The sequence below is a fragment of the Stenotrophomonas sp. YJH_SMC_69 genome (assembly GCF_059370495.1).
The window spans coordinates 1-56,011 of record NZ_JCAFTS010000013.1 but is presented as its reverse complement, the minus strand read 5'-3'; the positions used below and the strand labels follow the sequence as shown (position 1 = coordinate 56,011).

General features: G+C 67.4%; 50 protein-coding genes and 1 riboswitch (1 of these 51 cut by a window edge). Of the genes, 26 read left to right on the top strand and 24 right to left on the bottom strand.

Translation table 11 applies throughout. From position 1 onward, the window contains the following. A protein-coding gene (gene prpR / locus AC5P8F_RS18540) for a propionate catabolism operon regulatory protein PrpR (protein ID WP_049441273.1) crosses the window boundary here: on the top strand, window positions 1–121 show its 3' end. The gene continues 1,463 nt to the left of window position 1, outside the view; only the last 121 of its 1,584 coding nucleotides appear in the window; the start codon falls outside the window, past its left edge; it ends in the stop codon at window positions 119–121. A gap of 74 nt (window positions 122–195) precedes the next feature. Here the strand turns inward: prpR and AC5P8F_RS18535 are convergent, their stop codons facing one another. Next, window positions 196–648 (bottom strand): DoxX family protein, encoded by a 453-nt coding sequence (locus AC5P8F_RS18535; RefSeq protein ID WP_495228721.1) that lies wholly within the window; start codon window positions 646–648, stop codon window positions 196–198. Window positions 649–835: 187 nt separating this feature from the next. Continuing rightward, the gene (gene pdxH, locus AC5P8F_RS18530; protein WP_049441282.1) at window positions 836–1,435 is read right to left on the bottom strand and encodes a pyridoxamine 5'-phosphate oxidase; all 600 of its coding nucleotides are present in this window, start codon (window positions 1,433–1,435) and stop codon (window positions 836–838) included. 40 nt (window positions 1,436–1,475) lie between these two features. Here pdxH and AC5P8F_RS18525 point away from each other — a divergent pair, with 40 nt between their 5' ends. After that, the gene (locus tag AC5P8F_RS18525; RefSeq protein WP_495228719.1) at window positions 1,476–2,303 is read left to right on the top strand and encodes a kinase; all 828 of its coding nucleotides are present in this window, start codon (window positions 1,476–1,478) and stop codon (window positions 2,301–2,303) included. Window positions 2,304–2,309: 6 nt separating this feature from the next. Here AC5P8F_RS18525 and AC5P8F_RS18520 read toward each other — a convergent pair whose 3' ends face one another. Beyond that, window positions 2,310–2,513 carry a dodecin family protein gene (locus AC5P8F_RS18520; protein WP_005410663.1) on the bottom strand — a complete coding sequence of 68 codons (204 nt, stop codon included), beginning with the start codon at window positions 2,511–2,513 and terminating at the stop codon, window positions 2,310–2,312. Between the two features lie 98 nt (window positions 2,514–2,611). On the opposite strand from AC5P8F_RS18520, the gene AC5P8F_RS18515 reads away from it, so the two are divergent. The 5 genes from AC5P8F_RS18515 to mdtD all read left to right on the top strand — a co-directional run bounded on the left by AC5P8F_RS18515 (window position 2,612) and on the right by mdtD (window position 7,164). Continuing rightward, on the top strand, window positions 2,612–3,154 hold the full coding sequence (locus AC5P8F_RS18515; protein WP_495228717.1) for a shikimate kinase: 543 nt from the start codon (window positions 2,612–2,614) through the stop codon (window positions 3,152–3,154). Then, entirely contained in the window at window positions 3,151–4,263 is a 1,113-nt protein-coding gene (gene aroB / locus AC5P8F_RS18510) for a 3-dehydroquinate synthase (protein ID WP_053495220.1), read from the top strand. The genes AC5P8F_RS18515 and aroB overlap by 4 nt, the downstream gene beginning before the upstream one ends. A 51-nt stretch (window positions 4,264–4,314) precedes the next feature. After that, window positions 4,315–4,554, top strand: a complete 240-nt coding sequence (locus tag AC5P8F_RS18505) for a WGR domain-containing protein (protein WP_014648051.1) — start codon at window positions 4,315–4,317, stop codon at window positions 4,552–4,554. Between the two features lie 25 nt (window positions 4,555–4,579). Then, the gene (hemE, locus tag AC5P8F_RS18500; RefSeq protein WP_041863699.1) at window positions 4,580–5,662 is read left to right on the top strand and encodes a uroporphyrinogen decarboxylase; all 1,083 of its coding nucleotides are present in this window, start codon (window positions 4,580–4,582) and stop codon (window positions 5,660–5,662) included. Between the two features lie 92 nt (window positions 5,663–5,754). After that, entirely contained in the window at window positions 5,755–7,164 is a 1,410-nt protein-coding gene (gene mdtD, locus AC5P8F_RS18495) for a multidrug transporter subunit MdtD (RefSeq protein WP_495228715.1), read from the top strand. 514 nt (window positions 7,165–7,678) lie between these two features. Here mdtD and AC5P8F_RS18490 read toward each other — a convergent pair. Further along, a complete protein-coding gene (locus AC5P8F_RS18490) occupies window positions 7,679–11,206 on the bottom strand; it encodes a hybrid sensor histidine kinase/response regulator (protein WP_046432011.1) in 3,528 nt (1,175 codons plus the stop codon). 96 nt (window positions 11,207–11,302) lie between these two features. Beyond that, window positions 11,303–14,845, bottom strand: coding sequence for a sensor histidine kinase (locus AC5P8F_RS18485; RefSeq protein ID WP_049441293.1), 3,543 nt, complete (start codon window positions 14,843–14,845; stop codon window positions 11,303–11,305). A gap of 164 nt (window positions 14,846–15,009) precedes the next feature. On the opposite strand from AC5P8F_RS18485, the gene AC5P8F_RS18480 reads away from it, so the two are divergent. Genes AC5P8F_RS18480 through AC5P8F_RS18470 form a run of 3 tightly spaced genes read left to right on the top strand, consistent with a single transcriptional unit; the run spans window position 15,010 to window position 16,799 of the window. Further along, complete coding sequence (locus tag AC5P8F_RS18480; RefSeq protein ID WP_126411266.1) at window positions 15,010–15,654, top strand: YceI family protein; 645 nt, start codon at window positions 15,010–15,012, stop codon at window positions 15,652–15,654. Further along, window positions 15,651–16,223 carry a cytochrome b/b6 domain-containing protein gene (locus AC5P8F_RS18475; RefSeq protein WP_049441295.1) on the top strand — a complete coding sequence of 191 codons (573 nt, stop codon included), beginning with the start codon at window positions 15,651–15,653 and terminating at the stop codon, window positions 16,221–16,223. Before AC5P8F_RS18480 ends, AC5P8F_RS18475 begins: the two co-directional genes overlap by 4 nt. A gap of 3 nt (window positions 16,224–16,226) precedes the next feature. Beyond that, window positions 16,227–16,799: a YceI family protein gene (locus AC5P8F_RS18470; RefSeq protein ID WP_014648058.1), complete on the top strand. Its 573-nt coding sequence runs from the start codon at window positions 16,227–16,229 to the stop codon at window positions 16,797–16,799. Between the two features lie 118 nt (window positions 16,800–16,917). Here AC5P8F_RS18470 and AC5P8F_RS18465 read toward each other — a convergent pair whose 3' ends face one another. After that, window positions 16,918–17,148, bottom strand: a complete 231-nt coding sequence (locus tag AC5P8F_RS18465) for a glutaredoxin family protein (protein ID WP_049441297.1) — start codon at window positions 17,146–17,148, stop codon at window positions 16,918–16,920. Window positions 17,149–17,247: 99 nt separating this feature from the next. Between AC5P8F_RS18465 and AC5P8F_RS18460 the strand changes: the two genes are divergently transcribed. Both AC5P8F_RS18460 and AC5P8F_RS18455 read left to right on the top strand, forming a co-directional pair. Then, on the top strand, window positions 17,248–18,630 hold the full coding sequence (locus tag AC5P8F_RS18460) for an L-serine ammonia-lyase (RefSeq protein ID WP_006464040.1): 1,383 nt from the start codon (window positions 17,248–17,250) through the stop codon (window positions 18,628–18,630). Between the two features lie 203 nt (window positions 18,631–18,833). After that, window positions 18,834–19,829: an alpha/beta fold hydrolase gene (locus AC5P8F_RS18455; protein WP_495228713.1), complete on the top strand. Its 996-nt coding sequence runs from the start codon at window positions 18,834–18,836 to the stop codon at window positions 19,827–19,829. Window positions 19,830–19,939: 110 nt separating this feature from the next. Here the strand turns inward: AC5P8F_RS18455 and AC5P8F_RS18450 are convergent, their stop codons facing one another. From AC5P8F_RS18450 to metX, 3 genes are read right to left on the bottom strand one after another with little or no spacing between them, the layout of a single operon-like run. Continuing rightward, window positions 19,940–21,007, bottom strand: coding sequence for a homoserine dehydrogenase family protein (locus tag AC5P8F_RS18450; RefSeq protein ID WP_014648061.1), 1,068 nt, complete (start codon window positions 21,005–21,007; stop codon window positions 19,940–19,942). Next, window positions 21,004–22,239 carry an O-succinylhomoserine (thiol)-lyase gene (locus AC5P8F_RS18445; RefSeq protein WP_046432019.1) on the bottom strand — a complete coding sequence of 412 codons (1,236 nt, stop codon included), beginning with the start codon at window positions 22,237–22,239 and terminating at the stop codon, window positions 21,004–21,006. Before AC5P8F_RS18445 ends, AC5P8F_RS18450 begins: the two co-directional genes overlap by 4 nt. Further along, the gene (metX, locus tag AC5P8F_RS18440) at window positions 22,236–23,267 is read right to left on the bottom strand and encodes a homoserine O-succinyltransferase MetX (protein WP_014648063.1); all 1,032 of its coding nucleotides are present in this window, start codon (window positions 23,265–23,267) and stop codon (window positions 22,236–22,238) included. Before metX ends, AC5P8F_RS18445 begins: the two co-directional genes overlap by 4 nt. A gap of 77 nt (window positions 23,268–23,344) precedes the next feature. Next, window positions 23,345–23,463: riboswitch (SAM riboswitch) on the bottom strand. A 148-nt stretch (window positions 23,464–23,611) separates the two neighbouring features. Between metX and AC5P8F_RS18435 the strand changes: the two genes are divergently transcribed. The 4 genes from AC5P8F_RS18435 to AC5P8F_RS18420 all read left to right on the top strand — a co-directional run bounded on the left by AC5P8F_RS18435 (window position 23,612) and on the right by AC5P8F_RS18420 (window position 29,022). After that, window positions 23,612–24,496, top strand: coding sequence for a M23 family metallopeptidase (locus tag AC5P8F_RS18435; protein ID WP_046432023.1), 885 nt, complete (start codon window positions 23,612–23,614; stop codon window positions 24,494–24,496). Between the two features lie 66 nt (window positions 24,497–24,562). Beyond that, window positions 24,563–26,167 (top strand): peptide chain release factor 3, encoded by a 1,605-nt coding sequence (locus AC5P8F_RS18430; protein WP_014648065.1) that lies wholly within the window; start codon window positions 24,563–24,565, stop codon window positions 26,165–26,167. Between the two features lie 160 nt (window positions 26,168–26,327). After that, window positions 26,328–26,966, top strand: a complete 639-nt coding sequence (gene trhA, locus AC5P8F_RS18425; protein WP_005410682.1) for a PAQR family membrane homeostasis protein TrhA — start codon at window positions 26,328–26,330, stop codon at window positions 26,964–26,966. Between the two features lie 82 nt (window positions 26,967–27,048). Beyond that, entirely contained in the window at window positions 27,049–29,022 is a 1,974-nt protein-coding gene (locus AC5P8F_RS18420; RefSeq protein ID WP_495228712.1) for an AsmA family protein, read from the top strand. 483 nt (window positions 29,023–29,505) lie between these two features. Here the strand turns inward: AC5P8F_RS18420 and AC5P8F_RS18415 are convergent, their stop codons facing one another. The 3 genes from AC5P8F_RS18415 to mtgA form a co-directional block, all read right to left on the bottom strand. After that, window positions 29,506–29,937, bottom strand: coding sequence for a CBS domain-containing protein (locus AC5P8F_RS18415; protein ID WP_012511858.1), 432 nt, complete (start codon window positions 29,935–29,937; stop codon window positions 29,506–29,508). Beyond that, window positions 29,897–30,916 carry a glycosyltransferase family 2 protein gene (locus tag AC5P8F_RS18410; RefSeq protein WP_049441325.1) on the bottom strand — a complete coding sequence of 340 codons (1,020 nt, stop codon included), beginning with the start codon at window positions 30,914–30,916 and terminating at the stop codon, window positions 29,897–29,899. Before AC5P8F_RS18410 ends, AC5P8F_RS18415 begins: the two co-directional genes overlap by 41 nt. 64 nt (window positions 30,917–30,980) lie before the next feature. Next, on the bottom strand, window positions 30,981–31,730 hold the full coding sequence (mtgA, locus tag AC5P8F_RS18405; protein ID WP_049441304.1) for a monofunctional biosynthetic peptidoglycan transglycosylase: 750 nt from the start codon (window positions 31,728–31,730) through the stop codon (window positions 30,981–30,983). Between the two features lie 77 nt (window positions 31,731–31,807). Between mtgA and hslO the strand changes: the two genes are divergently transcribed. The 3 genes from hslO (at window position 31,808) to AC5P8F_RS18390 (ending at window position 36,938) form a co-directional block, all read left to right on the top strand. Then, window positions 31,808–32,701, top strand: a complete 894-nt coding sequence (gene hslO / locus AC5P8F_RS18400) for an Hsp33 family molecular chaperone HslO (protein WP_049441306.1) — start codon at window positions 31,808–31,810, stop codon at window positions 32,699–32,701. 116 nt (window positions 32,702–32,817) lie between these two features. Further along, complete coding sequence (locus tag AC5P8F_RS18395) at window positions 32,818–33,666, top strand: XOO1806 family protein (protein WP_014648071.1); 849 nt, start codon at window positions 32,818–32,820, stop codon at window positions 33,664–33,666. A gap of 383 nt (window positions 33,667–34,049) precedes the next feature. After that, complete coding sequence (locus AC5P8F_RS18390; protein ID WP_053496147.1) at window positions 34,050–36,938, top strand: TonB-dependent receptor plug domain-containing protein; 2,889 nt, start codon at window positions 34,050–34,052, stop codon at window positions 36,936–36,938. 139 nt (window positions 36,939–37,077) lie between these two features. Here the strand turns inward: AC5P8F_RS18390 and AC5P8F_RS18385 are convergent, their stop codons facing one another. Next, window positions 37,078–37,680, bottom strand: coding sequence for a TetR/AcrR family transcriptional regulator (locus tag AC5P8F_RS18385; RefSeq protein ID WP_005418411.1), 603 nt, complete (start codon window positions 37,678–37,680; stop codon window positions 37,078–37,080). Between the two features lie 153 nt (window positions 37,681–37,833). On the opposite strand from AC5P8F_RS18385, the gene AC5P8F_RS18380 reads away from it, so the two are divergent. The 3 genes from AC5P8F_RS18380 (at window position 37,834) to AC5P8F_RS18370 (ending at window position 41,768) form a co-directional block, all read left to right on the top strand. Then, window positions 37,834–38,751, top strand: coding sequence for an alpha/beta fold hydrolase (locus AC5P8F_RS18380; protein ID WP_262093003.1), 918 nt, complete (start codon window positions 37,834–37,836; stop codon window positions 38,749–38,751). Further along, window positions 38,748–41,225, top strand: a complete 2,478-nt coding sequence (locus tag AC5P8F_RS18375; RefSeq protein WP_014648074.1) for an acyl-CoA dehydrogenase — start codon at window positions 38,748–38,750, stop codon at window positions 41,223–41,225. The genes AC5P8F_RS18380 and AC5P8F_RS18375 overlap by 4 nt, the downstream gene beginning before the upstream one ends. Window positions 41,226–41,300: 75 nt before the next feature. Beyond that, window positions 41,301–41,768, top strand: coding sequence for a hotdog fold domain-containing protein (locus tag AC5P8F_RS18370; RefSeq protein WP_014648075.1), 468 nt, complete (start codon window positions 41,301–41,303; stop codon window positions 41,766–41,768). Window positions 41,769–42,253: 485 nt separating this feature from the next. Here AC5P8F_RS18370 and AC5P8F_RS18365 read toward each other — a convergent pair whose 3' ends face one another. Together AC5P8F_RS18365 and AC5P8F_RS18360 are read right to left on the bottom strand one after the other, a co-directional pair. Beyond that, window positions 42,254–42,604, bottom strand: coding sequence for a DUF1304 domain-containing protein (locus AC5P8F_RS18365; RefSeq protein ID WP_049441313.1), 351 nt, complete (start codon window positions 42,602–42,604; stop codon window positions 42,254–42,256). 74 nt (window positions 42,605–42,678) lie between these two features. Beyond that, a complete protein-coding gene (locus tag AC5P8F_RS18360) occupies window positions 42,679–44,007 on the bottom strand; it encodes an NTP/NDP exchange transporter (RefSeq protein WP_014648077.1) in 1,329 nt (442 codons plus the stop codon). Window positions 44,008–44,291: 284 nt separating this feature from the next. Here AC5P8F_RS18360 and AC5P8F_RS18355 point away from each other — a divergent pair, with 284 nt between their 5' ends. Further along, a complete protein-coding gene (locus AC5P8F_RS18355; protein WP_126411272.1) occupies window positions 44,292–45,692 on the top strand; it encodes a serine hydrolase domain-containing protein in 1,401 nt (466 codons plus the stop codon). A gap of 102 nt (window positions 45,693–45,794) precedes the next feature. On the opposite strand, the gene AC5P8F_RS18350 is transcribed toward AC5P8F_RS18355, so the two are convergent. After that, a complete protein-coding gene (locus AC5P8F_RS18350; protein WP_046432045.1) occupies window positions 45,795–46,553 on the bottom strand; it encodes an SDR family NAD(P)-dependent oxidoreductase in 759 nt (252 codons plus the stop codon). A 114-nt stretch (window positions 46,554–46,667) separates the two neighbouring features. On the opposite strand from AC5P8F_RS18350, the gene AC5P8F_RS18345 reads away from it, so the two are divergent. Then, entirely contained in the window at window positions 46,668–47,561 is an 894-nt protein-coding gene (locus AC5P8F_RS18345; protein ID WP_032960844.1) for a LysR family transcriptional regulator, read from the top strand. A 124-nt stretch (window positions 47,562–47,685) separates the two neighbouring features. Here AC5P8F_RS18345 and AC5P8F_RS18340 read toward each other — a convergent pair whose 3' ends face one another. The 8 genes from AC5P8F_RS18340 to nudE all read right to left on the bottom strand — a co-directional run bounded on the left by AC5P8F_RS18340 (window position 47,686) and on the right by nudE (window position 53,778). Next, a complete protein-coding gene (locus tag AC5P8F_RS18340; RefSeq protein ID WP_014648081.1) occupies window positions 47,686–48,180 on the bottom strand; it encodes a hypothetical protein in 495 nt (164 codons plus the stop codon). Window positions 48,181–48,955: 775 nt separating this feature from the next. After that, window positions 48,956–49,351: a glycine cleavage system protein GcvH gene (gcvH, locus tag AC5P8F_RS18335; RefSeq protein ID WP_014648082.1), complete on the bottom strand. Its 396-nt coding sequence runs from the start codon at window positions 49,349–49,351 to the stop codon at window positions 48,956–48,958. 93 nt (window positions 49,352–49,444) lie between these two features. Then, window positions 49,445–50,557 (bottom strand): glycine cleavage system aminomethyltransferase GcvT, encoded by a 1,113-nt coding sequence (gcvT, locus tag AC5P8F_RS18330; protein WP_495228708.1) that lies wholly within the window; start codon window positions 50,555–50,557, stop codon window positions 49,445–49,447. 157 nt (window positions 50,558–50,714) lie between these two features. Beyond that, entirely contained in the window at window positions 50,715–51,017 is a 303-nt protein-coding gene (locus tag AC5P8F_RS18325; protein WP_014648084.1) for an Mpo1-like protein, read from the bottom strand. Window positions 51,018–51,235: 218 nt separating this feature from the next. Then, complete coding sequence (locus AC5P8F_RS18320) at window positions 51,236–51,565, bottom strand: YnfA family protein (RefSeq protein ID WP_014648085.1); 330 nt, start codon at window positions 51,563–51,565, stop codon at window positions 51,236–51,238. Continuing rightward, complete coding sequence (mazG, locus tag AC5P8F_RS18315; protein WP_126411274.1) at window positions 51,562–52,401, bottom strand: nucleoside triphosphate pyrophosphohydrolase; 840 nt, start codon at window positions 52,399–52,401, stop codon at window positions 51,562–51,564. The genes AC5P8F_RS18320 and mazG overlap by 4 nt, the downstream gene beginning before the upstream one ends. 13 nt (window positions 52,402–52,414) lie before the next feature. Then, the gene (cysQ, locus tag AC5P8F_RS18310; protein ID WP_014038179.1) at window positions 52,415–53,218 is read right to left on the bottom strand and encodes a 3'(2'),5'-bisphosphate nucleotidase CysQ; all 804 of its coding nucleotides are present in this window, start codon (window positions 53,216–53,218) and stop codon (window positions 52,415–52,417) included. After that, window positions 53,215–53,778: an ADP compounds hydrolase NudE gene (nudE, locus tag AC5P8F_RS18305; RefSeq protein WP_241887038.1), complete on the bottom strand. Its 564-nt coding sequence runs from the start codon at window positions 53,776–53,778 to the stop codon at window positions 53,215–53,217. The genes cysQ and nudE overlap by 4 nt, the downstream gene beginning before the upstream one ends. Before the next feature lie 77 nt (window positions 53,779–53,855). Here nudE and bioA point away from each other — a divergent pair, with 77 nt between their 5' ends. Both bioA and AC5P8F_RS18295 read left to right on the top strand, forming a co-directional pair. After that, a complete protein-coding gene (gene bioA / locus AC5P8F_RS18300; RefSeq protein ID WP_049441317.1) occupies window positions 53,856–55,247 on the top strand; it encodes an adenosylmethionine--8-amino-7-oxononanoate transaminase in 1,392 nt (463 codons plus the stop codon). After that, complete coding sequence (locus AC5P8F_RS18295) at window positions 55,238–55,975, top strand: 16S rRNA (uracil(1498)-N(3))-methyltransferase (RefSeq protein ID WP_227864666.1); 738 nt, start codon at window positions 55,238–55,240, stop codon at window positions 55,973–55,975. Before bioA ends, AC5P8F_RS18295 begins: the two co-directional genes overlap by 10 nt. Window positions 55,976–56,011: the final 36 nt, after the last annotated feature.

The following is a 56,011-nucleotide window of genomic DNA, read 5'->3' as shown; positions in this document are numbered from 1 at the left end:
ACCGCGGGCCAAGCTGGAAGCACTGTTGCGGGAACACCGGCATGATCGCGAGGGCATGGCGCAGGCGCTGGGCGTGTCACGCACCACGCTGTGGCGCTGGCTGCGCGCGGAGGACCTGTAAAGCCGAGCCCATGCCCGGCTGATGTTCCCGCGTAAGCAGCCGAGCATGGGCTCGGCTCTACAGGGTGCCTGTCGTCAGCGCGCTTCGATGGCGAACCGTCCACTACCCACTGCGGCAATCCACAGCAGCAGTACGCCCAGCGGCACTTCGCTCAGGTAGAAGAACCAGCTCAGCCAATCCAGCACGCCAAGCCCTGCCGGAATGCGCGCGATGCCATCGGTCAGCGCAGCCACTACGCAGATCGCCGCCAGCAGCAGGGCTGAGGGGCGGCTCAAAAGGCCCAGCACCAGCAGACCACCCGCAATCCACTCGATCGCACCGAGTACCGGCGCACTGAACACCGGGAATGGGATACCGGCATCGACCAGCGTATGCACCATGCGCTCGCGCCCGGCATCGGTGAACACCTTGTTCCAGCCGGAAACACAGAACATCACACCGGCGACGATGCAGGCGAGCAGCAACAACAACGCTTCCACGCCGCGGCGTGGTGGCGGCACGGAAAACAGGCAACGCCAGGAGGGCATGGCAACTCCGCAGATCGAGGGCATCGCAGCGAGTGTGCCCGTCGCCGACCTGCTCGTGCATGAAGCGGACCAGTCCGTTCGCGACAAACGCAGGTTGCTGTAGAGCCGAGCCCATGCTCGGCTGCTCCTGCGAGAACATCAGCCGAGCATGGGCTCGGCTCTACAGCAGCCCCGGCACCACCCCGCCTTACGGGTACAGCAGGCGCTTGCTCCAGCGCCCTTCGGCGCCGGCTTCATAGCACCAGCGCTCGTGCAGGCGGAACTGCGCGCCAAACCAGAACTCGATGCGGTCAGGCACCACGCGCAGGCCGCTCCAGCCCTCCGGGCGCGGCACGTCCTTGCCCTCGAAGCGGGCTTCGACCTCGGCCACGCGCGCATCGAATTCCTCGCGCGTTGCCAGCGTCTTCGACTGCTGCGAGGCCCACGCGCCGATCTGGCTCATCCGCGGGCGGCTGGCGAAATAGGCGTCGGCTTCGGCATCGGCGACCTGCTCGACACGGCCTTCGATGCGCACCTGGATGCCGGCCTCGCGCAGGCTGCGCCACAGGAACAGCAGCGCGGCCTGCGGATTGGCCTGCAGCTCCTGGCCCTTGTGGCTGTCCAGGTGGGTGTAGAACACAAAGCCGCGCTCATCGAACGCCTTCAGCAGCACGGTGCGCGCCGAGGGGCGACCCTGCGTATCGGCGGTGGCCACGGTCATCGCGTTCGGCTCGACCTCGCGGCTCTGTTTGGCCTCGTCGAACAGGCCGGCAAACGTGGACAGGGCTTCGGCGTACAGGTCGCTCATGATTGCGTTCTTCTCACACGGATTGGGCTATTGTGGCTGCATGGCCGCTGCTGCGTATATGCCCCAGGTGAAAGGATTCCCCGAAACATTGGCCGAACAGGCGCTGGATGATGCGCTGGGCAGCGGCGCAGCGGTTCCAGTATTGGCGATCAGCGGCCTGCAGGGGAGCGGCAAATCGACGCTGGCGGCGCAGGTGGTGGCCCGTGCCCAGGCACGCGGCCTGAACGCAGCCACGCTGTCGATCGATGATGTCTACCTGACCCGCGCACAGCGCCAACGGCTGGCCCGCCAGGTGCACCCACTGCTGATCACCCGCGGCCCGCCCGGCACCCACGACCTGCCGCTGGCCCATGCGGTATTGAACGCCGTGGCCGCACGCCAGCCCTTCGCAATGCCGCGCTTCGACAAGCTGGCCGACGAGCGCCTGCCCGAAGCACACTGGCCGCAGCTGAAGCAACCGCTGGACCTGCTGGTATTCGAAGGCTGGTTCCTGGGCACGCCCGCGCAGGATGACGACGCGCTGGACAGCCCGTTGAACGCACTGGAACGCGAAGCCGACGCCGATGGCCGCTGGCGGCGCTGGTGCAACCAGGCGCTGGCCCGTGACTACCCGGCGTTGTGGCAGCGCTGCGACCGCCTGTGGTTCCTGCAGCCGCCGGATTTCTCGGTGGTACCACGCTGGCGCTGGCAGCAGGAGCAGAACCTGCAGGCCGCGCAGCCGGGCCGGCACGGCATGAGCCGGCCACAGCTGGAGCGCTTCGTGCAGTACTACGAGCGGGTCAGCCGGCAGGCATTGAGCACCCTGCCCGCCCTGGCCGACCACGTGGTGGTGCTGGACGGCCAGCGACAGGTGCAGGACGTGCGCTGAACGCGCCTATTCCACCAGGAAAGTCACCCGCAGGTTGACCCGCCATTCGGTGATCTCGCCGCTGCCATTGGTGACTACCTTGGTCTCGTTCACCCAGGCGCCCTGGATGCCCTTGACCGTCTCGGAGACCTTCTTCAGCCCGCTGCGCACGGCGTCTTCCACGCTTTTCGGCGAGGACGCAGTGATTTCGATGACCTTGGCGACCGTCATGGCCTGTACTCCGTCTGGCGCGGGAGACCCCGCAGGAACGCCCACCCTGACGTGAAGAACGTAAAGGCCAGGGCACGGAGGTGTTAGCATCAGAAGGCATGAATCCTGCTCCGAACCTGATCCTGATCGGCCCGATGGGCGCCGGCAAAACCTGCATCGGCCGCCGCCTGGCCGAGCGTTTCACGCTGGACTTCGTCGATGTCGACCAGGTCATCGTCGATGCCGCCGGCGCCAGCATTCCGACCATCTTCGAGCACTCCGGCGAAGCCGGCTTCCGCAGCCATGAACGCCAGGCGCTTGCGCGGGTACTGGAAGGCCGTGGCCAGCTGGTCTCCACCGGTGGCGGCGCCGTGCTGGATCCGGACAATCGTGCACTGATCGCCCGGCGCGGCTTCGTGGTCTATCTGCGGGTCAGCGTGGCCGAACAGCTCGAGCGCCTGGGCCGCGACAAGGGCCGGCCGCTGCTGCAGCGCCCGGACCGGGAGCAGGTGCTGCACGATCTGGCCGCACACCGCGACCCGCTGTACCGCGAACTGGCCGACCTCACCCTCGACACCGACCCGTATACCGCTGCCGATGCGACCGCCCAACTGGTGGTCAAGCTGGCCACGCAATGGCAGCGCCAGGACCTGACCGCATGACCTCCCCCGCCCTGCTGCAGGTCGCCGTTGGCGGCGACCGCCCCTACTCCATCACCATCGGCGCCGGTGCCCAGGCCGATGGCACCGCGCTGGCCTCGCACGTGCGCGGCCGTCATGTGCTGCTGCTCAGCGACAGTGAAGTCGCCCCGCGCTATCTGGCGCCGGTGAAGCAGACGCTGCTGGCCGCTCGCCCCGACCTGGTCATCGGCGAGCACGTGCTGGCCGCGGGCGAAGCCTCCAAGACGCTGGCCGAGTTCGGCCGCGCGATCGAAGCGCTGGCCGCGCTCGGCGCCACCCGCGACGCCTGCGTCTTCGCCCTCGGCGGCGGCGTGGTCGGTGATCTCGCCGGTTTCGCTGCCGCCTGCTGGATGCGCGGCGTGGACTGCGTGCAGCTGCCGACCACCCTGCTGGCAATGGTCGATTCGTCGGTGGGCGGCAAGACCGCAGTCGACATTCCGGCCGGCAAGAACCTGGTCGGTGCCTTCCATCCGCCGCGTGCGGTCATCGCCGATACCCGCGTGCTGGCCACCCTGCCGCCACGCGAGCTGCGTGCCGGCCTGGCCGAAGTGGTGAAGTACGGCGCGCTGGGTGATGCCGTGTTCTTCGAGTGGCTGCAGCAGCATGCCGATGCGCTGCTGGCCGGCGAGGATGCGGTGCTGGCCGAGGCCATCGCGCGCAGCTGCCGGCACAAGGCCGCCATCGTCGAGCGCGACCCGTTCGAAAAGGGCGAGCGTGCCCTGCTCAACCTCGGCCACACCTTCGGCCACGCCATCGAGACCGAACAGGGCTATTCGGCCCCGGGCCGCGATGCGCTGAACCACGGCGAGGCGGTGGCGGTGGGCATGGTGCTGGCGGCGAAGCTGTCCACCGACCTGGGCCTGGCCGACGATGCCGACCGCGCGCGCCTGCAGGCCCTGCTGGAACGCCTCGGCCTGCCGGTGGCGATCCCGGGCGGGCTGGAGCCGCAGGCCCTGCTCGGCCGCATGCGCCTGGACAAGAAGAACGTGGCCGGCCGCCTGCGCCTGGTGTTGTGGCGCGGGATGGGCCGTGCCGAAGTGGTGCCGGACGTGGATGAGGCGGCGGTGCTGAAGGTGCTGTCGGTCCGGTAGTGCCGGCCGCGTTGCGGCCGGGGTCACCCTGGCCCCGCTACAATCGGCGCCATGCACGTTTACCTGCAACATCCCGACGCCGGTGCGCAGGCACCGCGCTTCCTGCGCCTGAGCCTGCTGCCGGACCTGTTCGGCGGCTGGGAGCTGCTGCGCGAGAGCGGCCGTGTCGGCAGCCGCTCGCAGCTGCGGCGCGAGCTGTTCCTGCAGGCCGACGACGCCCGCCACGCCTTCGAGAAGGCCCGTGATGCCGAACTGCATCGCGGCTTCCAGATCCTTTCGCACGGCGACTGACGCCGCTGCTCCTCCCGTCCAAGGAATGCCCATCGTGACCAGCCCTCTCCGCAACGATCGCCTGCTGCGCGCCCTGCGCCGCGAACCGGTGGACTGCACCCCCGTCTGGCTGATGCGCCAGGCCGGCCGCTACCTGCCGGAATACCGCGCGACCCGGGCCAAGGCCGGCAGCTTCCTGGCCATGGCCAAGACCCCGGAGATCGCCTGCGAAGTCACCCTGCAGCCGCTGCGCCGGTTCCCGCTGGACGCGGCCATCCTGTTCTCGGACATCCTCACCATTCCCGACGCGATGGGCCTGGAGCTGTACTTCGTCGAAGGCGAAGGCCCGAAGTTCCGGCACCCGGTGCGTGACGAAGCCGCCATCGCCCGGCTGGCGGTGCCGGACATGGAACAGGACCTGGGCTACGTGATGGATGCGGTACGGCTGATCCGCCGCGAGCTGGACGGCCAGGTACCGCTGATCGGCTTCTCCGGCAGCCCATGGACGCTGGCCTGCTACATGGTGGAAGGCGGCGGCAGCAAGGATTTCGCGCGCATCAAGGCGATGGCGCTGAACCATCCGCAGGCGCTGCACCGCCTGCTGGAGGTCACCACCGAGGCGGTGATCGCCTACCTCGGCGCGCAGCGCGCGGCCGGTGCGCAGGCGCTGCAGGTGTTCGACACCTGGGGTGGCGTGCTGTCGCCGGCGATGTACCGCGAGTTCTCGCTGCGCTACCTGCAGCGCATTGCCGAGGGGCTGGAGCGCGGCGAAGGCAGCGAGCGCACGCCGCTGATCCTGTTCGGCAAGGGCACCGGCCTGCACCTGGAAGCGCTGTCGCAGACCGGCGCCGATGCACTCGGCCTGGACTGGACGCTGGACCTGGACGAGGCGATGCGCCGCACCCGTGGCCGCGTCGCGCTGCAGGGCAACCTCGACCCGACCACGCTGTACGCCTCGCCGGATGCGATCGCCGCGGCCGCCGCGCGCGTGCTCGACACCTATGCCGCCGGCAACGGCGGCTCGCGCGAGGGCCATGTGTTCAACCTCGGCCATGGCATGTCGCCGGACATGGACCCGGCGCATGTACAGGTGCTGGTCGACGCAGTGCACGCGCACAGCCAACGCTGAGCATTCCGCATGCAGGTACGGCGCGACCTTGATCGCGCCGTGACCCGCAGTGCGCGATCATGGCGGCCCCCACGCTGCACCGGCCGCACCCCATGTCCACATCGCCATCGACCTACAACCGCCAGCGTCCCCTGCTGTGGCTGGTGTCCCTGGCGATCTTCATGCAGATGCTGGACTCGACCATCGTCAACACGGCGTTGCCGGCGATGGCGGCCAGCCTGGGCGAGAGCCCGCTGCAGATGCAGTCGGTGGTGTTCAGCTATGCGCTGGCGGTGGCCACCTTCATTCCCGCCTCGGGCTGGATCGCCGACCGCTATGGCACCCGGCGCACCTTCCTGGTGGCGATCATCCTGTTCACCCTCGGCTCGCTGGCCTGCGCGCTGGCCCAGCACCTGCACCAGCTGGTCGGTGCGCGCGTGCTGCAGGGCATCGGCGGTGCGATGCTGCTGCCGGTCGGCCGGCTGGCGGTGATGCGCTCGGTGCCCCGCGAGGATTTCCTGCGCGCGATGAGCTTCATCGCCATCCCCGCGCTGGTCGGCCCGCTGATCGGCCCCACGCTGGGCGGCTGGCTGGTCGAGATCGCCTCATGGCACTGGGTGTTCCTGATCAACCTGCCGATCGGCGTGATCGGTTTCATCGCCGCGATGAAGATCATGCCCGACCATTACGCCAGCCACCGCACCCGCTTCGACCTGCGCGGCTACGTCATGCTGGCCTTCGCGATGGTGGTGCTGTCGCTGGCACTGGACGGCATCTCCGGCCTGGGTACGCCACACGCACTGGTGATGCTGATGACCGTGGCTGGCCTGGCCGCGCTGGTGGGCTACTGGCTGCACGCCGCCAACTCGACCGCACCGTTGTTCTCGCTGGCCCTGTTCCGCGTGCCCAGCTACCGCATCGGCATTCTCGGCAACCTGTTCTCGCGCATCGGCAGCAGCGCGATGCCGATGCTGATCCCGCTGCTGCTGCAGGTCGGCCTCGGCCTGGGCCCGATGCATGCCGGCCTGATGATGGTGCCGGTAGCGGCCGCCGGCATGGTCTCCAAGCAGCTGGCGGTGAAGCTGGTCGAGCGCTTCGGTTACCGCCGCGTGCTGATGGTCAACACCGTGCTGGTCGGCCTGGCGATGGCCAGCTTCATCCTGATGACACCCGGCCAGCACCTGGCCTGGCGCCTGCTGCAGCTGGCGTTCTTCGGCGCGGTCAATTCGCTGCAGTTCACCGTGATGAACACCGTGACCCTGCGCGATCTGGACCGTGAGTTCGCCAGTTCCGGCAACAGCCTGCTGTCGATGGTGATGATGCTGGCCGCCGGCTTCGGTGCTGCTGCGGCCGGCAGCCTGCTGGCCGCGTTCGGCAACCACCTGGACAGCAACAGCGCCACCGCCGCGCTGCATGCCACGTTCCTGTGCGTGGGCGCGATCACGCTGACCTCGACGATGATCTTCTGGCAGCTGCCCGACACCAAGCCCGAACCGCGGCAGGTCGAGCACGTCGCGGAGTGAAGGGGGTTCGGCAGGGCCTGCGGCCCTGCACCTGCGGTAGTGCCGGCCGCTGGCCGGCAACAGCAACAGCGAGCATTCCGTGGGTTGGCGGGGCGGTGCGGGCTTGCAGGACACGCCGTAAACCCCGCTCCGCGGTCCGGCCCAGCCGCCGGCGGCTGCGCGTTCGGGCGCTTGCGAAGCAGTGCTTCGCAAGCAAAGCGCCCTCACCCATGGGGGCTCGATGGCGCCATCCATGGCGCCAACGGTCCTGCAAGCCCACACCGCCCCACCACTGACAGGTTCACGCGGCTGTGGGTAACGGCGACTGTTGGAACGCGCGGTTGTTGGTAGGTGTCGACCTTGGTCGACACATCTGTCAGATATCGAATTCCAGATTGGGGTCAGAGCCCGTTGCGCAGCAACGGGATCCGACCCCGAGCTCCGACAGATCGCGGAAAACTGTCGAAGGCAGGCTTTTGACGTTGACGTTGACGTTGATTCTGCAGGTGCAGGACTGCAAGCCCTGCAATAAACCCTACCTGCCCATCGCCCTGGCGATCGCTTCCACCAGCAGTTCACCGGTCACCGGCTTGCGCAGGAAGCCGCCGATGCCGGCCGCTTCCACCTGCTGCTGAAGGTCCGGATCAGTCCGCGCGGTCACCGCCAGCAGCGGCAGCATGTAGCCCTGGTTACGCAGGTGCTGGGCCAGTTCGAAGCCGCTCAGGCCGGGCAGGTCCAGATCCAGCAGGCCGACGTCGAAATCGCCGGCACTGATCTCGCGCAGCGCCGCCAGCGCATGGCCGGCATGCACCACCTCGTGGCCGCGTGCGCTCAACAACCCCCGCACCACATCGGCCACGGTGGCATCGTCCTCGACCAGCAGCACCCGCAGCGGTGGCATGTTCGCCGCATCGTCGCGATGCCCCTCGGCGGACACCTCGGCGTCACCGTCCACCACCAGTGGCAACGGCAGGGTGACGCCGAAGCAGGTGCCCCGGCCCAGCTGGCTCTCCACCTGGATCCGCCCCTGCATCGCTTGTGCCAGCTCGCGGCAGATCGCCAGGCCCAGGCCGCTGCCACCGTACTGCGCTGCCGTACGTGCACCATCGGCCTGCTCGAAGCGTCGGAACAGGCGCTGCTGCTGTTCCTGGCTGATGCCCGGGCCGGTATCACGTACCTCGAAATGCAGCGCGCGCAGCTCGCCATCGCAACGTGCATGCAGGGTGATGGTGCCGCGGCTGGTGAATTTCACTGCGTTCGACAGCAGGTTCAGCAGGATCTGCCGCACGCGCATGGCATCACCGGTCGCCTGCAGGCCCGGCGGCAGCTGGTTGTCCAGGACGAAGCGCAGGCCCTTCTGTGCAGCCAGCGGGCCCATCAGCGCCGCCAGATCCTGCAGCAGGCCATTCAACGCAAACGACTGCGACTGCAGCTCCAGGCGCCCGGACTCGATCCGCGCCAGGTCCAGCGCATCGTTGACCAGATGCAGCAGGTGCTCGCCCGCATGCCGGATCGACTGCGTGTAGCCGCGCTGCTGCGGGTCCAGTGGCGAGGCCAGCAGCAGCTCGCTCATGCCCAGCACGCCGGTCATCGGCGTACGGATCTCATGGCCAAGGTTGGCCAGGAAGCGGGTCTTGGCCGCCGAGGCCTGCTCGGCCAGTTCCTGCTTGTGCAGCGCCAGCTGGTAGGCGTGGCGCCGCTGCAGGCGGCGTCGGTACAACCAGGCGAACCAGCTGGTCAGCAGCAACCCGACCGACGCCAGTACCAGCAGGCCGGACAGGCTGCGCCACCACGGCGGCTGCACGCGGAACTCCAGGCTCTGCACCCGCGACCACACATGGTCGGCCGAGCGTGCCTGCACCTCCAGCCGGTAGCTGCCCGGCGCCAGGCGCGAGAACAGGCGCTCACCCGCCGGACCGACTTCAACCCAATCCGGGTCGTAGCCGGCCAGGCGATAACGGTAGGTATTGGACGCCGAGTCGGCGAAGGACAGCAATCGCGCGACGATGCGCAGGTCGCGATCGCCATCGGCGATCTGCAACGGCGCATCGTGGGTCATGTCCAGTACCTGTTCGTTGCGGCGCACTTCCACCCGCTCGATCACCAGTGGCGCGCGACGTACCGAAGGCCGTACCTGCTCCGGGTCGAACACCACCGCGCCCGCTGCCGTTCCGGCCACCAGGTGGCCATCGGCCGCTGCGATCAGGGTGTGCTCGCGGAATTCCTGGCTTGGCAGGCCGTCGTGCACGCCGTACAGGCGCACGCTCTGCCCATCGGCACTGACACGTACCAGGCCGCGTGCGCTGGTCGCCCAGGCCACGCCCTGCGCATCCACCACCAGGCCAGAGGCGGAGATCGCCGGATAGCCCTGTTCGGCACCGACCACCGCCTGCCGTTCCAGCCGCCCCTGGCTCCAGCGGTATCGCGACAGGCGCCCGTCCTCGGACAACCAGACCTGGCCGTCACGGCCCACATGCAACGCATGGATGGCCGTTGCCGGCGCACCCGGCACCGGCTGGAAGCGTTCGCTTTCCGGCAGCCACTGCAGCAGGCCACGGCTGCTGGCCAGCCAGATATGGTCCTGCGGACCGCATTCCACATCGAGGTTGAGCTGGCCCTGCTGCAGGCCGCGCTGGCCATTGTCCAGCTGGCGCCGCAGGCGTCCGTCGAGATCACGTTGCTGCAGGCCCGCGGGAAGCATCAACCAGAGGCTGTCGCCGTCGCAGGTCATCATCGCTTCGATGACCCCTTCCATCGCCGCATCGGTACCGGCATCACGGCCCCAACGACGCAGTTCGCGCCGTTGCGGGTCGTAGCGCACCAGTGCATCGGTCGATCCGATCCAGACCTGGCCACGCCGGTCCTCGCGCACCGAGGTCAGCCAGTGCATGCCGTTGACCCAGGTGCGGTGCTGCTCGATCCTGCCGGTCTTCGGATCGAAGCGGTCCAGCGCGCCATGGCTGCCCACGGTCCAGACACCGCCATTGCTGGACGGGCTGGTGCCCAGCACGAGCGCATTGCGCAGCGAGCTGGGGTCGTCCTCCAGCCGCGACAGCACCGAGAACTGCCACCAGCGTGGCAGCAGGTGCCACAACCCGGCATTGGTGCTGGCCAGCCAGATGCCACCTTCGCGGTCCTCATAGGCACCGGTCCAGTTCGGCCGCACCGGACCGCGTGCGATCGCGCTGTACAGCGGCACGGTCTGGTACTGGCCGTCGACCGCACGTCCCAGCCCGGTGCGCGTATCCAGCCAATGTCCGCCCTGCTCGTCGCGCAGCATCATGCCCAGCACCTGCTCGCCTGGCGGCAGCTTCCACGGTGGTGCCTCGAAGCGGCCATCCGGGCGGCGCACGGTGGCCCCGGCCATCGTGCTGATCCACAGGCTGCCATCGGGCTCGGCGGTCAACCCGTTGATCAGCAGGCTGGGAATGATGTCCGTACCGACACGCTCGAAGTCGGTCCCGGTCCAGCGTGCCACGCCATGCTTGGTGCCGATCCACAGGCTGCCATCGGCCAGCGTGGCCAGGTAGGGCACCGACGACGAAGGCAGGCTGCGCGGATTGTTGGGCTCGGGCAGGAAGCGCTGCAGGCGGTCCTGGCTGTCCAGGCGGTACAGGCCGCCTTCGTGGGTACCGAACCAGATCGAGCCATCAGGCGTGCTGGCCAGGCTCCAGACCGTGTTGGTGCCCATCAACGGCTGGCTGCTGCGGTCGTAGAAGTGCAGCTGCCGGCGGTCGGCCGACATGCGCACCAGGCCAGCGTTCTCGGTGCCTATCCACAACTGGTTGCGGGCATCGACCAGCACCGTCCAGATGCGGTTGTCACGCAGTCCATCCTCGGAACGCCACACGCGGTAAGTGCGGCCGTCATAGCGGGCCAGGCCATCGTTGGTGGCGATCCACAGGTAGCCGTACCGGTCCTCGGCCATGCGGTTGACGGTATTGGACGGCAGGCCATCGAACACCGTCACCTGCCGCGGGCTCGGAGGCACCGGCTGTGCCGCAGCGGGCAACGCGCCGCACAGGAGGACCAGCAGCAGCATCGCCGCCCGCAGATACACCACCGATTGCCTCCTCACGCTGGTCCTGATGATTCCCGCGCTGCGGGCGTCGGCATGGTAAACCGAAAGTCGCGCCGTTCACGCCCGGCGCCGGCACAGTCACGCAGTTGCCTGCCGTTTCGCACGCGCCTGGGCGATGGCCGCCACCAGCAGGTCGCCGGTCACCGGCTTGCGCAGGAAGCCATCGAAGCCGGCGGCCAGCACCTGGGTTTCGGCGTAGGCATCGGAACGGGCGGTCACTGCCACCAGCGGCAGTTCATAGCCCATGGTGCGCAGCTGGCGGGCGATGGCCGTACCGTCCAGCGCGGGCAGATCGAGATCGAGCAGGCCGACGTCGAAACCATCGGTGGCGATCTCCGACAGCGCGCCCAGGCCATGCAGCACGTGGACCACCTCATGCCCGCGCACCCGCAGCAGGCCGGCGATGACCTCGGCCACCGTGGCGTCGTCCTCGACCAGCAGGATGCGCAGCGGCGGCAGTTCCGGCAGGGCCGCCACCTCGCCCGCGGTGCCGGCGGCCTGGCGCGTCCAGGGCAGGGGCAGGCGCACGCGGAACCGCGCACCCTTGCCAGGCTGGCTGTCCACTTCGATACGCCCCCCCATCGCCACCGCCAGTTCCTGGCAGATCGCCAGTCCCAGGCCACTGCCGCCGTAGCGCGACGCGGTGCGCGGACCGTCGGCCTGTTCAAAACGATGGAACAGGCGCTGCTGCTGCTCGGCATTGATGCCCGGGCCACTGTCATGCACTTCGAAACACAGGCCGCCCTTCTCTTCCAGGCGCACGGCCAGGCCGACGTGGCCGCGCTCGGTGAACTTGATGGCGTTGCCGAGCAGGTTCAGCAGGATCTGGCGCACGCGCATCTCGTCGCCGCTGACACTGACCGGCCCTGCCGGGTTTTCACCGCGCCGGAATTCCAGCTGGCGCTGCTGCGCCATCGGCTGCATCAGGCCCTGCACCTGGTCGAGCAGTTCCTCCAGGTCGAACGGACGCAGATCCAGCTCAAGCCGCCCGGCTTCGATGCGGGCCAGGTCCAGCGCATCGTTGACCAGCCGCAGCAGATGGCTGCCGGCCTGCTGGATCGACCCCGCGTAGCCACGCTGCACCGGATCCAGCGGAGTCGCCAGCAGCAGTTCGCTCATGCCCAGCACGCCGGTCATCGGCGTGCGTACTTCGTGGCCCAGCGTGGCCAGGAAACGGCTCTTGGCCTGCGAGGCCTGCTCGGCCAGCTGCTGCTTGTGCACCGTCAGCTGCCATTGCTGGCGACGGCGCAGCCGCGCGCGGACCGACCAGACCAGGACCACCAGCAGCAGCGACCCCAGCAGGATGTAGCCGAAGATCGCCATGCCGCTGCGCCACCACGGCGGCAGCACCTTCACCTGCAACTGCTGCGAAGGCGTCCACGCGCCCCGGGCGGTCGCTGCCTGCACCTCGATGACGTAGCTGCCGGTCGGCAGCCGCGACAGGGTGCGCTGGCCATCGCCCCCCTGCTCCACCCAGTCCTGGTCATAGCCCTGCACGCGGAAGCGGTAACGGTTGCCCTGCGGGCTGGCATAGGACAGCAGCCGCGCATCGATCTGCAGATCGCGGTCATCCGGTCCCAGCAACAGGGTGCCGGTGAGCGGCAACGGTTGCCAGCCGCGCGCGTCGTCGCGGCGTACGCGCACTTCGGCGATCACCAGCGATGAAGAAGGCAGCACCGTGTCGTCGGCATTCACATCGAAGGCAACCAACCCGGTCTGGGTGACGGCCAGCACGCGACCATCTGCATTCACTGCCGGTGGCCGGCCGGTGAACTCCGCATCGGACAGTCCATCGCGCTCGTTGAACTGCTGCAGGCGCCGCGTTTTCGGGTCCCAACGCAGCAGGCCGCGCGGCGTCGTCGCCCACAGCTGGCCGTTGCCGGCCAGCGCCAGCCCGCCCATGGTGACCGGCGGCACGCCTGCACTGCCATCGATGCGCTGGATCAGGCGCAGGCTCATGCCATCCCACTGGTAGCGCTCGAACGCGCCTTGGCGCGCCAGCCACAACTGTTGCGGATCGATCCACACCAGGTCGTAGATGGGCCCGCGCGAAACGCCCGGTACTGCCTCGAAGCGTCCAGCCTGCTCGCGCCAGATGCCCATGTCACCCATCACCCAGGGCCGGCCATGGGCGTCGAAGCGGATCTGCTCGATCGGCGCATCGGCGGTCCCGCGGAAATGCTCCAGCGGATAGCGGTGCAGCAGCCGGCCCTCTGCATCGCGCTGCTGCAGGTCCAGGCCCATCACCGACACCCACACCGTGCCATCAGGCGCCTGCCGCATCAGGTCGATGCGCTGGCGCAGGTCGGCACTGCCATCGATCCGCAGATCGCGCAGCGCGCCGGTAGCCGGATCGTAGACGGTGATGCGGCCGCCGCGTCCCAGCCACAGGCGCCCATCCGGGCGCGGCAGCACCGACCACACCACGCCGCTGCCGAGCTGCCGGTCGCTGGCCAGCAGGCGCAGGGTGCCCTGCGCATCGAGCTGGTACACCCCTCGCGCCGAGCCGACGTAGTAGTTCTTCCCATCGCTGGCCGCGCTCAACAGGTACTGGCTGTCCAGCGGCTTGCCGTCGAGTTGGTTCCAGATCGAGAAGCGCCGCCAGTCCGGTGGCAGATAGGCCAGGCCCTGGGTCAGCAGCGCCACCCACAATCCGCCCTCGTGGTCCTGCAGCAGATCGAGCACACCGCTGTGCGCGGTCAGGAAGCCGCTGCCGCGGTCGCCCTCCAGCCGGCGCAGCGCCGCCGCATCCCCCCGCAACAGGCCATCGGAGGTGCCAGCCCAGTAGCCCCCCTGGCGATCGGCCAGGACCAGGGCCGAGCGCAGCTGGGCGCTGTCGGCCCATCGCGGACGACTGACCCGTTCCTGCCCATCGATGCGGTACAGGCCATCGTTCTGGCTGCCGACCCAGATCGAACCCTCCGCATCCCGGCTCAACCGGAGCACGCTCAGCGTGCCCAGTTCCCGCGCGGCCACCGGCTCGAATCCGCTGCCGTTCCAACGCGCCACGCCCGCTTCGGTGCCCAGCCACAGGCGGCCCTGCGCATCGACCAGGCTGGTGAAGATGCTGTTGCTGGGCAGGCCCCCCGGCTGCGCCGGGTCATGGGTGTAGAGGCGCACGCTGCCGTCCTCGCCAAGCCGGCAGACGCCATGGTTGTTGGTCCCGATCCACAAGGCGTCGTCGACATAGGCCAGCGCCCAGAACTGCCCCTGGCAGGTGGAATTGACCGTGTCGAAGGTCCGGAAGCGCTCGCGGTCGGCATCCAGGCGGGCCACGCCCTTGCCGTTGATGCCCACCCAGACCCGGTCCAGCGGATCGATCAGCAGGGTCTCGATCTCGTTGCCGGGCAGCGAGCCCGGCTGTTCCGGATCGTGCTCCCAGACCCGCAGGCTGTTGCCGTCATAACGGGCGAGTCCACCATCGGTGGCGGCCCAGATGTGGCCCTGGCGATCCTCGGCCAGCGCCACCACCATGCGTGACGGCAAGCCTTCGGCGGCACCGAAGCGGCGCAGGCGCGGTGTTTCTGCCATGTCCAGGGTCGCAGCCGCCGTGGCCATCGCCATCAGCAGCAGTCCCATACCTGCGATGCCACGGCACCACCGGCGCCAGCCGCTCGTCATCCTGAACCCCCTGTCCTGGGCCGATTGTCACACAGGGCCGGGTTCATGGCTGCAACAGGCTGTTTCCAGCGGCGGCCCCACCACGAACTGTTGCAGCCATGCACGCAACGTTGGCAGGGGGCTGTGCGTATGATCACAGCGTCACCTTCCGGAGCCCGCCATCGATGCGTCCCTGCCTGGCCCTGCTGCCGATGCTGCTCGCCACCGCCCCTGCCTGGGCGGCCACCGACACCTATCGCCTCGATCCGGTGCACACGCGGGTGCTGTTCTCCATCGATCACGCGGGCTACTCGCAGGCCATGGGCACCGTGTCCGGCAGCGAGGGCCGCGTGCTGTTCGATCCCGACAACTGGCGCGACGCCACCCTGGAAGTGGACATTCCGGTGTCGCGTCTGGACCTTGGCGACGCCAAGTGGAACCAGGCCACGCTGGCCCGCAGCCTGCTCGATGGCGAGCGATTCCCCAGCGCACGCTTCGTCTCCAGCCGGGTCGAACCGATCGACGCCAAGCGTGCGCATGTGATCGGCACGCTGACCCTGCGCGGGGTCAGCCAGGAAGTCACCCTGGACGTGACCCTCAACGCGCTCAAGCGCTACCCGCTCCCTCCATTCCGACGCACCGCCGGGTTTTCCGCCAGCACGACGCTGAGCCGGCGCGCGTTCGGCATCACCGCCTGGCCGGGGGTCATCGGTGATGCGGTACAGGTGCGGATCGAGGCCGAAGCCACCCTCGACCGCAGCGACGCCCCGGGAACTCCTGCTCCCGTTCCACACTCCGACCACACGACGGCCCCCAAGGACCCTTCATGACCGCCAAGAACACCCCCGCCGCGTGGGGAAGTGTCAGCCAGCTCCTGCACTGGTTGATCGCACTGCTGATCCTCGCCCTGGGCGTGGTCGGCCTGACCATGGGCGAACTGCCCAAGACGCCCAAGTACTTCTGGGTCTACACCGCGCACAAGTCGATCGGCATCACCGTGCTGGCGCTGGTGCTGTTCCGTCTCGGCTGGCGCCTGTATGCCGGTGCGCCGAAGCAGGTGCCGGGCGTGCCCAGCTGGCAGGAACGCATCGCCAGTGCCACCCACGTGCTGCTGTACGTGCTGATGTTTGCCATTCCGCTGTCGGGCTGGCTGTACGATTCGGCCAGTGGCCTGCGCCCGTTCCGTTGGTTCGGCCTGGTCGACGTGCCCAAGCTGAGCGGCCCCGACCCGCAGGTCGTCGCGGTGTCCCATGCCCTCCACGAATACGGCTTCTGGCTGTTGATCGCGGTAGTGCTGGCCCATGCCGGCGCTGCCTTCTACCACCACCTGTTCCAGCGCGATGCAACGCTGTCCCGCATGTTGCCGCGCGGCTGGCTCGCCTCCCCTCAGAAGGACTGACCGATGAACCTGAAACTGACCACTCCGGCCGCCGTGGCTGCCGCCCTGGCCGGCATGCTGGCCACCGCCCCGGCGCTCGCTGCGGAGTATGCGCAGGCCCCCGGTGCCGGCTCGATCCTGGTGTTCGCCAGCAAGTACGACGGCGAAGTGTTCACCGGCAGCTTCCCGGGCTTCGCCACCAAGCTCAGCTTCGACCCGGCCAACCCGGCCGCCGGTTCGCTGGATGTGGTGATTCCGCTGGCAGGCGCCAGGAGCGGCAACAGCGACCGTGACTCGACCCTGCAGGGCGCCGACTTCTTCAATGTCGGCAAGTTCGCCACCGCGCGTTACACCGCCAAGGGCTTCCGCGCCGTGGGCAACGACCAGTTCGCCGCCGATGGCACCCTGGAACTGCGCGGCGTCAGCAAGCCGGTCACCCTGACCTTCACCTGGAAGCCGGGCACCCAGCCGGTGCTGACCGGCAAGGCCACGGTCAAGCGCCTGGACTTCGGCGTCGGCGGCGGTGACTGGGCCGATACCAAGACCATTCCGGACGACACCGCGATCAGCACGATCGTGAAGTTCGACGCGAAATAAGACCATCCGGTGATGCCGTGCCCGCGGCCGGCATCACCGGGCATCGCAACGCATCCGGTAGTGCCGGCCGCTGGCCGGCATCACCGGGAACAGAGGAGTTGCCGGCCAGCGGCCGGCACTACCGATCGACGGCCAACCAGGCCTGCACCGTGGCCGCATCGAACGGCCAGTCCAGCTCGCGCTCGCCGCGCTCGTCGCGCAGCACCGGCACGCGCGTGCCATAGCGCGCTTCCAGCGCCGGCTGGTCATCCAGGAACACCGATTCGAACTCCGGCGCCCGCGCCTTGGCCAGCTCGGCCAGGGCCAGGTCGCACAGGTGGCAATCGTCACGCTGGATCAGGGTCAGCACCAGTCAGGCTCCCGTGGCGGAAATGCTGCGCCGCAGCCATCGGATGGCCCGGCAAGCCGCTAGAATAGCCGCTTGTCCGGTACCCGCAGTTTGGCATCCATGGCTGTCAGCACGTTCGACGTTTTCAAGATCGGCATTGGCCCGAGCTCCTCGCACACCGTCGGACCGATGAAGGCCGCCGAGCGATTCATCCATCGCTGGCTGCTCGACCCGGGTCGCCTGCACGAGGTCGCGCGCATCCGCGCCGATGTCTACGGCTCGCTGGCCTTGACCGGCCGCGGCCATGGCACCGACAAGGCGATCCTGCTGGGCCTGGAAGGCCAACGGCCTAACCTGATCGACCCGGACATCATTCCGGCCACCCTGGAGCGCATCCGCAGCAGCAAGCGCATCCAGCTGATGGGCCAGCACGAGATCGCCTTCGACGAGAAGCGCGATCTCGGCATGAACAAGCGCCAGAAGCTGCCCTACCACACCAACGGCATGCGCTTCACCGCGTACAACGCCGACGACGAAGTGATCGCCACCCGCGATTACTACTCGGTCGGTGGTGGCTTCGTGGTCAACCAGGACGACGCAGCCGATGACCGCATCGTGCCCGATGAAACCCCGCTGCCCTACCCGTTCAAGAGCGGCGACGAGCTGCTGGCACAGACCGCACGCAGCGGCCTGAGCATCGCCCAGCTGATGTTCGAGAACGAAAAGTGCTGGCGCAGCGAAGACGAGATCCGCGCCCAGCTGCGCGAGATCTGGAGCGCGATGCAGTCGTGCGTCACCCGCGGCATCCGCGAGGAGGGCGTGCTGCCGGGTGGCCTGAAGGTCGGCCGTCGTGCACCGGCGCTGTACCGCGAGCTGTCGTCGAAGCCGGAAGCGGCGATGCGCGATCCGCTGACGACGCTGGACTGGGTCAACCTGTACGCACTGGCAGTGAACGAAGAGAACGCTGCCGGTGGCCGCGTGGTGACCGCACCGACCAACGGTGCGGCCGGCGTACTGCCGGCGGTGCTGCATTACTTCGACCGCTTCTGCCCCGGCGCCAACGAACAGCGCGTGTTCGATTTCCTGCTGACCTCGGCGGCGATCGGCATCCTGTACAAGGAAAACGCTTCGATTTCCGGTGCCGAAGTGGGCTGCCAGGGCGAAGTGGGCGTGGCCTGCTCGATGGCGGCCGGTGGCCTGGTCGCGGCGCTGGGGGGCAACCCGAGCCAGATCGAGAACGCCGCGGAAATCGGCATGGAACACAACCTCGGCCTGACCTGTGACCCGATCGGCGGGCTGGTGCAGATCCCCTGCATCGAACGCAATGCGATGGGCGCGGTGAAGGCGATCAACGCCTCGCGCATGGCGATGCGTGGCGACGGCAAGCACAAGGTGTCGCTGGACAAGGTCATCAAGACCATGCGCGATACCGGCCGCGACATGCAGGACAAGTACAAGGAAACCAGCCGCGGTGGCCTGGCGGTGAACGTCATCGAGTGCTGAAGGCGACCGGCTCCGGCGCGATGGCGACGGGCCACAGGTAGAGTCGACTGTCAGTCGACCATCGCGCGCAGCGCGGGATTTCCGCGGCCTGAGGGAAGAGCAGTCGACCAACAGTCGACTCTACCCGGTCACCCTTGCCCGTACGGGCGACACCGTCACCGCGTTCCGGTTAGGCTCGGGGCTTCCCCACCCCGGATTGCCCCATGCGCGTGATCGCTGCCGCCCTGCTTGCCTGCCTTCCGCTGGCCGCCCTGGCCGCCCCCACCTACGGGCCTCGGCTGGAGGGTTTCGACTACGGCTATCCGGTGAAGACCTTCGCGCTGGAATCGCAGCGGCAACCGCTGGAGATGGCCTACCTGGACATCGCGCCGAAGAAGGCGCCCATCGGGGTGGTGGTTCTGCTGCATGGCAAGAACTTCTGTGTCGCCACCTGGAAGGAATCGATCAAGCCACTGGTTGCCGCCGGCTACCGGGTGATCGCCCCGGACCAGGTGGGCTTCTGCAAGTCCAGCAAGCCCGAGCGCTACCAGTACACCTTCGCGCAGCTGGCGGCCAACACCCATGCCCTGCTGCAGCACCTGCAGCTGGGTGATGCGCCGGTGCACCTGGTCGGGCACTCGATGGGCGGCATGCTGGCGGTGCGCTACGCGCTGATGTTCCCGCAGGACCTGCGCAGCCTGTCGCTGGTCAATCCGATCGGGCTGGAAGACTGGAAGGCGCTGGGCGTCCCCTGGCGCAGCGTCGACGCGTGGTACGCCGGCGAAATGAACATCAGCTATGACAGCATCCGCCGCTACCAGCTGGAGGTGTACTACGACGGCAAATGGAAACCGGCCTACGAACCGTGGGCGCGGATGCAGTCGGGCATGTACGAAGGCCCGGGCAAGCAGGCCGTTGCATGGAGCCAGGCGCTGGCCTCGGACATGGTGTTCAACCAGCCGGTGGTCTACGAACTGAAGCACGTGCAGGTGCCGACCACGCTGTTCATCGGCCAGAAGGACCGCACCGCGATCGGGCGCGACCTGGCGCCGCCTGCGGTGAAGGCGACGCTGGGCAATTATCCGGTGCTGGGCAAAGCAGCGGCCGCAGCGATTCCCGGCGCGACGCTGGTCGAGTTCGCCGAACTGGGCCATTCGCCGCAGGTGCAGGACCCCAAGCAGTTCAACAGCGCGTTGTTGAAGGCCCTGAAGTCCCGCTGACCGGCAGGCGTGCCCTCTGTAGAGCCGAGCCCACGCTCGGCTCGTGCGGCAGGACCGGGGTTCTGTCAGGAGCAGCCGAGCGTGGGCTCGGCGCTACAGGAACAATGCGATCAACCCACGATCCGCAGCACGTCATCCAGCAACGCAGCCGCAGTGACTTCCGCGCCGGCACCCGGTCCCTGGATCAACAAGGGTTGGTGGCGGTAGCGATCGCTGTGGATGGCCACGCGGTTGTCGGTGCCGGCACCCTGCGCCAGCGGATGATCGGCCGGCAGTTCGCGCAGGCCCACCTGCGCACCTTCGCTGTCAACACGGCCAACGAAACGCAGCACGCGGCCGTTGTCACGTGCCTGCTGCCAACGCGCCTGCAGCGGCGCATCCAGCTGCTCCAAGGCAGCCACGGCATCCTCCAGCGGCAACGCTGCCAGCGCTTCAGGCACCAGTGAATCCACCTGTACCTGCGACGCATCCAGCGCCAGCCCGCTGCTGCGCGCCAGGATCAGCAGCTTGCGGCGCACGTCCTCGCCGGACAGGTCCAGACGCGGGTCTGGCTCGGTATAACCGGCCGCCAGCGCCTCGCGCACCGCCGCCGAGAACGGCGACTGGCCGTCATAGCGATGGAACAGCCACGCCAGCGAGCCGGACAGCACGCCCTCGATGGCATGGATGTGATCGCCACCGGCCACCAGCGCGCGCAGGCTGCTCAACAGCGGCAGCCCGGCACCAACGGTGGCACTGTCGCCATAACGCGCGCCACTGTCGGCACAGCTTTCGGCAATGGCCTGCGCGCGGGCGAGCTGCGCGCCCCGGCCCAGCTTGTTGGCGGTCACCACATGCACGCCGCGCGCCAGCCATTGCACGTGACGGGCGGCCACGTCTTCACTGGCCGTGGCATCGACCACCACGTCGCCACGCTCCAGCCCTTCGGCGCTCGCCCATGGTGGCGAACTGTGGCCATCGCGGGGGGCTCGACGTGCCAGTTCCAAGGGCAGCGCCAGGTCGCGATCGATCTCCAGCGCGGTGCGCGAGTTGGCCAGCCATTGCACGCTGGGCAGTTCCAACCCGCGTGCCTGCAGCGCCTGGTAGCGCTGTACGAAGGCCGAACCGACCGTGCCCGTACCGAGCAGCGCCAGGCGTCCCGCCCCCAGCGCAGGAATGTCAGCGGCGAGTGCGCTCATGCGTCCACCACCTGTTTGCGGCGGGCGGCCGCATCGATCACCGCTTCGGCGCGCTGCAGCGCGGCGCCGAGATCGGCCAGCAGGTCACGCTCGGCCTCGATGCCGACCGACAGGCGCAGCAGCCCTTCGCTGATGCCGGCGGCTGCACGCGCTTCGGCGGTCATCGCCGCATGAGTCATCGTGGCCGGATGTGCGATCAGGCTTTCGACGCCGCCCAGCGATTCGGCCAGGGTGAAACAGCGTAGCCCGTCCACAAATGCACGCACCGCCGCATGCGGATCATCACCGGCGCAGTGCGCCAGTTCGAATGACAGCATCGCGCCGAAGCCATTCTGCTGGCGCGCGGCGATGGCGTGGCCCGGGTGATCGGCCAGGCCCGGGTAGTACACCGCGCCGACCGCCGGATGCTGGTCCAGCAGGGCAACGATCGACGCCGTGTTTTCCTGGTGCACGCGCAGGCGCGCATCCAGCGTGCGCAGGCCGCGCAGGGTCAGGAAGGCATCGAACGGCGAACCGGTCAGGCCCAGCGCGTTGCCCCACCACACCAGCTGCTCGTGCAGCGCCGGATCGCGCGCGACCACCGCCCCACCCACCACATCGCTGTGGCCATTGATGTACTTGGTGGTGGAATGCAGCACCAGGTCCGCACCAAACGACAGCGGCTGCTGCAGCGCCGGTGACAGGAAGGTGTTGTCGACCACCACGAGGGCACCGGCCTTGTGCGCGGCATCAATGACGAAGCGCAGGTCGGTGATGCGCAGCAGCGGGTTGGACGGGGTTTCCACCAGCACCAGCTTTGGCTGCGTGGCCAGCGCCTGCGCCAGCGCTCGCGGATCGGTCAGGTCGGCGGTGACCAGTTCGAAGTGCCCCTTCTTTGCCAACGCGTTGAACAGCCGCCAGCTGCCGCCGTAGGCATCGTGCGGCACCACCAGGGTGTCGCCCGGCTGCAGCAGCGCGTTCAGCACCAGGTTGATCGCGCCCATGCCGGTCGCGGTGATGACGCCGCCGGCGCCGCCTTCCAGTTCGGCCAGCGCTTCACCCAGCAGGTCGCGGGTCGGGTTGCCACTGCGCGTGTAATCGTACTGGCGCTTGTTGCCGAAGCCTTCAAAACTGAAGTTCGACGACAGCACGATCGGCGGCGTGACCGCGCCATGCGCGGTGTCCCGATCGATGCCGGCACGGACGGCGGCAGTGGTACGACTACAGGACGGCTCGTTGGCGTGCAGGCTCATGCGGACTCTCCAGAAGTGCGGAAGGCGGTGGCGAGGATCGCATCGATGCGATCGGTTTCTTTGAGGAAGGCATCGTGGCCATAGGGCGAGCGCAGCACGCGCAGGCTGCCGCGCGGGCCCAGCCCTTCGACCAGGCCGACCAGGTCGGCCAGCGGCACCAGGCGGTCGCCCTCCACGGCCACCACCACGGTCGGCGGCAGGATCGCGGTGGGATCGACGCGGTGCAGGTCGATTGATTCGGACAGGCGCAGGTAAGCGGTCACTGGCGTGCGCGCGACGTACTGCGCACCGGCCGCGTCGAGATAGTCTTCGGCAGCCACGCGCACGCGGCCATTGATGACCTCCGGCGCAGCATCAAAGCGCTCGCCGAACTCTTCCGGGGTGCGGTAGCTGAGCATGGCGAACTGCCGGGCCAGGGCCAGGCCGTGGTCTTCGCCGCACTGCAGCTGGCCCAGCGCGACCGCGCGGCGCTGCAATGCGCGCCAGGCGGCGGCATACGGATGCGGTCGGTGCGCACCGCTGGCCAGCACCAGCTGGCGCACGCGGGCACGATGACGGATCGCGAACTGCTGGCCGACCAGCGCGCCATACGAATAGCCAACGAAGGCCTTCAGCGTGCGGATGCCGAGATGGTCCAGCAGCAGCGCCAAGGCATCGGCCTGGTCGGCGGTATCGATCGGCACATCCAGTGCACCGTCGGCGCCGATGAAGTCGAAGGCCAGCACGCGCAGCTGCTGCGGATCCAGCGCGCGGCCGCTGCCCACCAGGTCTTCGGCCCAGCCCTTCTCGCGGAACTGCGTGTTGGACGCCACGTGGCGATGGGCGGAAATGCCGCCGGCCAGCACCACCACCGGTGCATTGGCCGGACCGACCCACTCATAGCGCAGGCGCACCGGGCTGGGGCCGGCGTGGCGCATCGACAGCACCGCGGCGAACTCACCGCGCTCGGCATGCACGCGGTCTTCGACCGGCACGCTGACGGGGACAAAGGGTTCGGGGCGAATGGCGGTACTGGCGGCGAAGCTCATGGCGGGATCCGGTTGGGGAATCGGCCATCGAGCCTTCGCGGGGCCCGCGTTCGAGATGCACGTGTGGTGCATGGTTCGAACCATCTTTCGGTGGACGCCACGGTCCCCGCAGGATTTGGCACCTACGCAGACGCTTGCGCGCCTGCGGGCTGCCCCGGCTTCAAAGGGCCTGTCCCTCTGCCGGTCTCGATGGTGGGGCCACGATGCCAGCCCTTTCCGGCACTGTCAATCCCTTCATGCGGATAAAGCGATGAATATTCTTGGGGCAGCTATGCGAAGGCCGTCCCGGTCGCCCTGTTCAGGATCGGGTACAGTCCGGGCGGTCCATTCCGCTGGAAACGCCGATGTCGCGCCTGCCCCTGTCCTGCCTGCTGCTGCCTCTGCTGGCGAGCGCGACCGCACACGCCGGCGACTGGCGCCAGGGCTGGGGACTGGCTCCCCCTTCCGCCCCGGCCACCCGCGCAGGCAGTGCCGAGGGCGCCGCCCCCATGGCCCAATTGCGCCTGCAGCCGGTCGGTACGCAATGGCAGGCCCGGATCGACAACGGGCTGGCAGGGCCGCTGCAGATCCAGCTGCGCGCCGCCCCCGGGCACCCGGTCGAAGGCCTCCCGGTCGAGTCGCTGATCCAGGGCGACAGCAGCCTGGTAGTCGGCCACCTGCCCGCCCCGATCGATGGCCGCATGCTGGATCTGCGCCTGCAGTCGGTGCCGGGCAACCCGGCCGCACAGGCCGAAGATGTCGCCTACCGCCTGCCATTCGATGCGGCGCGCCTGCGCGTGGACCAGGCGCCGCAGGGACGATTCAGCCATGACGACGAGGAGAACCGCGACGCGGTCGACTTCGCACTGCCGGAGGGCACCCTGGTGCTGGCCGCGCGCGAGGGTACGGTGATGCAGATCCAGGATGGCTTCCGTGGCAACGGCCAGGACCGCGAACGCGATGGTGCCCGCGCCAACTTCATCCGCGTGCTGCACAGCGACGGCAGCATGGCGCTGTACGGCCACCTGCAGGCCGGCGGCATGCGCGTGCGTCGTGGCCAGGCGATAGGGGCCGGACAGCCGATCGGCCTGTCTGGCAACAGCGGCTACAGCAGTGCCCCGCACCTGCACTTCGTGGTGCAGGTCAATCGCGGCATGGGCCTGCGCTCGGTGCCGGTGCGCATCTTCGCCGAGCAGGGCCAGCTGCAGTTCGCCCGCCAGGGCGAGGCCGAAGGCGGTACCGGGCGCTGACCGCCCCCGGCCGGTATAATCGGGCGCTTATCTCTTTGAAAAGCGCCCCGGGCGGGCGCCACTGCCATGTCCGAAGTCGCCAACGAAGCGTCGCGTCGCCGCACCTTCGCCATCATTTCCCACCCTGACGCCGGCAAGACCACGCTGACCGAAAAGCTGCTGCTGTTCGGGGGCGCGATCCAGATGGCCGGTTCGGTCAAGGGCCGCAAGGCTGCCCGCCACGCCACCTCCGACTGGATGGCGCTGGAAAAGGAGCGCGGCATCTCCGTCACCTCCTCGGTGATGCAGTTCCCGTATGAAGGCAAGATCGTCAACCTGCTCGACACCCCCGGCCACGCCGACTTCGGCGAAGACACCTACCGCGTGCTGACCGCGGTGGACTCGGCGCTGATGGTGATCGACGTGGCCAAGGGCGTGGAAGAGCGCACCATCAAGCTGATGGAAGTGTGCCGCCTGCGCGACACCCCGATCATGACCTTCATCAACAAGCTCGACCGCGAGGGCAAGGACCCGATCGAGCTGCTGGATGAAGTGGAAACCGTGCTCGGCATCCAGTGCGCGCCGGTCACCTGGCCGATCGGCATGGGCCAGCGCCTGAAGGGCGTGGTCCACCTGCTGACCGGCGAAGTGCACCTGTACGAACCGGGCCGCAACTTCACCCGCCAGGACTCGACCATTTTCCCGTCCATCGATGCTCCCGGCCTGGCCGAGAAGATCGGTGCACAGATGCTGGCCGACCTGCGCGACGAGCTGGAACTGGTGCAGGGCGCCAGCCACCCGTTCGACCTGCAGGCCTACCGCGAGGGCAAGCAGACGCCGGTGTTCTTCGGCTCGGGCGTCAACAACTTCGGCGTGCAGCCGCTGCTGGACTTCTTCGTCGAACACGCACCCGCACCGCAGGCGCGCTCCACCACCGGCCGCGAGATCGCCCCGGAAGAAAACAAGCTGACCGGCTTCGTGTTCAAGATCCAGGCCAACATGGACCCGCAGCACCGCGACCGCGTGGCCTTCATGCGGGTCTGCTCGGGCCGCTTCAGCGCCGGCATGAAGACCTTCCACGTGCGTACCGGCAAGGAAATGAAGCTGGCCAACGCGCTGACCTTCATGGCCAGCGACCGTGAGATCGCCGCCGAAGCCTGGCCGGGCGATGTTATCGGCATCCACAACCACGGCACCATCTCCATTGGCGATACCTTCACCGAAGGCGAAGCGGTCACCTTCACCGGGATCCCCAACTTCGCCCCGGAACTGTTCCGCCGCGCCCGCCTGCGCGATCCGCTCAAGCTCAAGCAGCTGCAGAAGGGCCTGGCCCAGCTGTCCGAGGAAGGCGCGACCCAGTTCTTCCGCCCGCTCACCAGCAACGACCTGATCCTGGGTGCGGTCGGCGTGCTGCAGTTCGACGTGGCCGCCTACCGCCTGAAGGACGAGTACGGCGTGGAAGCCACCTTCGAGCCGGTGAGCGTGACCACTGCGCGCTGGGTCCACTGCAGCAACGAGAAGAAGCTGGAAGAGTTCCGCGAGAAGAACGCGCTGAACCTGGCGCTGGATGCCGCCGGGCACCTGGTCTACCTGGCGCCGACCCGGGTCAACCTGCAGCTGGCCCAGGAACGCTCGCCGGACGTGCGCTTCTCGGCCACCCGCGAAGCGGCGCATACCGTTTCGGCAGGCTGATGCCACGGGGTCGGATCCCTTTCCGGCAGGAAAGGGCTCTGACCCCAGCCAAGGCAAGGCAGGCATTCACACACCATACGGTGACAGGCGTGCACGCATCGCCCATCGCGGCGATGATAAGGGGGTGCGGGTCCCCCTCCCCGCGAACAATGCCTACGCCATGTCCACGACGTCCATTGCTTCGATCCGTGAAGAAATCGCCAGCGCCCTGACCCATGGCCTGGGCGCGGTATTCGCCCTGGCCGCCAGCGCGGTGTTGATCACCCTGGCGGCGATCTACGGCGACGGCTGGCAGCTGGCCAGCGCGATCGTATTCGGTATCGCGCTGTTGCTGCTGTACACCGCTTCCACGCTGTACCACGCCATCCAGCATCCGGTCGCCAAGGGCCGGTTGAAGGTGTTCGACCATTGCGCGATCTATGTGCTGATCGCGGGCACCTATACCCCGTTCACCCTGATCGGCCTGCGCGGTCCGTGGGGCTGGGGCCTGTTCACCGCGATCTGGGCGCTGGCGCTGGGCGGCGTGGTGTTCAAGCTGTTCTACACCGGCCGCTTCAAGGTGCTCTCAACGGTGATCTACATCGCCATGGGCTGGCTGGTGGTCGTGGCGATCAAGCCGATGTGGGCCTCGATCGATGGCGGCACCCTCACCTGGCTGTTCGCCGGCGGCCTGTCGTACACGCTGGGGACCTATTTCTACCACCGTGAATCGATCCCGTACTCGCATGCCATCTGGCACCTGTTCGTGATCGGCGGCAGCGTCTGCCACTTCGTCGCGGTCACCATGCAGGTGCTGTAACGGCCGCTCGACGGCAGCGCGTGCACACCATGCACATGGTCGCTTCGCGCCCTGTCCACGAAGAGGGGGCAACCATGGCAGCGTGAATGCTGCCGCCTCCCCTGCCGCAAAGCGCACGCCCCGCTGGCGCCTCCGCCGCCCCGGCCCACGAGGCCGGCGCTGGCTCACGATCTTGATCTTCCTGCTGGCGGCGATCCTGGTACTGATCGCGTTGTGGGACTGGAACTGGTTCAAGGGGCCGGTGGAGCGCGCGGTGCAGGCACGCACCGGCCGCGTGCTGCACATCGGGAACCTTGATGTCGACCTCGGCCGCACCAGCACGATCCGCGCCGATGCGGTCACCTTCGCCAATGCCAGCTGGGCGAAACAACCCGATATGGCCAGCGCCGACCGCGTCGAGATCGACGTGCGGGTCTGGCCCCTGCTGCGCGGCAGCGTGCAGCTGCCCGAAGTGCGCCTGACCCGGCCGGACGTGCTGCTGGAAACCGCCCCGCGCAAAGGCGAACCGGGCAACTGGGATTTCCTCGGTGACAGCGCCGGCGGGAACAGCCCCCAGCTCAAACGGCTGCGCGTCGATGACGGTCGCCTGCAGTTCCTCGATGCGCTCGGCCGCACCGATATCCGCGTGGACGTGCGCAGCGGCCAGCCGAAACAGGCCGACGCGGCGCCACCGCTGCTGGTGCAGGGCAAGGGACGCTGGCGGGGCAATCCGTTCACCCTGCGCGGTGGTACTGAATCACCGCTGGAGCTGACCGACAGCGGCCACCCGTTCCGCATCCACCTCGACGGTCGCGCTGGCGCCACCCACGCCGTCGCCAGCGGCACATTGACCAATCCCTTCCAGCTGCGCGTGTTCGACCTGCAGTTCGCGCTCAGCGGCCAGGATCTGGCCGACCTCTACCCCTTGCCCGGCATCGCCATTCCGCCGTCCCCGCCCTACGCGTTGAATGGTCGGCTCAAGCGTGACCACGACCTCTGGCGTTACGAGCAGTTCACCGGCAAGGTCGGCGACAGCGACCTCGGTGGCAACCTGCAGTTCGAAGTGGGAGGCGCGCGCCCGCGACTGACCGCCACGCTGGAATCCAGACGCCTGGACTTCGATGACCTGGCCGGCTTCGTCGGTGCGCCACCGAAGACCGGCGGCGGCGAAACCGCCAATGCAGAGCAGAAGGCCGAGGCCGCACGGGTCGCCGCGCGTGCGCGTGTGTTGCCGGACACGCCCTACAACCTCGGCAAGCTGCGTGCGATGGATGCCGACGTGCGTTGGAAAGCCCACCGCATCAACGCGCCGTCATTGCCATTGGACGACATGGATGCACACCTGTTGCTGGATGACGGTGTGCTGCGGCTGGACCCACTGAACTTCGGCGTCGCCGGCGGCGACATCCGCAGCACGATCCGCATGGACGCGCGCCAGCCGCAGATCAGTACCGCGCTGAAGGCCAGTGTGCGCGGCGTGCAGCTTGGCCAGTTGTTCCCCGACGCCAAGCTGGCCGAACAGGCCAAGGGCGGCATCGGCGGCGAGGTGGACCTGAGTGGCCGCGGCAATTCGATCGCCGCGATGCTCGGCAGCAGCAGCGGCAAGGTCGGCCTGGCAATGGGCCGTGGCCATGTCGGCAACCTGGTGATGGAACTGGCCGGCCTGGACATCACCGAGTCGCTGAAATTCCTGGTGACCGGCGACAAGCAGATTCCCCTGCGTTGCGCCTTCGCCGACTTCGGCGTGCGCGACGGCCTGATGACCAGCCAGGCGCTGGCGGTGGATACCACCGACACGATCCTCATCGGCGAAGGCACGGTCAGCCTGCGCGACGAGAGCCTGGACCTGCTGTTGAAGCCACGCCCGAAGGACAAGAGCATCCTGGTGCTGCGCTCGCCACTGCACATCGCCGGCACTTTCAAGGACCCGTCGTTCCGCCCGGACTTCAAGGCGCTGGGCATCCGCGGCGCGGTGGCCCTGGCACTGGGCAGCATCGCCCCGCCGGCGGCATTGCTGGCAACCATCGAACTGGGGCCGGGCAAGGATGCCGACTGCGGGGGGCAGTATGCGAAGTAGGGTTACAGCGTTGTTCGCGGCGCCTGCATTGATGGTGGCTTGAGGGGGACGGGTGACGCAGGCAGGACACGCCGCAAGTACGTCCCTGTAGGCTCGATGGCGCCATCCATGGCGCCAACGGTCCTGCCTGCGTCACCCGTCCCCCTCCTGACAGTTTCCTGCGCGCGCGGAACGAGAGCGGAAATTCAAAGTCAAAAAAAAAAGCAAAGTCAAAAGCTGTTGCCAACCAAGGTTGGCGGCTACCAAAGGCGAGGCACCGCGCATGTACGCACCGCGCTCGCGGAAATGTTTCCAGAGGCGGAGGGCATGGGCGTGCAGGACCGTTGGCGCCATGGATGGCGCCATCGAGCCTACAGGGACGTACTTGCGGCGTGTCCTGCACGCCCATGCCCTCCGCCTCTTCGACGTATCAGGAAGGCGCCGCTTCTGCTTCTGCACTTGCTGTTGGCGGGCCGGCGGGCCGCAGGCCCGCCGGTGAACACCTCACCCCGCCACGATGTACTGCTGCAGCTGGTCCAGCTCGCGCCGCTGCGCATCAATCACCGACTTCACCAGGTCACCGATGGAGATCACCCCCAGCACCTGCGCGCCCTCCACCACCGGCAGATGGCGGATGCGGTAGTCGGTCACCAGTTGCAGGCAATGCTCCACCTGCTCACCGGGCGACACCGTCACCACCTGCGCCGTCATGATCTCCGCCACCGCGGTATCGCGCGATGAACGATCACGCAGCACGATCTTGCGCGCGTAGTCACGCTCGGACAGGATCCCGACCAGCCGCGGCCCGTCCATCACCAGTACCGCACCGATGCCCTTTTCCGCCATCAACCGGATCGCATCGATCACCGCCGCGTCCGGCGCGACCGCATGTACTTCAGGAGACTTGCCATCCAACAGCTGCCGTACCGTCGTCATCTGCCTGCCCTCCGAGGGTGGGTTGCAGGGCCGAGTCTGCCACGGCGGATGCTAGCCACGCGTCAACCAGGTACAACGGCCGCTGCTTGGACTCTTCGTACAGCCGCCCCAGGTACTCTCCCACCAGCCCCAGCGCGATCAACTGCACTCCCCCCAGGAACAGGATCACCGCCATCATCGTCGGCCAACCCGCCACCCGGTCGCCATACAGCGCCGCCTTCACGATCACCCACAGGCCGAACACGAACGCGACTGCGGCGGTTGCCAGTCCCAGGTAGGTGGCCGCCCGCAGCGGCACAGTCGAGAAGCCGGTGATGCCTTCGAGGGCGAAATTCCACAGCCGCCACAGGCTGAATTTGCTGGTGCCGGCCACGCGCGCGTGGCGGTGATAGGGCACGGCAATCCGCTTGAAGCCTACCCAGCTGAAAAGCCCCTTCATGAAACGGTGGCGCTCACGCATCCCGCGCAGGGCGCTCAGCGCGCGCGGGGACAGCAGGCGGAAATCTCCGGTATCAGCCGGAATCGGCGTACGCGACAGGCGACCCATCACCCGGTAGAACATCGCTGCCGTGGCGCGCTTGATCCAGGACTCGCCATCGCGGGCCATGCGCGTGCCGTAGACGTTGTCATGGCCCTCGCGCCAGCGCGCGACGAATTGCGGCACCAGCTCCGGCGGGTCCTGGCCGTCGGCATCGAGGATCATCGCTGCCCCCTCGTGCACCAGATCCAGGCCCGCGGTCAGCGCCGCCTCCTTGCCGAAGTTGCGCGACAGCTTCAGCGCCGAGACGCGCGCATCAGCCTGGGCCAACCCCGCGATCACCTCCCATGTGCGGTCATGACTGCCGTCATCCACATAGAGGATGTGGCCGTCGATGTCGGGCATGCCGTCCAGCACCGCGCACAGCCGTGGATGCAGCAGCGGTAATGCCAGGGCCTCGTTGTAGGCGGCGATGACAAAAGTGAGCCGTTCGCGGGTCATGCCCGGATTGTACATTGCCGGCCAGGCGCACGACCCGTCGCCCGCCGCTCACGCCACGCCTGCCTCAGTCCTCCGACAAGTATGACGCGCCTCCCAGCTGGCGCGCCTGGCGCTGGATCCATGCGGCGCGCCGCTGCACATACGGCCCCGGTGCGGCCGCGTTGTAGCGTCGCGGTGCCGGCAGTACCGCCGCCAGTCGCGCACTCTCGGCCGGGCTCAACCGGGCCGCGTCCTTGCCCCAGTATTTCTGGGCTGCCGCCTGCGCACCGTACACACCATCACCGAACTCGGCGATGTTGGCGTACATCTCCAGGATGCGCTCCTTCGGCCACAGCGCCTCGATCAGCACCGTGTACCAGACTTCCAGGCCCTTGCGGATCCAGCTGCGGCCCTGCCACAGGAACAGGTTCTTGGCCACCTGCTGGCTGATCGTGCTGGCGCCACGCAGGCGCCCTCCCCTGGCGTTATGGTCGCGGGCCTTTTCGATGGCCTGCAGATCGAAGCCATTGTGGTCGGGGAAGCGCTGGTCCTCGGCCGCCACCAGCGAGATCGGCAGGCTCGGCGCCATCTGGTCGAGGTCGCGCCACTGGTAATGCAGCCGATAGGACCAGTCCGCCTCGCCCAGCGCCTCGCCGTAGCGCCACAGCATCACCGTGGACACCGGCGGGTCGATGAACCGCAGCACCAGCACCTGCAGGCAGCTGAAAGCAGCCAGCAGCACCGGCAGCCACAGCAGCCGCCTCCAGCGCCAGCGCCGCCGGCGCGGCGCGGCCACCTCCGCCACTACCTTGTGCTGCTCTCCCGCTGCCCCCATTACTGGTGCATCCTTCTTCTGTCTGGTTGTCGGCGCATTATCCGGCAACCGCCCCCGTTTACGCGCGATGTGAGCCGATGACCGCCAACTCCGATTCCCTGATCCGTTTCCTGCTCCCCGACGCCGGCGTCCGCGGCGTGCATGTGCACCTGCAGGCCACCTGGCAGGAAATCCTGTCCCACGCCGTGTACCCGGACGCCGCTGCCGAGCTGCTCGGCGAGGCCTGTGTCGCCTCGGCCCTGTTCACCGGCCACACCAAGATCGACGGCCGCCTGTCAGTGCAGCTGCGCAGCAGCACTTCCCTGCGCACCCTGTTCGCCGAATGCACCGCGGGCGGCACCCTGCGTGGCATCGCCCAGCTCAGCGAAGGCGCCGACGCGCCGCGTGACCTGTCCAGCCTCGGCGATGACGCCATCCTCGCCATCACCATCGAGAACCCCGGCCTGGACCCGCGCGAGCCGCAGCGCTACCAGAGCCTGGTCGCGCTGACCGCGCCGGAACTGGACGAGGCCTTCGAGGACTACTTCCGCCAGTCGGAGCAGCTGCCCACCCGCCTGCTGCTGGCGGCCGACCGCAACGGTGCCGCCGGCCTGCTGCTGCAGAAACTGCCGGGCGACGAAGGCGACGAAGATGGCTGGGCGCGCGCCAGCGCCCTGTTCGAGACCCTGGGCAAGGCCGAACTGCTGGCGACCCCGGCCGAGCAGCTGCTGCACCGCCTGTTCCACGAGGAGCGGCCGGAGCTGCTGGGTGAAAAGCCGCTCTCCTTCGCCTGCTCCTGCTCGCGCGAGCGGGTGGCCGGCATGCTGCAGTCGCTGGGGGAAGAGGAGGCCCGAGCGGCCGCCGAGGACACTGGCGCCGTCGAGGTGCGTTGCGAATTCTGCGGACGCGAGTATCACTTTCCATTGACGGAGTTCGGCATACTGTTCCACGGCGCCCAGGGGGCTGTACCGGCGCCTGAACGACTTCAGTGAACGGCAGTCTTGTACCTGGGGAGGATCAAGGCTTGTTAAGAATTCATAAACACCCTAGGATCGAGTTCCCGTCCCCACGGGAACTTCCGTTGTCTGTCCCTGTCTGAACTGGTCCGATGCGTACCTTCCTGCGTCTACCGCTGGCCCTGCTGATCGCCCTTGGCGCGATCACGGGCGTGCATGCGCAGAGCAAGGACACCCGCACCGTGCTGCCGGTCTGGAACAAGGGCAGCGGCAAGGTCGAGGCGCTGCTGTACCTTGAGCCGACCGGCGAACAGGCGGCCGGCGCCCGCTGGCATTTCGGCCGCAACTCGCTGGACGCGGCCTTTGGCCTGTCCTCCGGCGATTCGCTGGGCCTGCTCTGCAACAGCAGCAGCGGCACCAGCATCAGCGGTCTGGCCAGCCATTGCATGCTGGCCAGCCTGGGCGACGAGGATGATCTGAACAGCCGTCGTTTCAGCGGTACCGCCGCGCTGAACCGCGGCAACAGCCGCCTGGGCATCACCGCCGGCACTGGCCGTGAAACCCTGCCCGCCTGGTTGTCGGGCCCGAACAAGACGCCCTCGCTGCGTGCCGAGCAGAACGATCTGACCGTGTTCGCGCAGAAGAACATCGGTCGCGAAGGCTTCGTCTCCATTGCCGGTACCTACGCCAAGGCGCGCCTGGTTCCGCTGGCCGACGCCTCGCCGGCCATCGTCGATCGCTGGGACAGCAAGAGCCTGAGCATCGGCGCCGGTTACGGCAACTTCACCGGCAGCATCATCGGCCGCGTGGTCGACGTCCCGGGCAAGCCCGGCAAGTGGGAAGGCCTGGGCATCGGCCTGACCTGGCGTACCCCGTGGTCCGGCCAGCTCACCGTCGGCGCCGAGAATGTGATCAGCCGCGGCAAGAATCCGTTCTCCCCGCGCAACGAAAGCAACGACGACGGCACCGTGCCGTATGTGCGTTACGAACAGGATCTCTGATCCCGGTAAACAGGCTCAGCAACGATATTCCCAAAGGCGCCGAAAGGCGCCTTTTGCATGTGCAAGCCTGCCGCGCACTTGCGTAACCGGTATCGCCGCTGGGCGATGAAACGCTGCGCACCGACATAGTGAGATACATTTCAATCGAAACTTTTTTCATCATTCTGCGTTAACAAACGAGGCAGAGCGCCCTGACCATGCCGGTAAACTATTGAGTGGCATGGAAAAAGTGCATCTTTACCAAAATCACAGGCTTGATTAACACAGCTTTAATTCTTGGCGAACGCCCGTTACTATCGGGTCAGCCTCGCGATTTGGGAGCGCTTTTTCGCTCCCCCGCCGGGCATTAACCCCAGCCAAGATTTCTTGGAGAGAGAGAGCCAATGAAACTCAAGTCCAGCCAGCTGCGTGACGCAGTTGTGATCGCGCTTGTCGCCGGTGCCACCACCGCGACGGCCCACGCCCAGGAAGCCACCAACCTCGACCGCATCGAGGTCACCGGTTCGCGCATCCGTCAGGTCGATACCGAAACCGCCCAGCCCGTTCTGAGCATCAGCCGCGCTTCGATCGAGAAGAGCGGTTTCAAGACAGTTGCCGACGTCCTGCAGAACATCTCTGCCGCTGGCAGCCCGGCCATCAGCCGTTCCGAGCCGCTGTCCTCCGGCGAAGCCGTCGGTGGCTTCTACATCGACCTGCGCAACCTCGGCGCCGAACGCACCCTGGTGCTGGTCGACGGCAAGCGCCTCGGCGCCAGCGTCAGCGGCCTGCAGGACGTGTCGCAGATCCCGTCGGCCATCGTCGAGCGCATCGACGTCCTGAAGGACGGCGCCTCGTCGATCTACGGCTCCGACGCGATCGCCGGCGTGATCAACATCATCACCCGCAAGAACTTCCAGGGCCTGGAAGCCAACGCCTACGTCGGCCAGTACGGCGAAGGCGACGGCCAGAAGAGCAGCTTCGACTTCGTGGCCGGCTTCACCGGTGATCGTGGTTCGGTCACCATCGGTGCGGAATACGCCGAAGAAAAGGCCGTCTGGGCCAAGAATCGCTGGTTCAGCAAGTCGCAGCGCACGGATCGCCACCCGGACCGCGGCTGGACCCCGGTCAGCCAGTGGGGCGCGGTCTATGACGTCAATGATCCGAATGCACCGTTGCTGACGCTGAACCGTGGTGGAAATCCGTTCGATCCGAACGCCTATCACGAGACCGACCTCACCCCGATCACCGGTGACGTCAGCAACTCCAACGAGCAGATGCACCTGCTGACGCCGACCAAGCGTCGTTCGGTGTTCGCCAACGTACAGTACGACCTGACCGACAACATCCGCTTCGTCTCCGACCTGCTGTACACCCGTCGCGAGTCGCAGGCCCAGGTCGCCGGTTATCCGCTGCAGTCGGCCGACTATGAGCGTCAGCTGGGTACGGTGCTCTCGCAGGACAGCTACTACAACCCGTTCGGCACCGACATGGGCTTCATCCGCCGTGGCTGGGAAGTGCCGCGCCTGTCGACCAACAAGCTGACCACCTTCCGCTTCACTGGCGCCCTGCAGGGCAGCTTCCAGTTCAATGACAAGTACTTCGACTGGGAAGCCGGCTACATCTACCAGAACTCGGAGAACCTGCAGACCCAGACCGGCAACTACAACATGCTGGCGGTCACCCAGGCCACCGGCGCGTCGTTCCTCAACCCGGCCACCGGCCGCGTCGAGTGCGGCACGGCCGCCGGCCTGGCCGCGGGCACCAACCCGATCTATGGCCCGGGCCCGGGCGGCTGCATTCCGTGGAATCCGGCCATTCCGTACGGCCGTACCGGCGACGGCGGCCTGACCGGCAATCCTGCCCTGCAGCAGTTCCTGTTCCCGACCACCAAGAACACCGGTGAAGTCACCACCAAGACCTACTACGCGAACATCGCCGGCAGCCTGTTCACCCTGCCCGCCGGCGACCTGGGCTTCGCGCTGGGTTACGAGTACCGCGAAGACAAGGGCACCTACGTCCCGGATGCGCTGTCACAGTCGGGCTACTCGACCGATCTGGCGGCCGGCCCGACCGGTGGTGGCTACAACGTCAACGAAGTGTATCTGGAGCTGAATGTTCCGATCCTGGCCGACCTGCCGGGTGCCAAGGAACTGAGCTTCAACGCCGCATCGCGCTACTCGAAGTACAACACCTTCGGCAACACCACCAACAACAAGTTCGGCCTGAAGTGGAAGCCGATCGACCAGTTGCTGGTGCGTGCCACCTATGCCGAGGGCTTCCGCGCACCGACCATCGATAATCTGTACGGTGGCAGCTCGCAGACCTTCGCCTACTTCACCGATCCGTGCGATACCGATTTCGGCCTGGCTGCCAGCGATCCGGCCACCGCCCAGCGTTGCGCCGCCGCTCTGGGCGCGCTGGCCCCGAATTTCCGCCAGCTGAAGCAGGGTTACGTCCCGGCGGAAGGTCAGGATGAGCAGAGCCCGGTGCCGTTCAACGCCGTCTCCAACCCGAACCTGACTCCGGAAAAGTCCAAGTCCAAGACCGTCGGCCTGGTGTGGAGCCCGACCTTTGCCCAGGGCCTGAACATGAGCCTGGACTGGTGGAACATCAAGATCACCAACACCATCGTCACCGACGATCCGACCACCCAGCTCAACGACTGCTACGTACTCGGCATCGCCGACCGCTGCAACTCGTTCACCCGCGACGCAACCCGTGGCATCGTGACCAACCTGACCTACGCACCACGTAATGCCGGTTACCAGGAAACCGAAGGCTTCGACTTCGATGTGGCCTATCGCTTCGAAACCAGCAGCTGGGGCAGCTTCAACGCCAACCTGCAGAACACCTACGTCAGCAAGAACGTGCTGAAGACCACCAACGCGCAGCAGGTGCCGGTGTCGATCCTCAACGGCTTCAGCAGCAACTTCCGCCTGCGTTCGAACCTGGTGCTGGGCTGGGAATACGGCGATTGGGGCATCACCTGGGGTACGCGCTACTTCTCCAGCGTGAAGGAACAGTGCTACTTCTCGACCGAGTGCAGCCTGCCTGACTTCGGCTCGCCGGATCCGGCACGCGACCAGCCGATGAACCGCCGTGGCGCCACCACCTTCCACGACGTCCAGGTCTCCTGGAACGCACCGTGGAATGCAACCATCGCCGTGGGCGCGCGTAACGTGTTCGATCATTACGGCCCGCAGATGTACTCGGCGCCGAACTCGCAGTACTCCTACTACGGTGGCTACGACATCGGTCGCTTCATGTACATGCAGTACAAGCAGAAGTTCTGATCGGCACTCTGATCAGCTGATGCAGCAACGGCCCCGCAAGGGGCCGTTGCTCTTTGTGTCGCATGGAAACAGCTGGCCAGGCACAACAAAAAAGGCCGCGGTGTCGCCGCGGCCTTGCTTCAACATCATTCCCGGGTGCTCATCCGTTCGGAATCAGCGTCTCGATCAGATGCTCGACGTACGCTTCGAAATCCTCGCGCGCCTGCTTGGGCTGCTGCAGCTGCAACGACAACTGCAGGAAGCCGACATACGCGGCGTAGGCAAGGCGTGCCCGATGACGCGCATCGGTCGAGCTGAGGCCCGCCTGGCGGAACGAGGCGACCAGATAATCGAGGCGGCGCTGCGAGACGCGGTCGATCACCGGCCGCACCATCGGATGATCCAGTGCCTTCAGCAGCTCGCTGTAGATGATGTGCGGCTGCACTTCATGCGCCACCATCTGGAACAGCTGGCGCAGGCGCACGCGCGGATCCGGTACGTCTTCCAGGCTGCCGAACACCTGTTCCTGTTCGAACAGTTCCCAGCGTTCCAGCGCCGCCTGCAGCAATGCATCGCGCGAAGGGAAATGCCAGTAGAAACTGCCCTTGGTAACGCCGAGCCGCCGTGCCAGCGGCTCCACCGCGACGGCGCCGACACCTTGTTCAGCAATCAGATCGAGGGCCGCCTGGGCCCAGTCTTCGGCACTCAGGCGGCTGTTGCGGCCGGCGCGCGGTTCGCCGGCGGAAGCGTCAGGTTGATTCATGGGCTGATTTAACCATACGCCGGGGTTCGTTGCAGTACGCGGTTGCGGTCGAAACCGTCGCAGCCTCCCAGGCGAGGTCCATTCAGGGGACTTCCGCAGCGCACCATACCGTGCAGTATTGACTTCCCCCCGAACCGATCCATACTAGCAAGTATGGTTAAGTCCCCACCTCCCGCTGCGTTCCATGACCTGCGCCTGGACGCCGCCCATGGCGCCCGCCTGGCAGCCACCGCCAGCGACCATGGCCGGCGCGGCCGGGTGCTGTTCGCGCATGGCTTCGGCCAGACCCGCCACGCCTGGAATGCCACTGCCCGCGCACTGAATGCCGCCGGCCTGCAGACGCTGGCCTACGACGCCCGCGGCCACGGCGATTCGGACTGGAATGCCGCCAACCTGCCCTATCACGGCGAACAGTTCGCCGATGACCTGATCGTGCTGGCCGGCGAGCAGCCGCGCCCGCCGGTACTGGTTGCCGCATCGATGGGCGGGCTGTTCGGCCTGCTGGCCGAGTCGCGCTGGCCCGGCCTGTTCTCGGCGATGGTGCTGGTCGACATCACCCCGCGCTGGGATACCGCCGGCGTCGAGCGCATCCTCGCCTTCATGACCGCCCATCCCGACGGCTTCGCTTCGCTGGCCCAGGCCGCCGACGTGATCTCGGCGTACATGCCGCACCGTCCGCGCAAATCCGAGCAGTCGCTGCGTGCGCTGCTGCGCGAGGACGGCCGCGGCCGCTGGCGCTGGCACTGGGATCCGCGCCTGGTGGCCGAACTGGCCCGCGACAGCGAACAGCACCAGGACGCACTGGCCGAGGCCGCGCGCCAGGTGAAGTGCCCGCTGCTGCTGGTCAGCGGCGGACGCAGCGACCTGGTCACGCCGCAGACCGTGGCCGAGTTCCTGGCGTTGGCGCCGCATGCGCGCCATGTGCAGCTGCCGCAGGCCACCCATATGGTCGCCGGCGATGACAACGACGCCTTTACCGCTACTGTGTTGGACTATCTGGACGTGTTGCCCGCAGCGGACGCTGCGGCTTCGTCCGCCACAAACGAGCACGTCACCGGAGCACGCTCATGAGCATCGTTCTTCCCTTCCTCGCCCTGCTGCTGGCAGGCGCGTTCGTCGCCTACCACCGCATGCGGCTGGTTACCTGGACGCTGATCAGCGTGGCCCTGCTGGCCGCCTGCTGGTTCATTCCCTACGTCAACCAGACCGCCACGATCGTCGCGGCCGCCGTGTTGGCCGTCATCGCCGTGCCGCTGCTGCTGCCGTTCATCCGCAAGCCGCTGCTGACCGGCCCGATGATGAAGGTGTTCCGCAAGGTGCTGCCGCCGCTGTCGCAGACCGAGCGCATCGCACTGGAAACCGGTTCGGTCGGTTTCGAGGGCGAACTGTTCACCGGTGATCCGGACTGGAACATCCTGCTCAACTATCCCAAGCCGCAGCTGACCGCCGAGGAACAGGCCTTCCTCGATGGCCCGGTGGAAGAGCTGTGCGCGATGGTCAACGACTGGGAAATCACCCATGTCCATGCGGACCTGCCGCCGGAACTATGGGCCTTCATCAAGAAGAACAAGTTCTTCGGCATGATCATCCCGAAGGAATATGGCGGGCTGGGCTTCTCCGCACTGGCCCACCACAAGGTGATCCAGAAGCTGGCGTCGGTGTCTTCGGTGGTCAGCTCCACCGTCGGCGTGCCCAACTCGCTGGGCCCGGGTGAACTGCTGGTGCATTACGGCACCCAGGAACAGAAGGACCAGTACCTGCCGCGCCTGGCCGATGGCCGCGAAGTGCCCTGCTTCGGCCTGACCGGTCCGTTCGCCGGCTCCGACGCCACGTCGATCCCGGACTACGGCATCGTCTGCAAGGGCGAGTGGAACGGCGAGCAGGTGCTCGGCGTCAAGCTTACCTTCGACAAGCGCTACATCACCCTGGCCCCGGTCGCTTCGCTGATCGGCCTGGCGTTCCGCATGTACGACCCGGATGGCCTGATCGGCGATACCCGCGACATCGGCATCACCCTGGGCCTGCTGCCGCGCGACACCGCCGGCGTTGAAATCGGCCGTCGCCACTTCCCGCTGAACTCGACGTTCCAGAACGGCCCGATCCGCGGCAAGGACGTGTTCATTCCGCTGACCCAGCTGATCGGTGGCGCGGCGATGGCCGGCAAGGGCTGGAACATGCTCAACGAGTGCCTGGCCGTGGGCCGCTCGATCACCCTGCCGTCCACCGCCAGTGGTGGTGCCAAGGCCGGTGCCGCGGTGACCGGCGCCTATGCGCGCATCCGCAAGCAGTTCGGCCTGTCGGTCGGCCGCTTCGAGGGCGTGGAAGAAGCGCTGGCCCGCATCGGCGGCAAGGCGTACAAGATCAGTGCGCTGTCGCAGGCCACCGCCGCCGCGGTTGACCGTGGCGACGTGCCGTCGGTGCCGTCGGCGATCGCCAAGTACCACTGCACCACCATGAGTCGCGAAGTGATCTCGGACATGATGGACGTGATCGGCGGCAAGGGCATCATCCTGGGGCCGCGCAACTTCGCTGGCCGCAGCTGGCAGGCCGCGCCGATCGCGATCACCGTGGAGGGCGCCAACATCATGACCCGCAGCCTGCTGATCTTCGGCCAGGGTGCGATCCTGTGCCACCCGTGGGTGCTGAAGGAAATGAAGGCCGCGCAGGATCCGGATACCCGCGCCGGCCTGCAGGACTTCGACCGCAGCCTGTTCGGCCACATCCGCTTCGGCATCTCCAATGCCGTGCGTTCGTTCTGGTTCGGCCTGACCGGCGCGCGCTTCGGTGCCGCCCCGGGCGACGCCTATACCCGCCGCTACTTCCGCAAGCTGGACCGCTACTCGGCCAACCTGGCGCTGATGGCCGACATCTCGATGATGACCCTCGGCGGCAAGCTGAAGTTCAAGGAATCGCTGTCCGGCCGCCTGGGCGATGTGCTGAGCCACGTCTACATGACCAGCGCCATGCTCAAGCGCTACCACGACGAAGGCGCACCGCAGGCCGACCAGCCGCTGCTGGCCTGGGCCTTCCATGACAGCGTGCACAAGATCGAAGAGTCGCTGTCGGCCGCACTGCGCAACTTCCCGATCCGTCCGATCGGCTGGCTGATGTGGGCACTGATCTTCCCGCTGGGCCGTCGTGCCGAGGCTCCGGGCGATCGCCTGAGCCGTCGTGTCGCCGCCCTGCTGATGGCGCCGAATGAAGCCCGCGACCGTCTGGCCAGTGGCGTGTTCCTGACCCCGTGCGAGAACAACCCGGGCGGCCGTATCAACAGCTACCTGAGCAAGGCGATCATGGCCGAGCCGGTGGAGCGCAAGTTCCTGAAGGCGCTGAAGAGCAAGGGCATCGAGGCGCTGGACTTCAAGGCGCAGCTGGACGAAGCCGTGGCCGAGGGCGTGATCACCCAGGATGAGCGCAGCCTGCTGGAAGAGCTGCGCACGCTGACCCTGGACACCATCAGCGTGGACGACTTCGACACCCACGAACTGCGCGCGGCCAGCTACTACGACCGCCAGCACAAGGACCCGCATTCGCAGGCAGCCTGATCGCCCGCGACACGCGTTGCTTCGACGGCGGGCCTCGGCCCGCCGTCGCTTTATCCGCCGACCGGAATACCCACCATGTCCACGCCCCTGCTCTCGCTTTACCACCGGCTGCAGCGCTGGCCCGCCGGCACCTGGCTGTTCTCGCGCGCGGTGTGCTTCAAGGCGCCCTACTTCGCCAGCATCGCGCCACGCATCACCCGCCTGGAACACGGCCGCTGCGAAGGCACGCTGGCCGACCGCCGCAGGGTGCGCAACCACATCGGCACGGTGCACGCGATCGCGATGTGCAACCTGGCCGAACTGACCGCCGGGTTGATGGTCGATGCATCGCTGCCGAAGGGCATGCGCTGGATCCCGAAGGGGATGCAGGTGCAGTACCTGGCCAAGGCACGTGGCACGCTGCAGGCGGTGGCGTTGCCGGCACAGCCGATTGTCGTCGCGGCCGAGGGCTATGCCCTGCCGGTGACGGTGAGCGTGCGCGACCGTGCGGGCACGGAGGTGTTCAGCGCGGTGATCGACATGTGGTTGTCGCCGGCGAAGTAGGTTCCCGCGAACGGCGCAGCCCCTCGTGGGTGGACGGTTGATCGCGGAAAGCCCTGGTTAGGCTGGGGACGGTGGGTTCGCGGGGGACGCCGTGAACCCATCCCTGGGGGCTTGGCCGCGGCATCCATGCCGCGGACACCCCCGCGAACCCACCGCCCCCAGCCTCGGACGCATCTCTGCGGCGTCCACCCACGCAAGAGAAAAAAGAAGGGCAGAAGCAAAAGCAAAAGCGGCCCACCGGCCGCTTTTTGCTGTTGCTGTTGCTGTTGCTCTTGAACTTCTTTTTCTTCTCCGTGGGCTGGCCGCGCCCTGAAACTGTCAGGGGTGTGGCGGGTGGGCCGTTCAGGGGCGTTGGCGCCATGGATGGCGCCATCGAGCTTACATGGACGTACTTGCAGCGTCCCCTGCACGGCCCACCCGCCACACCCAACACATGACCCGCTCCACGCGACCAACCCACGAGGGGCTGCGCCGTTGGCTGGAAACTACGCCAGCGCGCGAAACACCAACGCCAGGATCGCCGGCACCGCCTGGATCATGAAAATACGGCGGCTCACGCTGTACGCGCCGTAGCACCCCGCCACCACCACGCAGGCCAGCGAGAACGTCACCAGCACCGGCTGATCGATCACCAGCCCCACCACGATGCCTGCCGCCAGGAAGCCGTTGTACAAGCCCTGGTTGGCCGCCAGCACGCGCGTGGCCCCGGCCTTCTCCGGCGTGTTGCGGAAGGTCTTCAGGCCCAGCGGGCGGGTCCACAGGAACATCTCCAGGACCAGGAAATAGATGTGCAGCAGTGCGACCAGCAAGGTCAGGGCGAGTGCGATCCAGTACATGTGCGGTTCCTTGGACAGGGAAGGAGAATGGGGTCAGCGCCCTATCCGCGGGAAAAGGCTCTGACCCCGGCAAATCAACGGTCGCGCGGCAGCTTCTTTTCTTCGCGCAGCACGCCGAATGCAGCCAGGGTCATGAAGCCGGCCACCAGCACGCCGCCGATGAACACCACGTGCGAACCGAACAGGGTCAGTGCCTTGTGGATCCAGGTGAACCCCAGGTCCGCGCCGCGGTACACCACGGTGTCGATCGCCGCGCCGGCCTTGTAGCGCCACTGCCGGTCCACGCGCGTGTAGATGGTCTCGCGCGCCGGCTTGGCCAGTGCGAATTCGCTGGCGCGGGTCATCACCTGCACCACCGCGACCATCAACGGCATCGGCGAGGCTGCCAGCACCGAGAAGCCGATCAGGATCGCGAAACCGGGAATCAGCAGCGCCGGCGCGATGCCGTGGCGCGACAGCAGCCAGCGGGTCAGGCCCACCTGCATCAGCAGCGCCAGCGCGTTCACCGCCAGGTCGATGCGCGAGAAGAACGCGGTACTGGCCGCCGGGTCGGTAAACGCCGCGCGCACGATGCTGGCCTGCTGGTTGTACAGCAGCGTGCCGACGCCCACGCCGAACACCACCATCACCGCCAACCAGCGCAGCAGCGGCTCGCGCACGATCAGTTTCAGGCCGTCCAGCACGCTGCCGCCCATCGGTTGCTCGCCGGACACCAGTTGCTGCTCGCGTTCGCGCAGCACCGCCCAATGCCGCAGCCGCCAGATGCACAACAGGCACACGACCAGGAATGCTGCCGAGACCAGCATCAGGTTGGCGATGCCCACGCGCTGGGCCAGCGCGCTGGTGATCAACGGGCCGAGGAACGCGCCAACGGTGCCGGCCGCACCGATGTAGCCGTAGTAGGCACGCGCCTGTGCGTTGGAGAACACGTCGGCCATGAAGCTCCAGAACACCGCCACCGCGAACAGGTTGAAGACCATCACCCAGAGGAAGAAGGCCATGCCCCGCCCTGGCACGTGACTGTCGAACAGTGCGTAGAACCCCAGCAGGGTGACGATGAAGAAGCCGTACACCACGGGAAGGAACACACGGCGCGGGAAGCGGCTGACCAGCCAGCCATACACCGGCTGCAGCACCAGCATGATCACGAACACGCAGGAGAACAGGAACTGCAGGACGAAGTCCTTCAACGCGATGCCATGGCTGGCGAACCAGGTGATCAGCACGGGCGGGAACACCGTTTCCAGGTCCGCCGAGGCGGCCATGGCCTCACGCACCGGGCGCAGCACGTAGTAGCCGCTGAGCAGGCAGAAGAAGTACAGGAACGACCACCACAGCGCCGGCGACTCGCGCAGCGCCGCCGCCAGGCCCTGCAGCGGCCCCTTGCCCGATGCAGCGCTCATGCAGCGCCCCTCGCCCACAGACGGCGGTTGGACAGCAGCATGGCAGGCTCCGGGGCGGTGAAGCGCGTACGTTAGCCAATGCACTGCAACATCGCCAGCGCGACGCGCCCTCGCGCCTGCGGACGGACGCGACGACCGGCCTGGACGACACGTTCCGATACACACTTTCGGGGCGTCAAAATTCCAACTTTTTCAACAAGATGCGCATTCATCTTCGCTTTGTTTGTGCACAGGGGAAAAGCGGCGCTAGAATCGCCATCAGCAGTCGCGCACGGGTCCAACCGATGAAAAAGAACAGCCTGCGTCGTCCGATCCGTTCGGCGGCCACCGGTTTGCTGGGCATGTTGATGCCCGTTGCCTTGTCCACCACCGCGCAGACACCGCCGGCGTTGCCGCCGATGCCGACCAACATCGAATCCGCGACGGCTGCCACCGTCGCCCACACCCAGCCTGCGGCCTACCGCACCGGTCTGGTGCCGCGCGTCCAGGCGCCGGCGGCTGGCTTCAACGTCGCCAACATCGAATCGATGGCGCAGCAGCTGACCTATGGCGAGCGCGTGCCAGGCATGGCGGTGGCGATCGTGCAGGGCGGCCGCATTCTCAGCGCGCGTGGCTATGGCGTCACCGACGTCAACAACCCGCTGCCGGTCGATGCGCACACCGTGTTCCGCCTGGCCTCGCTGTCCAAGGCCTTCGCCGGCACCATGGCCGGCCTGCTGGTCAACGACGGCACGCTGCGCTGGGACAGCAAGGTCACCGACTACGTGCCGGGCTTCCGCCTCAATTCGCCCGAAGCCACCGACCGCCTGACCGTGGCCGACGTGCTCAGCCATCGCGTCGGCCTGCCGTACAACGCCTACGACCGCGACATCGAAGGCAACGCCGAGTACTACGCGCTGACCCAGAAGCTGGCCAACACCAGCCTGAAATGCCTGCCGGGCGAGTGCTACGCCTACCAGAACGTGGCCTTCAGCCTGATCGGCGACGTGGTCTATGCGGCCTCGGGCAGCTTCTACGAGCAGTCGGTCGAGCGCCGCATCTTCAAGCCGCTGGGCATGAATGATGCCAGCCTCGGCCTGGCCGGCATCCAGGCCAGCTCGCGCTGGGCGCGTCCGCACGTGCGCAGCCGCAACGGCTGGGTCTCGCTGACGCCCAAGCCCACCTATTACCGCGTCGCTCCGGCGGCTGGCGTCAACGCCAGCGCCAGCGACATGGCGCAGTGGCTGCTGGCCCACACCGGCCATCGCCCCGACGTGCTGCCGGCACCGCTGCTGGCCACCCTGCATTCGAGCCTGATCAACACGCCGGGCGAGATGCGTTCAGGCTGGCGCCGTGAGCGCCTGCACTCGGCGGGCTACGCATTGGGTTGGCGTACCTTCGACTACGCCGGCCACGACGTGGTGTTCCATGCAGGTGCCGTGCAGGGCTATCGCGGCCTGGTCGCGCTGGTGCCGGAACGCGACCTCGGCATCGCCATCCTCTGGAATGGCGAAAGCGGCCTGCCCAGCGGCCTGCTGCCGACCGTGCTCGACTCGGCGCTCGGCCTGCCGGCGCAGCGCTGGCTGGACGTGGACACCGACTTCGGCAGCGACAACCTGATGGCCGAGGGCGCAAGCCCGGCGCAGCAGGACAAGCGCAAGGGCAAGGGCGCCTCGGGCAACCGCGCGGTGGCTTCGCCGCGCTGACCAGGCGGGCTCGACCGTGTGTGCGAAGGGCGGCCCATCGGTCGCCCTTTTTGTTGGCCGTTGCAGCGTCGAGCCCATGCTCGGCTCTGCAGTTCCGCAGCGCTAGTGCGCGAAGTAGTGCATGCCGCCGTCCACTGGAATCACCGCACCGGTGATGTAACCCGCCAGCGGCGAGGCCAGGAACGCCACCAGCGGCGCCACTTCCTCCGGTTCACCAAAGCGTCCGATCGGGATGTTGCGGGCAATGAACGCGCGTCTGCTTTCCTCGGTGGGGTGCAGGCGGTCCAGGATCTGCGCGCTGTTGATGCGCCCCGGTGCAATCGCGTTCACCGTGATGCCCTGCCCCGCCACCTCCGACGAAAGGCCCTTGCTCCACAGGTGCAATGCCGCCTTCGCCGCGGTGGCCGCGTTCACCGCGCGCGGTTCCATCGAACCGCTGAAGTTGATCACCCGTCCCCATGCCTGCGCCTGCATGCCGGGCAACAGCGCCTGGGTCAGCCGTCGTGCGGCGGAGAAGTTCAGGGCGATCGCTTCCTCCCAGATATCGTCATCGGCATCGACCGTGGTCGGCCGGGAACCGCCTGCGGCATTGACCAGGATGTCGACACGCTGCAATGCCTCACGGGATGCGTCCGCGATGTACCGGAGGTCGCCGGCAACCGTGACATCGCCGGCCACGATGACCGGTGCGGCGCTGCCTTCGGCTTCGATCCGCGCCGCCAGCGCCTGCAACGGTGCCCGCTGCCGCGACGTGATGGCAACGCGCACGCCCTGGGCCGCCAGCTGCCTGGCGACGGCGGCACCGATGCCGCTGGCCGCGCCCGTCACCAACGCGGTACGACCAGCAAGATTCAAGTCCATGGTGTTCTCCTGTCAGCGTGGCCGGCGAATCCGGTCCGTGCACGACATGCTGTTTGATCACCCCTGATTGATAAACTCCACGCAGGTTTCAGCATTCAACACCCGGGGTGTCAGATGAACCTGCTGGAGAGCATGCAGGTCTACGTGCTGATCGTGGACAAGGGCAGCCTCAGTGCGGCAGCCGCGGCGATGGATATCTCGGCAACGATGGCCGGCAAGCACCTGCGCGCATTGGAAGCCCGGCTGGGCATGCAGCTGTTGAGCCGTACCACCCGGCGCCAGCACATGACACCGTTCGGCGAGGACTACTACGCGCGCTGCAAGGAGATCCTGCGCCTGGTGGAGGAAACCGACGCGCAGGCGCAGCACCAGCAGCTCTCACCGGCGGGCACGCTGCGCATCAGCGCACCGGTGATCTTCGGTACACACGCGCTGGTACCGGCGCTGGCCGAGTACATGGCCCGTCATCCGGATGTCCGGGTCGAAGCCACGCTGACCGATCGTGTGGTCGACCTGGCCGAAGAGGGCTTCGAGGCGGCACTGCGCATCGGCACGCTGGCCGACAGCAGCGTGCTGGTGGCACGAGCACTGGCCCCCTATCGCTTGATGATGTGCGCCTCGCCGGCGTATCTGGCCAGGCATGGCACGCCACGCAGCGTGCACGCACTTGCCGGCCATCAATGCCTGTCGTTCGAACCGAGTGCGCTTGCCCAGTGGCTGCAGGACGACGCTGGCGAGCTCGACCACGTGCCCGACGGCCGACTGCAGATCAACAATGGCGAAGCGCTGCGTTCGGCGGCGCTGCACGGCCTTGGCATCGTCCTGCAATCGACGCTGCTGCTGGCCGCCGATGTCGAGGCGGGGCGTCTGGTGCAGCTGTTCCCGGAATACGGTCAGGCCGGTCGGCCGATGCACGTGGTCTATGCGCACGACCGTTACCACTCCACCCGCCTGCGCAGCTTCCTCGACTTCCTGATGGAGCGCTTTCCAGCGGCGCCGCACGGCTAGCGCCGACCGTCAGCAAAGCGGTCGAGCCTGGCTCGACTCGACGCTACAAGTGGCCCATAAAAAAACCCCCTCCCCGCTGGGCAGCCAGGGAAGGGGGTTTCAGGATGCGGCTATCGGGAAGTACTTAGATCAGCGGCGCCGGGGTTGCCGGCAGAGCGACCGGAGCGGCCTTCTTCTTGCGGGCGGCCGGCTTGCGCTTGGCAACCTTCTTCGCTGCCTTCTTCGGGGCAGCCTTCTTGGTGGCCTTCTTCGCGGTCTTCTTCACTGCCTTCTTGGCGGTCTTCTTGACGGCCTTCTTGGCAGTGGCCTTCTTCGCGACCTTCTTGGCCGGCTTGCGCGCCGCGGCCTTCTTGGCAGTCTTCTTGGTGGCCTTCTTGGCAACCTTCTTGGTGGCCTTCTTGGCAGCGGACTTCTTGGCTACCTTCTTCGCCGCCTTCTTCACTGCCTTCTTCGCAGTGGTCTTCTTGGCGACCTTCTTCGCAGCCTTCTTCACTGCCTTCTTGGCGGTTGCCTTCTTCGCGACCTTCTTCACTGCCTTCTTGGCAGCGGCCTTCTTCGCGACCTTCTTCACCGCTTTCTTGGCGGCGGGCTTCTTCTTCGCAGCTTTCTTGGTTGCCATGGGATGGCTCCTCGTCAGTGATAGGGAGTTGAAACGCCCAGTTGGATCAAACCCGCGGATGCTGCGTGCGGGGACCGCCGGCGCGTCAGGCGCGCCGTTACGGATGCGGCAATGCCCGCCTCGATCGGCGGAGCGGGCATCGGAACGGGAGTTGCCTTGCATTTCTCCGGGGGAAGCGGGGCCATGTCCACCGTCATCAGGGTCGCGGTGGTCTTGAAGGGGCTGCTTCGCATCGGACGATTGATTCTGCGCACTCGGTTGGGCAGGCAAGGTCTGCTGAGGCGAAACCTAATCACGGTTTTTTTTACTGTCAACAACCCCCGCGAAAAATTTTCACATCCGCGCCTTCCCGGGCGCCGCCGGCGCCACCACTCTGCACGGCCTGCAACGACGGTGGAAGCGGCGCGCACGCACGTTGCCTGCATCGATGCCAATGCAGGCGTTGATCAAAAAACACTTGAAATAAGCACTCCGCGTAGACAGGCGCAGGCAAGGCACAACGGCGTACGCGCATCGTCGGTGGTCACCGGCACCGCCGCCAACGCCAGCACAACGGCGCCGCAACGGGGGGCGAAAAGTTTTCACATTCGAACGCTTCGGCGCGGGGCTGAAACGCGGATTTGCGCAAAACTGCGCACGCCCATCGGCACCGTTCGCCTGTCGGCTGATGCCACGCCGAGGGTGCACAGCGAACCCCGCGTCATGAGTCCGACGCGGTCGCCAAAACAAAAACGGCCACCCGAAGGTGGCCGTTCCAGAATCCGGAAACGACGACTCAGTGGTCGTCGTTCTCCAGGGCTTCGGCGTACGCGTCCGGGTCCAGCAGCTCGTTGACCTCTTCGGCGTTGGTCAGTTCGATCACGAACATCCAGCCTTCGCCGTAGGCATCTTCGTTGATGGTTTCCGGCTTGTCGGACAGGGCCGAGTTGACCTCGACGACCTTGCCGCTGATCGGGCTGTAGACGTCCGAGGCGGCCTTCACCGACTCGACGACGGCGATCTGTTCGCCGGCCTTGGCGTCGGCGCCGACTTCCGGCAGTTCGACGTAGACCAGGTCACCCAGCAGGCCCTGGGCGTGGTCGGAAATACCGACGGTGACGCGGCCATTGCCTTCGACACGGGCCCACTCATGGGACTTGAGGAACTTGAGGTCGCCGGGGATCTCGCTCATGGGACTGCTCCAGAGATATGCAGGGGTGGAAAAAACGGGGCTAGTGTAACCAACCGGCCGCCACTGCTGTCAGTGACGACCGGCACGTTCGGATCAGGCGTCGGCGAGCACGCCGGGCTGGGCCTGGCCTTCGCGCACGAACGGGAACTTGACCACGCGCACCGGCACCTGCCGGCCGCGGATGTCGACGGTGACCTCGCCGAGTTCACCGGCCGGCACGCGGGCGAAGGCGATGCCCTTGGCCAGGGTCGGCGAGAAGGTGCCGGACAGGATCTCGCCCTGGCCGCCAGCGGTGGTCACCGCCTGGCCGTGGCGCAGCACGCCCTTCTCGTCCATCACCAGGCCGATCATCTGGCGCGCGGTGCCGGCGGCCTTCTGCGCCTCCAGCACGTCGCGGCCGATGAAGTCGCGGCCTTCGTCCAGCGACACGGTCCAGGCCAGTGCCGCTTCATACGGGCTGATCTCTTCGTCCATATCCTGGCCGTACAGGTTCATGCCGGCCTCCAGGCGCAGGGTGTCGCGCGCACCGAGGCCGGCCGGCTTCACGCCTGCCGCCAGCAGGCGGTTCCAGAAGGCGACCACGGCATCCTGCGGCAGCAGGATCTCGAAACCGTCTTCACCGGTGTAGCCGGTGCGGGCGACAAACAACTCGACGCCGTCGTCGGACTGCGCCTGCAGGGCGGCGAAGCGGCCCAGCTTGGTCAGTGCTGCACGGTCGGCTTCGCGGGCCAGGCCGATCACGATGTCGCGCGCCTGCGGGCCCTGCACGGCGAGGATGGCCAGGTCCGGGCGCTGCTCGACGGAAACACCGAACGGTGCCGCCTGCTCACGCAGCCAGGCCAGGTCCTTTTCGCGGGTGGAGGCATTGACCACCATGCGGAAGAAATCGTCGCCCAGGTAGTAGACGATCAGGTCGTCGATGACGCCGCCGTGCGGATTCAGCATGCACGAGTACAGGGCCTTGCCGGTCACCTTCAGTTTGTCGATCGAATTGGCCAGCAGGCGGCGCAGGAACGGCTTGACCTGGTCACCGCGCAGGTCGACCACGGTCATGTGACTGACGTCGAACACGCCGGCTTCGCGACGCACCAGGTGGTGTTCGTCCAGCTGCGAGCCGTAGTGGATGGGCATGTCCCAACCCCCGAAATCGACCATCTTGGCGCCAAGGGCGCGGTGGGTATCGTTGAGCAGCGTCTTCTGGGTCATGACCGGTCCGGCAGCAGAGGAAACAGGAATTCCCATTATCCCAGATCGGTCGCCCGCAGGCGTGCCGCAGCGCAGCGGTTCGTGGAAGCGGAAGCGCGGCCCGCCTTGCCCTTTCCCTTTCGGGCAAGGCAATGGCTGCGCTCCCCGCAACCGCCTGTTACAGGCGCACCCGCCCACGCAGGATGTCGACGAACATCACCCAGTCACCCATGAATGAATACAGCGGATGCCGGAAGGTGGCCGGGCGATTCTTCTCGAAGAAGAAGTGGCCGACCCAGGCGAATCCATAACCGCAGAACAACGCGGCCAGCAGGAGCGTCGGCTGGCCGCGCAACACGGCAGCCGCAGCCAGCAGCAGCACTCCGCAGCTGCCGATGAAATGCAGGCGCCGCGAGACCGGGTGGCGGTGCTCGCTGAGATAGAACGGATAGAACTCGCGGAAGCTGGCGAAGCGGGACATGCGCGTGCTCCGGGGGCCGTGGTCACTGCCATCATGCGCCTTACCGGGATGCAGCGCTGCGCGCTTGCGGGGCATGGCCCGGCGGCCGTTGTAGAGCCGAGCCATGCTCGGCTGCCTTGGCCTTTGTAGCGCCAAGCTTGCTCGACTGCTCCCCGGAGAAGCAGCCGAGCATGGCTCGGCTCTACAAAAGGGTGGGCGCGGTCGAGCCTGGCTCGACGCTACACCGGGGGCGTGCGCGGACCGAACATGATCACCGCCATGCCGGCCAGGCACAGGGCTGCACCGAACAGGTCCCAGCGGCTGGGGCGGATGCCGTCGACCAGCCACAACCAGAACAGCGCGGTGCCGATGTACACGCCACCGTAGGCGGCATAGACCCGTCCACTGGCAGTCGGGTGCAGAGTCAGCAGCCAGGCGAACAGGGCCAGGCTGGCCGCGGCCGGCAGCAGCAACCAGACGCTGCCTCCCTTGCGCAGCCACAACCATGGCAGGTAACAGCCGACGATCTCGGCCAGCGCGGTCAGCAGGAACAGGCCAAGCGTCTTCACGCTTTTTCTGCTGCCTTGGCGTGCTGCCACAGCGCTTCCTGCGCATCCAGGTCCAGTGCCGCCAACGCCTCCCCCTGCGCCTCGGCCTGCGCTTCCATCGCGCGGAAGCGCCGCTCGAACTTGTGGTTGGCCCCGCGCAGTGCGGCGCCCAGATCGATATCGGCGTGCCGGGCCAGGTTGGCGCAGACGAACAGCAGGTCGCCCAGTTCTTCCTGCAGGCGCGCCTTGTTGCCCGCGATATCGCCGCGCTCGAATTCCTCTCGCAGCTCCTGCAGCTCCTCGGCCGCCTTGTCCAGCACAGGCAGCGGGCCCGGCCAGTCGAAACCGACCCTGGCCGCGCGCGACTGGAGCTTCACGGCGCGCTGCCATTCCGGCAGGCCACGCGAGATACCGGCCAGTGCGGAGGTGTCCTGCTCGCCCTTGGCGGCACGCTCGGCGCGCTTGATCGCGTCCCAGTTGCGCATCACCCCGTCGGCATCGTCGACGCTGACATCGGCAAACACATGCGGGTGACGGCGCTGCATCTTGTCGCTGATCGCACGTGCGACATCGGCGAAGGCAAATGCCCCCTGCTCCTCGGCCATGCGTGCGTGGAACACCACCTGCAGCAGCAGGTCGCCGAGCTCGTCGCAGAGATCGTCGAGGTCGCCGCGGTCGATCGCATCGGCCACCTCGTAGGCTTCCTCGATGGTGTACGGGGCAATGGTCGAGAAGTCCTGCTCCAGGTCCCATGGGCAACCTCCCTGCGGGTCGCGCAGGCGCGCCATGATGACCAGCAGGCGTTCCAGTTGACGGCTTGCCTCGCTGCCGGTGGCAGGGGTGTCGTGCGCGCTCATGCGGCCTCCAGGTTCAGTCGGACAACCAGTCGCGCCACGGCAGGCTGGTATCACCAAGGGCAATGAAATCGCCGTTCAACAGCGTTTCGCGGCGGTTGTAACGGAACGGCTTGCCGGTCGCGGCCGACAGCACCGCGCCACCCGCCGCATGCAGCACGCACTGGCCGGCGGCGGTATCCCATTCAGAGGTCGGGCCGAGCCGCGGATAGACATCCAGGCCGCCTTCGGCGATCCGGCAGAATTTCAGCGACGATCCCTGCGCGATGGTCTCGATGCGGCCCATGCGCGCCAGCAGCGCCTCGGTTTCCGGCGAACGGTGCGATCGGCTGGCGGCGACGCGCAGCGGAGCAGTGGCCGGCGTGCGGGTGCGCAGCACGGTGTCGTGCAGACCCTGCCGCCGATAGGCCAGTTCCCCGCGCATGGCATGCCAGACAATGCCGGTGACCGGCGCCAGCACCACGCCGAATGCCGGTGCGCCCTGGTAGATCAAGGCAATGTTGACGCTGAACTCACCGTTGCGCTTGACGAACTCGCGGGTGCCGTCGAGCGGGTCCACCAGCCAGTAGGCGCCCCAGTGGCGGCGCTGCTCCCAGCCCACCTGCGCCGATTCCTCGGACAGGATCGGCAGGTCCGGGGTCAGCTGGCGCAGGCCCAGTTCAATGACCTGGTTGGCGGCCAGGTCAGCTGCGGTGACCGGGCTGTTGTCGTCCTTGATCTGCACGTCGAAGCCATCGGCATACACCTGCATGATGGCCTGTCCGGCTTCCTGGGCGATGGCGATGGCGGTCTCGCGCAGGTCCGTCGTCAGCTTGATCATCGCGTTCCCTGCAGCCACTGGCGGGCAATGAACAGCGCCGCCAGCGAGCGTCCCTCTGAGAAGTCCTCGCGCAGCATCAGCTGGTCCAGTTCGGCCAGCTTCCACGGCACCACCTCCAGCTCCTCCGGCTCGTCGCCGGCCAGTTTTTCCGGGTACAGGTCGCGCGCCACCACCAGCCACGACTGGTGGCTCATGTAGGTCGGGGCCAGGGTCATCGCGCGCAGCACGTCGACCCGGCGCGCACCATAACCGGCCTCTTCCTTCAGTTCGCGGTCGGCCGCCTGCTCGGGCGTCTCGCCGGCATCGATCCGGCCCTTCACCAGCCCCAGTTCGTAACGGTGCATGCCAGCGGCGTATTCACGTACCAGCAGCACGGTTTCGTCGTCGAGCATCGGCACCACCACCACCGCACCGTGCCCACGGCTGACCAGGCGCTCGAAGCGGCGGCGTTCGCCGTTGGAGAACTCCAGGTCCAGGTGCTGGCGCTGGAAGGGGCCGTTCTCCTCATCGGTGACCCGATGGATGATCGGCAAGCGACGGCCGGCACGGTCATCGTTCATGCGGAATCTCCGCGGCGACCGGCGGCTGCGCCGGGGCCGATAGAATGTGCAGGCAGCAACATGTTCATGAGCCCGAAATGCTAGCAGACCCAACCCCCTCCCCGCTGGCCCGCCACTGGCGGCAGCGCGACCTGCAGGTGCTGTGGCACCCGTGCACGCAGATGCGTGAGCATCCGGACACCCTGCCGCTGGTACCGATTTCCCGTGGCGAAGGCGCATGGCTGATCGACCACGACGGCAACCGCTATCTGGACGCGGTCAGCAGCTGGTGGACCAATCTGTTCGGTCATGCCGAACCGCGCATCGGTGGTGCCATCGCTGCCCAGGCCGGGCAGCTGGAACAGGTGATGCTCGCCGGTTTCGGCCACGAGCCGGCGATCACCCTGGCCGAACGCCTGCTGGCACTGGCGCCACGCCAGGCCGGCCGCGAACCGCTGGCCAAGGTGTTCTACGCCGACAACGGGTCCGCCGGCGTGGAAGTGGCGCTGAAGATGGCCTTCCAGTACTTCCAGAACCGCGGAGAGCCCCGGCGCACGCGCTTCATCGCGCTCGAGAACGGCTACCACGGCGAAACCCTGGGCGCGCTGGCGCTGGGTGACATTCCGCTGTACCGCCGCGTATATGCGCCGCTGCTGGCCGAGGGCCTGTTCGCGCCGTCGCCCGATGCCTACCTGGCCGAACCGGGCCAGAGCGCGGCCGATCGCGCACGGCAGGCGGCCGATGGCCTGGCCACGCTGTTCGACCAGCACCCGGGCGAGGTCTGCGCGGTGATCCTGGAACCGCGCCTGCAGTGTGCCGGCGGCATGCGCATGCATGACCCGGTCTACCTGCAGCGCGTGCGCGAACTGTGCGATGCCCATGGCGCGTTCATGATCGCCGACGAGATCGCCACCGGCTTCGGCCGCACCGGCACCCTGTTCGCCTGCGAGCAGGCCGGGGTGATGCCGGACCTGATGTGCCTGTCCAAGGGCCTGACCGGCGGCTTCCTGCCACTGGCCGCCGTACTGGCGACGCAGGCGCTGTATGACGCCTTCCTCGACGACTCGCGCGAGCGCGCCTTCCTGCATTCGCACAGTTACACCGGCAACCCGCTGGCCTGCGCCGCGGCGCTGGCGACGCTGGACATCTTCCGCGACGACGATGTGATCGCGCGCAACCGGGGCATCGCCTCGGTGATGGGCACGCTGGCGGCACCGTTTGCCGACCACCCGCACGTGGCCGACGTGCGCCAGGCCGGCATGGTGGTGGCGTTCGAGCTGTCGCGCGACGGCAACAAGCGCACGCCGTTCGACCCGGGCCTGCGGCTGGGCCTGCAGGCCTACAAGGCCGCCCTCAAGCGCGGCGTGGTGCTGCGCCCGCTGGGCGACGTGCTGTACTGGATGCCACCCTACTGCGTGGACGACGAACAACTGGAGCTGCTGGCGCACACCACGCTGGCGGCCATCGACGAGGCGATTGCATGCGCGTGACCCGCTGCCCCATCGACCTGGCGCTGCACAGCGGCCAGACCGTGACCCTGCCGGAAGAGACCGCCAACCACCTGGTGCGGGTGATGCGCCTGCGCGAAGGCGATACCTGCGTGCTGTTCAACGGCGATGGCCACGACTACAGCGCGACGCTGACCGTGGCCGGCAAGCGCGAGGTGCAGGTCCGCATCGACGCCGTGCAGGCCATCGACAATGAATCCCCGCTGGCGATCACCCTGCTGCAGGGCATCGCCCGTGGCGAGAAGATGGACCTGATCCTGCAGAAGGCCACCGAGCTGGGCGTGGCCGCGATCATTCCGGTCAACGCCGAGCGCACCGAGGTGAAGCTGGACGCGGCACGGGCGGAGAAGCGCGTGGCGCACTGGAACAACGTGGTGACCTCGGCCTGCGGCCAGTCCGGGCGCGCGCGCATTCCGCCGGTAGGATCGCCGCTGTCGCTGGCGCAGGCTGCGGCGGCGCTGCCAGCCGATTCGCTGCGGCTGACCCTGGATCCGCACGGAGCACATCGCCTGTCGACGCTGGAAGCCGCTCCCGCTGGCGGCATCGTGATTGCAATCGGCCCGGAAGGCGGCTGGTCGCCACGCGACCGCGATCAACTGGCCGCAGCAGGATTCCAGGGGCTGCAACTGGGGCCGCGGATCCTGCGCACGGAAACGGCCGGACTGGCCGCGATCGCGGCGTTGCAGGCGCGCTTGGGCGATCTGGGGTAAGGCTGATTCGTGGTAGTGCCGGCCGCTGGCCGGCAT

Excerpts from the sequence above, each read along its gene's own strand:
- AC5P8F_RS18360 (WP_014648077.1), bottom strand. The coding sequence starts at position 44,007 with ATGAGCGCTGCATCGGGCAAGGGGCCGCTGCAGGGCCTGGCGGCGGCG.
- AC5P8F_RS18515 (WP_495228717.1), top strand. The coding sequence starts at position 2,612 with ATGAATCCTGCTCCGAACCTGATCCTGATCGGCCCGATGGGCGCCGGC.
- AC5P8F_RS18475 (WP_049441295.1), top strand. The coding sequence starts at position 15,651 with ATGACCGCCAAGAACACCCCCGCCGCGTGGGGAAGTGTCAGCCAGCTC.
- hemE (WP_041863699.1), top strand. The coding sequence starts at position 4,580 with ATGCCCATCGTGACCAGCCCTCTCCGCAACGATCGCCTGCTGCGCGCC.
- AC5P8F_RS18355 (WP_126411272.1), top strand. The coding sequence starts at position 44,292 with ATGAAAAAGAACAGCCTGCGTCGTCCGATCCGTTCGGCGGCCACCGGT.
- AC5P8F_RS18525 (WP_495228719.1), top strand. The coding sequence starts at position 1,476 with ATGGCCGCTGCTGCGTATATGCCCCAGGTGAAAGGATTCCCCGAAACA.
- mazG (WP_126411274.1), bottom strand. The coding sequence starts at position 52,401 with ATGAGCGCGCACGACACCCCTGCCACCGGCAGCGAGGCAAGCCGTCAA.
- AC5P8F_RS18480 (WP_126411266.1), top strand. The coding sequence starts at position 15,010 with ATGCGTCCCTGCCTGGCCCTGCTGCCGATGCTGCTCGCCACCGCCCCT.
- AC5P8F_RS18535 (WP_495228721.1), bottom strand. The coding sequence starts at position 648 with ATGCCCTCCTGGCGTTGCCTGTTTTCCGTGCCGCCACCACGCCGCGGC.
- AC5P8F_RS18505 (WP_014648051.1), top strand. The coding sequence starts at position 4,315 with ATGCACGTTTACCTGCAACATCCCGACGCCGGTGCGCAGGCACCGCGC.
- gcvH (WP_014648082.1), bottom strand. The coding sequence starts at position 49,351 with ATGAGCGAGATCCCCGGCGACCTCAAGTTCCTCAAGTCCCATGAGTGG.
- AC5P8F_RS18340 (WP_014648081.1), bottom strand. The coding sequence starts at position 48,180 with ATGGCAACCAAGAAAGCTGCGAAGAAGAAGCCCGCCGCCAAGAAAGCG.
- cysQ (WP_014038179.1), bottom strand. The coding sequence starts at position 53,218 with ATGATCAAGCTGACGACGGACCTGCGCGAGACCGCCATCGCCATCGCC.
- AC5P8F_RS18460 (WP_006464040.1), top strand. The coding sequence starts at position 17,248 with ATGGCTGTCAGCACGTTCGACGTTTTCAAGATCGGCATTGGCCCGAGC.
- AC5P8F_RS18450 (WP_014648061.1), bottom strand. The coding sequence starts at position 21,007 with ATGAGCGCACTCGCCGCTGACATTCCTGCGCTGGGGGCGGGACGCCTG.
- AC5P8F_RS18415 (WP_012511858.1), bottom strand. The coding sequence starts at position 29,937 with ATGACGACGGTACGGCAGCTGTTGGATGGCAAGTCTCCTGAAGTACAT.
- aroB (WP_053495220.1), top strand. The coding sequence starts at position 3,151 with ATGACCTCCCCCGCCCTGCTGCAGGTCGCCGTTGGCGGCGACCGCCCC.
- mdtD (WP_495228715.1), top strand. The coding sequence starts at position 5,755 with ATGTCCACATCGCCATCGACCTACAACCGCCAGCGTCCCCTGCTGTGG.
- AC5P8F_RS18345 (WP_032960844.1), top strand. The coding sequence starts at position 46,668 with ATGAACCTGCTGGAGAGCATGCAGGTCTACGTGCTGATCGTGGACAAG.
- AC5P8F_RS18370 (WP_014648075.1), top strand. The coding sequence starts at position 41,301 with ATGTCCACGCCCCTGCTCTCGCTTTACCACCGGCTGCAGCGCTGGCCC.
- AC5P8F_RS18375 (WP_014648074.1), top strand. The coding sequence starts at position 38,748 with ATGAGCATCGTTCTTCCCTTCCTCGCCCTGCTGCTGGCAGGCGCGTTC.
- AC5P8F_RS18390 (WP_053496147.1), top strand. The coding sequence starts at position 34,050 with ATGAAACTCAAGTCCAGCCAGCTGCGTGACGCAGTTGTGATCGCGCTT.
- AC5P8F_RS18325 (WP_014648084.1), bottom strand. The coding sequence starts at position 51,017 with ATGTCCCGCTTCGCCAGCTTCCGCGAGTTCTATCCGTTCTATCTCAGC.
- trhA (WP_005410682.1), top strand. The coding sequence starts at position 26,328 with ATGTCCACGACGTCCATTGCTTCGATCCGTGAAGAAATCGCCAGCGCC.
- AC5P8F_RS18365 (WP_049441313.1), bottom strand. The coding sequence starts at position 42,604 with ATGTACTGGATCGCACTCGCCCTGACCTTGCTGGTCGCACTGCTGCAC.
- hslO (WP_049441306.1), top strand. The coding sequence starts at position 31,808 with ATGACCGCCAACTCCGATTCCCTGATCCGTTTCCTGCTCCCCGACGCC.
- metX (WP_014648063.1), bottom strand. The coding sequence starts at position 23,267 with ATGAGCTTCGCCGCCAGTACCGCCATTCGCCCCGAACCCTTTGTCCCC.
- gcvT (WP_495228708.1), bottom strand. The coding sequence starts at position 50,557 with ATGACCCAGAAGACGCTGCTCAACGATACCCACCGCGCCCTTGGCGCC.
- AC5P8F_RS18470 (WP_014648058.1), top strand. The coding sequence starts at position 16,227 with ATGAACCTGAAACTGACCACTCCGGCCGCCGTGGCTGCCGCCCTGGCC.
- AC5P8F_RS18455 (WP_495228713.1), top strand. The coding sequence starts at position 18,834 with ATGCGCGTGATCGCTGCCGCCCTGCTTGCCTGCCTTCCGCTGGCCGCC.
- nudE (WP_241887038.1), bottom strand. The coding sequence starts at position 53,778 with ATGAACGATGACCGTGCCGGCCGTCGCTTGCCGATCATCCATCGGGTC.
- bioA (WP_049441317.1), top strand. The coding sequence starts at position 53,856 with ATGCTAGCAGACCCAACCCCCTCCCCGCTGGCCCGCCACTGGCGGCAG.
- AC5P8F_RS18430 (WP_014648065.1), top strand. The coding sequence starts at position 24,563 with ATGTCCGAAGTCGCCAACGAAGCGTCGCGTCGCCGCACCTTCGCCATC.
- AC5P8F_RS18410 (WP_049441325.1), bottom strand. The coding sequence starts at position 30,916 with ATGACCCGCGAACGGCTCACTTTTGTCATCGCCGCCTACAACGAGGCC.
- pdxH (WP_049441282.1), bottom strand. The coding sequence starts at position 1,435 with ATGAGCGACCTGTACGCCGAAGCCCTGTCCACGTTTGCCGGCCTGTTC.
- AC5P8F_RS18520 (WP_005410663.1), bottom strand. The coding sequence starts at position 2,513 with ATGACGGTCGCCAAGGTCATCGAAATCACTGCGTCCTCGCCGAAAAGC.
- mtgA (WP_049441304.1), bottom strand. The coding sequence starts at position 31,730 with ATGGGGGCAGCGGGAGAGCAGCACAAGGTAGTGGCGGAGGTGGCCGCG.
- AC5P8F_RS18485 (WP_049441293.1), bottom strand. The coding sequence starts at position 14,845 with ATGACGAGCGGCTGGCGCCGGTGGTGCCGTGGCATCGCAGGTATGGGA.
- AC5P8F_RS18435 (WP_046432023.1), top strand. The coding sequence starts at position 23,612 with ATGTCGCGCCTGCCCCTGTCCTGCCTGCTGCTGCCTCTGCTGGCGAGC.
- AC5P8F_RS18295 (WP_227864666.1), top strand. The coding sequence starts at position 55,238 with ATGCGCGTGACCCGCTGCCCCATCGACCTGGCGCTGCACAGCGGCCAG.
- AC5P8F_RS18385 (WP_005418411.1), bottom strand. The coding sequence starts at position 37,680 with ATGAATCAACCTGACGCTTCCGCCGGCGAACCGCGCGCCGGCCGCAAC.
- AC5P8F_RS18380 (WP_262093003.1), top strand. The coding sequence starts at position 37,834 with ATGGTTAAGTCCCCACCTCCCGCTGCGTTCCATGACCTGCGCCTGGAC.
- AC5P8F_RS18350 (WP_046432045.1), bottom strand. The coding sequence starts at position 46,553 with ATGGACTTGAATCTTGCTGGTCGTACCGCGTTGGTGACGGGCGCGGCC.
- AC5P8F_RS18395 (WP_014648071.1), top strand. The coding sequence starts at position 32,818 with ATGCGTACCTTCCTGCGTCTACCGCTGGCCCTGCTGATCGCCCTTGGC.
- AC5P8F_RS18445 (WP_046432019.1), bottom strand. The coding sequence starts at position 22,239 with ATGAGCCTGCACGCCAACGAGCCGTCCTGTAGTCGTACCACTGCCGCC.